This is a genomic window from Streptomyces sp. NPDC023723 (genome assembly GCF_040639815.1).
In the GTDB taxonomy this organism is placed as follows: domain Bacteria; phylum Actinomycetota; class Actinomycetes; order Streptomycetales; family Streptomycetaceae; genus Streptomyces.
In genome coordinates this window covers 115,344-171,576 of record NZ_JBFAAP010000006.1, presented here as the reverse complement: position 1 = coordinate 171,576, position 56,233 = coordinate 115,344, and the positions used below count along the sequence as shown (strand labels likewise).

Below are 56,233 nucleotides of genomic sequence, written 5' to 3'. Positions count from 1 at the left end.
GCCGTGGCGCACCGTCACAGAGAGGCTTCTGCATGCCGCACGCCACCCAGCACGCGGGAACCGCCGTCGCGGAGCTCGACTCCGCCTTGCGCGGCGGCCCCTTCCACCTCGCGCTGCGGACCGCGATCGCCGCCCGGGGACTGCCGCTCCAGCGGGTGCAGCACCACTTGTCGCGGTACGGGGTGAAGGTCGGCGTCACGAGTCTGAGCTACTGGCAGCAGGGCGCGCGGCGCCCGCAGCGCCCGGAGTCGCTGCGGGCCGTGCGGGCCCTGGAGGAGATCCTCCAGCTGCCGACGGAGTCGCTGATCAGGCTGCTCACGGAGAGCGACGGGCACGCGGCGGCGCGGCGCGCCGAGGCGCGGGCCTCCGGGGTGCTGGACCGGCTGCTGGCCGAGCTGGACCAGCCGCCGGACGGCGGGCTGGACACCCTCGGCCACCACGAACAGGTACGGATCGGTCCCCGCCGTGAGCTGTCCGGACGCGAGGAGCACCACATAGTCCGCGCCCGCCGGGACGGCGTCGACCGCTTCGTCGCGGTCCACCAGGGGGACCCGGGGTGCGCGCCGGAGCGGATGAGCGTCCACGCGCTGGAGAACTGCCGCGCGGGGCGCGTGCGCCGGCACCACGACAAGGGTGTGCTGGTGGCGGAGCTGCTCTTCGACACCCGGCTGCGGACCGGCGACACTTTTCTCTTCCGGTACGCCGTCCAGGACGGCACGGCGGAGTCGTCCCACGAGTACGTACGGTTGTTCGATACCGCGGGTGGGCAGTACGCGCTCCAGGTGGGGTTCGACCCGGCCGCCCTGCCGGCCCACTGCCACCGTTTCACCCGGCCGTCACCGACGGGCCCGCGCGGCGGACGGTACGACCTGCCCCTCAGCGACCGGCACCACTCGGTGCACCTGGTGGAACCCCGGGTGCGGCCGGGTGTGGTGGGGATCGGGTGGGACTGGGCGTGAGAGACGGCGAACGGTACGGCGCCGGCCCCCACTGGTCGCTGGTCGCCTAGTCCCATACTTCGCAGGTCGTTGATTCGGATGATCTGGCCGCCACCCCACAGCAGAGAGTCCGGAGGGCATCTCCTGCGGGCTCGGCAGAGGATCAGATGACCAGCGCCATCACCCCCACCACCGCGGACGCGACACCGGCCAGCAGCACAGAGCCCATGAGCAGAATGAGTACCGCACCGAACACGAGCCATCCCGTCGTACGGTGACCGACCATGGCGGTATCGGGGTTCACGGGGTCGTACGTGATCTCGGCCCGCTCGGCACCTCCGTCCGAGCTCTTGCACTCACGCCGTACGCCGTGACTGTCGACGTACGCGTAGTAGTACTGCTTGCCACCCTCGTGCCAGTGGGTCCCCTGTAGTTCTCCCTCGACGGTGATCCCCCGGGTCCGCAGCACCCAGGGCTCCCGGAACACCTGCCACCCGGCTTGCACACCCCCTACCCCGCCGCCGATCACGAGGGGGGCCACCGCCCAGAGGACCAGCGGGACCACCCCGGAAAAAGCGCCCTTCACCAGCAGCAGGACGAGCACCAGCACATACCCGCCCCCGAGGCCCCACCAGAGCAGAAAGACCCGGTTCGGTGCCGCCCGCTCCAGCGGCTTCTCGCTCACCAGCTCCACCCCGTTTGGCCGCGGCTCGTTGGCGTCCCGTGTGGGCAGTGCACGGCGGACGGCCTGCGCGAACTCGTGCACGGCGGGGGCACTGCGGCACCTTAGGTGGTACGCCACGGGCTCGTCGCCCGTCAGTACGACGGTCAGCTGTCGGTCCTTGGCGCCGTGAACGTCGACTCGTTCTATCGCCGTCACCGGTATCCGGCGCCGCACGCCGTCCGTCTCCAGCAGCACCGCCCCGTCCCGCAGCCGGGCGGAGGCACGGCGTCTGCCGTGCAGCACCAGCGAGGACGTCTCTGTCGAGGTCATGCCGGCACATTAGGCGAGCGCGGGACCGGAGGGGACGCTTCGGCCGTGTGACGAGGCGGGGGCGTCTGGCCCGCTGTTTCGAAGGCCGACGATTAAAGTCCGTGGGCGGTGAGTTCGGGTGACGTCGATGCCGAGGAGTTCAAGGAGGTGGAGCTGGACGCCCCGGGTGATCTGCACCATCGGCGGGTCGGTGATGGTGCCGATGCGCAAGGTGAGTTCGCCGAGGTGGTAAAGGACCATCCGGCCGGTGGGGCGGACGCGGCGGTTGTCCGGGTAGAGGCCGGCCATGGTCTGCTGAGGGCCGAGAGCCCGTCTTACCTGGCGCTCGATCAAGCAGAACACGAGCAAGGCCAGGCAGATCACCTGGATCAGGGCTGCGACGCGGTGGTTGTGCTGGACGAACACCGGGGTGACGGCGAGCGGGCCCTTGAAGTCGTGGTAGCGCCGTTCGACCGTGCCCTGGCCGTTGTAGTGGATCAGGACCTGCGTGGGGCCGACCGTGGTGCGGGGGATGCCGGCCAGCAGCGCGTACCAGCCGTCGACCGCGGCCTCGGTCTCCAGCGCCTCCTGGTCGAAGTGCCAGTGCAGGCGAGGGCCGTCGGCCTCGTCCTCGGTGATGTGCCAGCGCAGGCAGGAGACCACGCGGCGCCTGGCGGCGATCACCCCGACCCGGGCGGCAATCTTCTCGCCAGTCTTGTAGTGCCGCCCGCCCGCGGCAGCGACGAGCTTGTCCAGCTCCGCGCTGGCCTTGGCCAGCCGGTTGGCTCGGGCCGCCTGCTGGCCCTTGGAATGGGCCGTGGAATGCACCAGGATTCGCCGCACCCTCAGCACCGGGTCGCGCTTGCGTGGCCCGGTCAGGGTGTGGACGTCCTCCAGCACCCGGTAGACCTCCCGCTGGTCGGCCGACTTGCCGACGTCCCGGCCGGGCACCCAGTCCACGACCTGGGCCCGGGCGAGATCGAGCGCGGCGTAGACCTCGTCCTGGACCTGCGCGGCCGGGACCGGCGCGATGAACTTCACCCCGGCGTCCAGCAACGCGGCGACGTTCCGGTAGGACACCAGCTTGGAGTCCGCGACCATCAAGAACTTCTGCTCACCTGCCAGCTGGGACAGATCCCGCATCGCCCTGACGACCTGACTGACCTCGGCCGCGCCGCCACCGAAGACACGGGCATGGATGGGGATGCCGCCGTCGGCCGACACCGCAAGCCCGGCCTGGACCTTCTTCAGGTCGAATCGCCGGTCCTTGGGATGCCCGTAGCCGATGAGCGGGTACTGCTCGTCCTGGTCCTGCTCGGGGTAGGCGCCGTGGACGGACATGCTGGTCATGTCCCAGTGCAGCCGCGCGGTGTCGATACCGAACTCGGCGACCGCCCGTGCGCCGACCGTACCCGCGATCTTCTCCAGGTGCGGAGCGATCGCGTCCAGAGCCCGGGCCAGACGGTCGTCGTTGAGCAGACCCGCCTCGATTCCGAAGACCTCCTCCACCGCCCAGGTGCGCGCCCAGTCACCGACCCGCACCAGCGGCGCGGGCGAGGTCAGCCGGTTCGCCACCATCGCCTCGATCACCTGCCCATGCGTCAGGCGCGCACTCGCACCGCCCGGGCAGATCCCGTCGACGATCCCCGCCACATCCAGCCGGCGCAGAAACTCGGCAGCGACAGGCAGAGCGCCCAGACGCTTCTCCACCACGGACGTCACCGCGCACTCGAAGCGCTGGCGCTGGGGCCGTGGCCGCGGGGACCGGGAAGTCATCGACATGCCCGGACCAACGCCACACCACCAGTCCCGGACACCACCAGGACAACCAGATCATCCGAATCAACGACCTGCGAAGTGCGGGCCTAGTCGCCGACCCGTCCGTCGAGCAGCTCACGCACGATGTCGATGTGCCCGTTGTGGCGGGACGTCTCCTCGATGAGGTGGAGCAGGATCCAGCGGAGGTCCACGTGCCGGCCGTCCCTGATCGGCCGCCGCGCGGTCGCGTCCAGGTCGTGTTCGGCCAGCAGGCCGCGGTAGCGGACGCTCTGCTCCTCGTACTCCGCGAGCAGCCGGGGCAACGGGATGTCGACCGCGGTCCGCATCTCGGGATCGGGGTCGTCGTCGGTCGCCTCCGCGAGCGGGCCCGCGAGCTCCTCCCCCAGGAAGACCGACTCGACCCAGTAGTGCTCGACCCACCGCAGATGGCTGATCAGTCCGCACAGGGTCATCAGCGGCGACCCGGGCAGCGGGGCCCTGCGGGCGTCCTGCGCGGACACGCCCTCGCACTTGGCGCGTGCCGTGTCACGGGCGTAGTCCAGGAAGGTGACCAGTTGGGTGCGCTCGTCCCAGGCGGGAGGCGTATCGGTTCGTCGTGTCATCGCGCGAAGCCTGCCGCAGCCCGCAGAGGGTGTCGAAGGGTTTTACGCGGGGCGCGGACGGGTTCCGACGGGCCGATGAGGGCGGCGCGGGCCGTCAGGCGCCCGGTCCCGCCACGATCCGGCCGTCGCGGGCCTCGACCGGCAGCTCCGCCAGGGGCGCGGTGGCCGGGGCGTGCAGCACCTCGCCGGTGCGGGGGTCGAACTCGCTGCCGTGGCAGGGGCAGACGAGCCGGCCCGCCGCCAGCCGGTCGATGGCGCACCCCGCGTGCGTGCAGACGGTGCTGTACGCCTTCAGGGAACCGTCCTCGGACCGGCCGACCACCACGTTGTGGTCCCGGTACAGCTTGACGCTCCCGCGGGCCACCTCGCCCTCGGCACCGAGATCGACGGCCGTGGTCGGCGCCGCCGCCACGCCGCTGGCACCGCCGGGCCCGCAGGCCGTCGCGTCCAGTCCGGTGACGGACACGGCGGCCACCGAGCCCAGGACGGTACGACGGCTCGGGACGGGACGGCCGGACATGGGTGTCTCCACTGATCAGGACGGGCGCGGTCGCGCCGACGATACTGAGCGCTCCGGTCGGGGACCCGGCCGGGGCGGTGTGCGGCACGGTCCGGGGCCGGGAGACGCAAGCGACCGCGCGAAGGCTTGCGTCCGTTGCCGGATGAGCTGCGGGCCGGTGAAGACGTAAGCGATTGCGCAAGCGTTTACGTCCATCGCCGGATGGGGTACGGTCCGGCCAGCGGCCCGGGCGGGCGCAGGCCGGCCGGAGCGAGGTGCGGCCGGGGAGGCCGGGGAGGGAGCACACCGTTGGCGACCATGGCCGATGTCGCGCGCAGCGCCGGTGTCTCGGTGGCGACCGTCTCGCACGTCCTGAACGACACCCGGCCGGTACTGCCCCGCACCCGCCAGGCGGTCCTGGACGCGATCGAGGAGCTGGGGTACGCCCCGAACGCCCTGGCGCGGTCGCTGGTCACCGCGCGCACCCGTTCCATCGGGCTCGCGGTCTCCGCGATCAGCAACCCGTACTTCACGGAGATCCTCCAGGGCGTCGAGGCCGCCGCCGTGCGGCAGGGCTACGGCCTGCTCATCGCCGACCCGCGCGACGACCCCCGGCACGAACGCGAGGTCGTCCAACTGCTGCACGAGCGCCGCGTGGACGGTCTGATCGTCGCGCCCTCGGCCGATCCGAGCGCTCTCGTCGCCTATCTCCGCAGGCACCGGGTGCCGGCCGTGTTCCTCGACCGGGTCGTCGACGTCCCGGCGGACGGCCCGCCGCGCTTCGACCAGGTCTGCGCCGGCGGCGCGGAACCGACGGCCCTGCTGGTGCGGCACCTCGCCGAGCTCGGCCACCGGCGGATCGGCCTGGTGGCCGGCCGGTCCGGATTCAGCACCACGCGCGAGCGGGCCGCCGGGTACCGCGACGGACTCCGGGCGGCCGGGCTGCCCTACGACGAACGCCTGCTGGCGCACGGCGACTCCGAGTCGGCCGGTGCCGAACGGGCCACCGGCGGCCTGCTCGCCCTTCCCGCACCGCCCTCCGCGCTGATCACCGCCAACAACGCGATGACCCTCGGCGCGCTGCGTGCCCTGCGCGCCCGCGGCCTGTCCGTGCCCGGCGACATCGCGCTGTGCTGCTTCGACGACTTCGCCTGGGCGGATCTGTTCACGCCCCGGCTCACCGCCGTCGCCCAGCCCGGCAGGGAGCTGGGCACGCATGCCGTCCGGCTGCTCCTCGAACGCCTGGCCGACCCCGAGCTGCCCGCCAGGACCGTACGCCTGACCTGCTCGCTCATGCACCGCACCTCGTGCGGCTGCCCCGATCCGTCCGAGGCCGTGGAAAGGACCGTCACGTGATCGTCGTCGCCGGTGAGGCACTGATCGACCTGGTACCGCGGGGTACGGGCGCGCTGGCCGCCCTCACCCCGGCCCTCGGCGGCGGGCCGTACAACACGGCCGTGGCCCTGGGCCGGCTCGGCTCCCCCGTCGCCTTCTGCTCCCGGGTGTCGCGGGACGCCTTCGGCGAGGCGCTCCTCGACCGGCTCCGGGAGACCGGGGTGGACGTCTCCCCGGTGCAGCGCGGGTCCGAGCCCACCACGCTGGCCGTCGCCACGGTCGGCACGGACGGATCGGCCGCGTACTCCTTCTACGTGGAGGGCACGGCGGACCGGCTGTTCCGGACGCCCGCCGCGCTGCCGTCCGGGACCCGGGCGGTCTCCTTCGGCACCTGTTCGCTGGTGCTGGAGCCGGGGGCGAGCGCGTACGAGGAACTGATGCGTCAGTCCGCGGCGCGGGGTCTGTTCACGGCCCTGGATCCGAACATCCGGGCGGGACTCATCGCCGACCCGGACGCGTACCGGGCCCGGTTCAAGAGCTGGCTGCCCTCGGTGGCGCTGCTGAAGCTGTCCGCGGAGGACGCCGGGTGGCTGGGCGGCACGCCCCGGGAGTGGCTGGCGGCCGGTCCGGCGGCGGTCGTGGTCACCCGGGGCGCTGCCGGGCTGTCCGTCTTCACCCGCGACGGCGGCGAGTACACGGTGCCGGGCGAGCGGGTCGATGTCGTGGACACCATCGGCGCGGGTGACACCGTCAACGCGGCGCTGCTGCACGGCCTCGCGGCCCGGGACGCGCTGACCCCGCGGGCCCTGGCCGCGCTGGGTCCGGACGGCTGGGCGGAACTGCTGGGCTTCGCGGCCCGCGCCGCCGCGCTCACCTGCTCCCGCGCGGGCGCGGAACCGCCGTACGCCCACGAACTGGCGGGCTGAGCGCCGCCACCGACGACGAAGCGGGCCCGGCCGCGCCCGGCACCCCGGGTCGACCATGCGGGCCGCCCGGCTGACCGCCGGCACCTCGCCGGCGGACGGATCAGCCGGCCGCCCGTACCGCCCGCAGGGCGCCCGGGCGGCGCGTAGAGGACGGGCCCGGCAGGCGGACACGGCGGCGCGCCGTGCCGCACGTCTTCGCGTGGGGCACGGCGCGTCGCACTGCCTGCCGTTCCGCCGGCCGGTCAGGACTTGCGGGTCCCGGCCGACTTCTTCGCGGGCGCCTTCTTGGCGGGGGCCTTCTTCGCGGGGGCCTTCTTGGCGGCCGTCTTCTTCGCCGCCGCCCGCGGAGGCTTCACGGGGTCCGCGTCGCTGATCCGGTCGGCGCCGAGGGTGTCGCGCAGGAACTTGCCGGTGTGGCTGGCCGGCACGCTCGCGACCTGCTCCGGGGTGCCCTCGGCGACCACCAGGCCGCCGCCCGCGCCGCCCTCGGGACCCATGTCGACGACCCAGTCGGCGGTCTTGATCACGTCCAGGTTGTGCTCGATGACGATGACCGTGTTGCCCTTGTCGACCAGGCCGGACAGGACGGTCAGCAGCTTGCTGATGTCCTCGAAGTGCAGACCGGTGGTCGGCTCGTCCAGGACGTAGACCGTACGGCCGGTGGAGCGGCGCTGGAGCTCGCTGGCGAGCTTGACACGCTGCGCCTCACCACCGGAGAGGGTGGTGGCGGACTGGCCGAGCCGGACGTAGCCGAGGCCGACGTCCTTGAGCGTCTTCATGTGCCGGGAGATCGCGGGCACCGCCTCGAAGAAGTCGGTGGCCTCCTCGATCGGCATGTTCAGCACGTCGGCGATGGACTTGCCCTTGTAGTGGACCTCCAGGGTCTCCCGGTTGTACCGGGCGCCGTGGCAGACCTCGCACGGGACGTAGACGTCCGGGAGGAAGTTCATCTCGATCTTGATGGTGCCGTCGCCCGCGCAGTTCTCGCAGCGGCCGCCCTTGACGTTGAACGAGAACCGGCCGGGCAGGTACCCCCGGACCTTGGCCTCGGTGGTCTCGGCGAACAGCTTGCGGATGTGGTCGAAGACACCGGTGTACGTCGCCGGGTTCGACCGCGGGGTGCGGCCGATGGGCGACTGGTCGACGTGCACGACCTTGTCGACGAGGTCGTCGCCGTCCACCCGCGTGTGCCGCCCGGGAACGTTGCGGGCGCCGTTCAGCTCGCGTGCGAGGTGGGTGTACAGGATGTCGTTGACCAGTGTCGACTTGCCGGAGCCGGAGACACCGGTGACGGCCGTGAAGACACCGAGCGGGAAGGACACGTCGATGTCCCGCAGGTTGTTCTCGCGGGCGCCGCGCACGACGAGCTGCCGGGACGGGTCGCGCGGACGCCGGACGTCGGGCAGCGGGATGGCCTTCTTGCCGGACAGGTACAGGCCGGTCTGCGACTCGGCGTTGTCGAGCAGCTCCTTCACGGAGCCGCTGTGCACCACCTTGCCGCCGTGCTCGCCGGCGCCCGGGCCGATGTCGACGATCCAGTCGGCGACCTTGATGGTGTCCTCGTCGTGCTCGACGACGATGAGCGTGTTGCCCATGTCACGGAGCCGGACCAGGGTCTCGATCAGCCGGTGGTTGTCCCGCTGGTGCAGGCCGATGGAGGGCTCGTCGAGGACGTAGAGGACGCCGACGAGGCCGGAGCCGATCTGGGTGGCCAGCCGGATGCGCTGGGCCTCGCCGCCGGAGAGGGTGCCCGCCGCGCGGTTGAGCGACAGGTAGTCCAGGCCGACGTCGACCAGGAAGCGCAGCCGCTCGTTGACCTCCTTGAGCACGCGCTCGGCGATCTTCTTGTCGCGGTCGCTGAGCCTCAGCTCGCCCAGGAAGTCGGCGCAGTCGCTGATGGACATCGCGGAGACCTCGGCGATGGACTTGCCCATGACCGTGACCGCGAGGATCAGCGGCTTCAGCCGGGTGCCCTCGCAGGTGGGGCATGGCACCTCGCGCATGTAGCCCTCGAAGCGCTCCCGGCTGGAGTCGCTCTCGGCCTCGCTGTGCCGGCGCTTGACGAAGGGGATCGCGCCCTCGAAGGCCGTGGTGTACCGGCGCTCGCGGCCGTACCGGTTGCGGTAGCGGACCTCGACCTGGGTCTTGTGGCCGTACAGCAGGGCCTTCCTGGCGCGCTGCGGCAGGCCGGCGAAGGGGATGTCCGTCCGGAAGCCCAGGGCGTCGGCGAGGGCGCCGATCAGGCGGGCGAAGTAGTCCTTGGTGTGGCCGTGCGACCAGGGGTGGATGGCACCCTCGTCCAGGGACTTGTCGGGGTCCGGGACGATCAGCTCCGGGTCGACCTCCATGCGGGTGCCGATGCCGGAGCAGTCGGGGCAGGCGCCGAAGGGCGAGTTGAAGGAGAACGAACGCGGCTCCAGCTCCTCGAAGGAGAGGTCGTCGTACGTGCAGTACAGGTGCTCGGAGAACATGCGCTCGCGCTCGGGGTCGTCCTCGGGGAGGTCGACGAAGTCGAGCACGACCATGCCGCCGGACAGGCCGAGCGCGGTCTCCACGGAGTCGGTGAGCCGGCGCTTGGCGGACTCCTTCACCGTGAGGCGGTCGATGACCACCTCGATGGTGTGCTTCTCCTGCTTCTTCAGCGTGGGCGGGGTGGCGAGCTGGATGGTCTCGCCGTCCACCCGCGCCCGGGAGTAGCCCTTGGTCTGGAGGTCGGCGAAGAGGTCGACGAACTCGCCCTTGCGCTCGCGCACCAGCGGCGACAGCACCTGGAAGCGGCTGCCCTCGGGCAGCTCGAGGACCCGGTCGACGATGGCCTGCGGCGACTGGCGGGAGATCGGCCGGCCGCACTCGGGGCAGTGCGGCTTGCCGATGCGCGCGAAGAGCAGCCGCAGGTAGTCGTAGACCTCGGTGATGGTGCCGACCGTGGAGCGCGGGTTGCGCGAGGTCGACTTCTGGTCGATCGAGACCGCCGGGGAGAGGCCCTCGATGAAGTCGACGTCCGGCTTGTCCATCTGGCCGAGGAACTGCCGGGCGTACGAGGAGAGCGATTCCACGTAGCGCCGCTGGCCCTCGGCGAAGATCGTGTCGAAGGCCAGGGAGGACTTGCCCGACCCGGACAGGCCCGTGAAGACGATGAGCGAGTCGCGTGGCAGGTCGAGCGAGACGTTCTTCAGGTTGTGCTCGCGCGCGCCACGGACGATGAGACGGTCGGCCACGCCGGTCCGCACCTTTCTTGAGAGAAGTGACAGGGGCGGGGCCCCCGTCTTTCTCAGACTAGGGGGAGCCACTGACAACGCCGGTCGGATTCACGGGTTGTCAACAAACCCCGGCTCTCCAGCATGCCCGACGCCATCTCCGACCATATAGCACGCGCATTCGATTTACGGGCGGAGTCCGCCTCCTTCACCCGAAGGGGTGGCACGTTCTAGGGTCAGCACCATGACGGATCATGCGCATGACCTGGTCTCTGTACAGGACGCCACCGAGCGGCTGCTCAGCGCGGTCGGCAAACTGGACAACGCGAGCGTGACCGAGCAGTCACGACTTCCCGGCTGGTCCCGGGGACACGTCCTCGCCCACCTCGCCCGCAACGCGGACGCCCTGGCGAACGTTTTCGAGGGCCGGCCCATGTACGTCAGCGCCGAGGCCCGCGACGCCGACATCGAGCGGGACGCCCCGCGCCCGCTCGACGCGCAGCTCGCGGACGTGCGCGAGAGCGCGGCCCGTTTCCAGCGGGCGGCGGCCGCAGTGGCCGACTGGACGCGCACCGTCGCGCTGCGGGGCGGGGTTACCGACACCGCCTCCCGGGTGCCGTTCCGGCGCTGGATCGAGGTCGAGCTGCACCACGTGGATCTGGGGATCGGCTACGAGCTGGAGGAGCTGCCGGCGCAGTTCGCGGAGCGGGAGACCGGCTTCCTCGCCGAGCGGTTCACCGGGCACCCGGACGTGCCGCCGACCCGGATCACGGACGGTACGCGCGCGTGGCGCACGGGACGGGCGGCGGACGTCCCCGAGGTCACCGTCACCGGCGGCCGGGCGGACCTGCTCGGCTGGCTCGCGGGCCGACGGGACGGCTCGGACCTCACGGTGACCGGCGGGCCGCTCCCGGCCCTTCCTCCGCTGTAGCGGCGCCGCCCGCGGGTCCCCGGCCGCACCTGACCGCACTAGGCTGGCCGCCATGACGTACAGCGGAGAGGTGAGGGTCGGCGGACCCGCCGACGTGCACGAGCTCAAGGACCTGATGATCACCAAGATCGCGGTCGGCCCGATGAACAACAACGCCTATCTGCTGCGCTGCCGGGCCACCGACGAGCAGTTGCTGATCGACGCCGCCAACGACGCCGAGACGCTGCTCGGCACGATCGGCGCCGACGGCATCGCGTCCGTCGTCACCACCCACCGGCACGCCGACCACTGGCAGGCGCTGGCCGAGGTGGTCGCCGCCACCGGCGCCCGCACCTACGCCGGCCGGCACGACGCCGAGGGCATCCCCGTCCCCACCCACGTCCCGGTGGACGACGGCGACACCGTCCGGGTGGGGCGCGTACGTCTCACCGCGCGCCACCTCGTCGGGCACACGCCGGGTTCGATCGCCCTGGTCTACGACGACCCGCACGGGCATCCCCATGTGTTCACCGGGGACTGCCTCTTCCCGGGCGGGGTGGGCAACACCCGCAAGGATCCCGAGGCGTTCGCGAGCCTGATCCGGGACGTCGAGACGAAGATCTTCGGCCCGCTGCCGGACGAGACGTGGGTCTACCCGGGACACGGCGACGACACCACGCTGGGCGCGGAACGCCCGCACCTGCCGGAGTGGCACGCGCGGGGGTGGTGACCGCCCGGTGGGCCAGGGCCGTCGGCGGGGCGCGCGCCCGGCGTGAACGCCGCACGCGCCCCGTGTGAACACTTCGCACGCGCCGGCCCCGTACGCGCGCTCCCGGCGCACGTCACCGCGCAGTCAACTGGTGGCACTCCCCGCACGGGACGACGCGTCCCGTGCGGTTCGGGCCGCCGGTCTTCTTCCCCGCTCCTGCACCGTCCCCGGCCGGCGGCCCGGTGGAGACAGCGGGCCGGGCAGCCGGGTCAGGCCTGGGTCCGGCCCGTGCCGGCCAGCGCGGCGACCCGCTCCACGCCGAACACGTACCCCTGCACCCCGCAGCCCGCGATGACCCCGTCGGCCCGCTGCGACACGTAGGAGTGGTGCCGGAACGGCTCGCGCTGGTGGATGTTGGAGATGTGGACCTCCACCACCGGCAGCCCGTCGCAGGTGTTGAGGGCGTCCAGGATCGCGACGGACGTGTGCGAGTAGGCGGCCGGGTTGATCACGATCCCGCAGTGGTTCTGGCGCGCCTCGTGGATCCAGTCGACGAGTTCGCCCTCGTGGTTGGACTGTCGGAAGTCCACCGTGCCGCCGTGCGCACCCGCCGCCTTGGTGCACAGGGCCTCGATGTCGGCCAGGGTGTCGGACCCGTAGATCTCCGGCTGGCGCTGGCCGAGCAGGTTCAGGTTGGGGCCGTTGAGGATCATGATGGGGGCGTTGGCCAGGGTGCGGGGCACGGTTCCTCCGGTCCGTCGGGTGGGCGGTCCGCCGGACCGCTGTCCGACTTGGTCTATCACGGCGCCCGCCCGGCGCATCACTGTCGTCCGCCGCCCCGCGCACCCCCTGAGCGCCCCGTAACCGCCCATCACCGAGGGTAGTTGGCGCAGCATGCACGAAGTACGCGCCACCAAGGCGCCCTCCATGCCGCGGCTGGCCACCGCCGCGCTCGCCGGCACCGCGATCGAGTTCTACGACTTCTTCGTCTACGGCACCGCGGCGGCCCTGGTGCTGGGACCGCTGTTCTTTCCGACGATCTCCCCGCTGGCGGGCACGCTGGCCGCCTTCGGCACATTCGGTGTCGGCTTCGTGGCCCGGCCGCTGGGGTCGGTCCTGTTCGGGCACATCGGGGACCGGCACGGACGCCGTCCGGTCCTCGTCCTGTCGCTGCTGCTGACCGGGGTGTCGACGGTCGCGGTCGGCTGTGTGCCGACGTACGGGACGATCGGGGTGGCGGCGCCGCTGCTGCTGATCGCGCTGCGTTTTCTGCAAGGGCTGGGGCTTGGCGGCGAGTGGGGCGGCGCGGTGCTGCTGACCGCGGAGCACGCGCCGCCCGAGCGGCGCGCACTGTGGTCGAGCTTTCCGCAGGTCGGACCGGCCCTCGGATTCCTGCTCGCCAACGGCGTGGTACTGGCGCTCTCCGCGTCGCTGTCCGAGGCGCAGTTCGCCCAGTGGGGGTGGCGGGTGCCGTTCTGGGCGGCGGGCGTACTGGCCCTGGTCGGCCTGTGGCTGCGGTCCTCGCTCGCCGAGAGCCCTCGCTTCCTGGAACTGGACGACCGCGCGCGCGTCCCGCTCGCCGAGGTGGTGCGGGACCACTGGCGGCTGGTCCTGCTGACCGCCGGGGCGCTGGCGATCGGGTACGCCGTCTTCTACGCCGTCTCGACCTGGTCCCTGGCCTACGGGACGGAGCGGCTCGGGGTGGACCGGAGCGTGATGCTGGTCTGCATCATGGCCGCGGTGGTGGTGAAGGGAGCGCTCACGCCGGTGTTCGCGCTGCTCAGTGACCGCTACGGACGCCGGCCGATGTGCCTGGCCGGATGCGGGGCGGCGGCCGTGTGGATGTTCCCGATGGTCGCGCTCCTGGCGACCGGCGCGCCGCTGTTGATGTTCCTGGGCTTCCTGGGGGCCATGCTCGCCTTCATCACCATGTTCTCGGTGATCGCGGCGTATCTGCCGGAGCTGTACGAGCCCCGGGTGCGCTGTACGGGTGCCGCGGTGGGGTACAACCTCGGTGGCGTGGTGGGCGGCGCTCTCACTCCCATCGTGGCGACGGCCCTGGCGGAGCAGGGTGGCCGGGTGCCGTGGGCCGTGGGCGCGTATCTGACGGCGATCGCGCTGCTCAGCCTGGGCTGTTTCGCCCTGCTGCCGGAGACGCGTCCGGCACCGGTGGCGGTGGCGGAGCCCGTGTCGGGGTGACCGGAAGCGGGAGCTGTGCACGGCACATCGCCGGCACCGCTCCCGCCGCCCGAACCGTCCCGCGGGTCAGACGTCGACGCTGTCCTTCGGAGCGTCCTCGTCCCGGGCGTCGGCCGCTTCGGCCGCCGCCTGCTTCCTGGTCGCCCGCAGACTGGTGATGGTGGTGACGATCAGGACCGAGCAGATCACGCCGAGCGAGACCGGGATACTGATCTCGGGGACGTGGACACCGGACTCGTGCAGCGCGTGCAGGACGAGCTTGACTCCGATGAACCCGAGGATGATCGACAGGCCGTAGGAGAGGTGCACCAGCTTCCTCAGCAGACCGCCGATGAGGAAGTACAGCTGCCTCAGGCCCATCAGGGCGAAGGCGTTGGCCGTGAACACGATGTACGGGTCCTGGGTGAGACCGAAGATCGCGGGGATCGAGTCCAGGGCGAAGAGCACGTCGGTGGTGCCGATCGCGAGCATCACGACCAGCATCGGGGTCATGACCCGCTTGCCGTTCTGCTGGATCCACAGCTTGGTGCCGTGGTAGCGGTCGGCCACGCCGAAGCGGCGTTCGGCGGCCTTGAGCAGCTTGTTCTCCTCGTACTCCTCGTCCTCCTCGTCGGCCCTGGCCTCCTGGATGAGCTTCCAGGCGGTGTAGATCAGGAATGCCCCGAAGATGTAGAAGACCCAGGCGAAACTGGCGATGATCGCGGCGCCGGCGGCGATGAACACGGCCCTGAGCACCAGGGCTATGAGGACGCCTACGAGGAGCACTCGCTGCTGGTACTGCGAGGGCACCGCGAACTTGGCCATGATGAGGACGAAGACGAAGAGATTGTCGACGCTCAGGGACTTCTCGGTGATGAAGCCCGCGAAGAACTCACCGGCGGGCTGGCCGCCGCCGAAGAGGAGCAGGCCGAGACCGAACAGCGCGGCCAGGGCGATCCAGACACCCGTCCAGATCCCGGCTTCCTTGATCGACACGTCGTGCGGTTTGCGGCCGATGAAGAAATCGACCGCGATGAGGGCGGCAAGGCCCAGGATGGTCAGGACCCACAAGGTCGTCGTAACTTCCACTGCGCCTCCGGCAGTACGTAACGGCAGGTGTCAGCGTCGTCGCTGCCGGAGGTCTCTTCCACCCGGTCCTCCGATGCGCGAAAGGCACTCGGAACCACGGGCCGACGCCCCGGGATCTGGCCTGATCCGTATTGACGGGTACGCCGCAGCAGACAGGGAGTACTCCCCTCCGTAGAAAAAACAGTACCCCAATCACCAAGGATTGGTAAAGAGTTTCGCTAATTAAGACCAAAAGCGCAGGTGGGAGACCTTTACCAGTTCTTGGTCAGTGGAGCGTCCGCCAGTGCCAGCCAGTGGTCACCCGCAGGCGGCGGCGACCTGGGCGAGCACCTGTCGCAGCACCTGGCTGCCGGGCGGCACGAGCGGCGGCTCGTAGATCCAGGCGTGGCCGACCCAGGGGTCGGCGAGGTGGTCGTCGGCCACCGGGGTCAGGCGCAGCAGCGCGCGCCAAAGTGGGTCGAGCAGCGGACCGTAGCCGGCGGAGTCCTCGCGGTCGGCGACCATCATCAGATGGACACCGGAGGACGGTCCCTGGTCCGCCAGGTAGCGCAGCTGGTTCACCGCACGGTCGTCGAAGCCGTGCGGGAAGTCGTTGACGATCAGCAGTCGCTGGGAGGTGTCGAAGCCGGGCGGCAGTGCGTCGGCGGCGCCGCCGCGCACCGCCATCTGCACCAGGTCGACGCGCTGGGTGAGCCGGGCGAGTACGTCCGCGACCCCCGCGGCGCCGACTGCCGGGGGCGCCGCGAGCACGCCGGAGCGCAGCAGCGGGGCCAGCGCCCGCGCTCCCGATCCGGCCGCGTCGACGACCTCCACGGTGAACTCGCCCGGCGGGTGGACGGCGAGCAGCCGGGCCGCGTGCGCCACCGCCACGTCCAGGGCCAGGTCCCTTGGTTCGTGGGAGTCGGCGAACGATTCGTGCGAGTCGGCGAAGGAGCCGTCGGGCGGCCCGGCGCGTCCGCTGTCGATCCACAGCCCTCGCTCCAGCGGCAGCCTGACCAGCATCGGAATGCGTACCGGGTCGGCTTCGGGGAGATGGAGGTCCCCCAGACGCAGGGCCATGGGGCTTTCCACCGGCACCCGGTAGCCGTGCCAGGCCGGGCTGTCCCAGCGGGCGTAGGCCGGCGGCAGGGCCGTCTCGACCACCTGGGACTCCGCGGCGAGCTGGGCGACGTCCCGGTCGAGGACCTCCCTGGCCCGCGTGACGAGCTCCTCGTACCGCGCACGGGCCGTCTCGCGGGCGGCGTCCCCCTGTCTCCCGACGCGACCGCTCGGATCGGACAGGGCCTGGTCGAGTTCCTTCTCCCTGCGGGAGTCCGCGAAGTCGACGGCGCTGCGACAGGCGGCCACGCTGCGGGCGAGGTCCTCGAACATGCCCCACACCTGGTTGTAGAGCCGTTCGTCCATGGACCAGCCGGTGGCATCGCCCGCGACGGGCGGGGCGGGCTGCCCGGGGGGCGGTGCGGGAACGGGCTGCCCCGGGGCGAGTGCCGGAGCGGCCGGCACGGGCCGGTCCGGGACCCGTGGGGGCGCGCCGGGCGGTGACTGGCCTGGGACCGGTGCCGGTCCGGCGGACGCGGGAGGTGGCGGAGCCGTGCTCTGGCGCCGCGGATGGCTGTAGTCGATGGGTTCGCTGCCCGTGGTGCCCGTGGTGGCATCGCCGATCCCTGGTCCCGGCTGTCCTGACGGTCCCGGCTGTCTTGGACCACCGTCAGGTCGTACTCCGGGCTGACCTGGACCATCGCCAGTCCGAAGCCCCTGCTGTCCCGGACCGTCACCGGCCCGAAGCCCTGGCTGTCCCGGACCGTCACCGGCCCGAAGCCCTGGCTGTCCCGGACCGTCGTCGGCCTGCGGCCCCGGCTGTCCCGGACCGTCGTCGGTCTGCGGCCCGATCGCCGATGCGGGCGGCACGAGGTCCGTGCTCCTCGGAGCGACGCCGCCGCGGTCGGCAGCCGTCCCCGGAGTGGCGGTCTGCCGGGCGCGGTGGCTGTCGCTGTCGGCCGGGGGCGGAGGCTGGGGCACCGAGCGGGCCCGATCCCTGGCCACCGCCTCCTGAATGGCGCCGGCCAAGGATCGGGCCTCGGGCAGCCGCCGGTCGGTGAGCAGTTCGGTGAATCCGCCCGCGTAGCCCTGACCGATGGCGCGTACCTTCCAGGCGCCCTGTCTGCGGTAGAACTCCAGGGCGATGACGGCGGTCTCGGCGTCCAGACCGGTGAGGGTGTAGCTGGCGATCTCGGCGCCGTCCGGGTCGGTGACGGCGACGAAGGGGGCGGCGACGGCCCCGAAGCGGTCCGGCCCGCTCCGGTCGGCGTCGGGGAGGGCGAGCAGCACGTCCACGCGGTGCGCCGTGTCCGGGACGGCATCCAGGTCGACGGTGAGGCGGTGGTCGGCGGCCGCCCGGCGGGGGACCTCCAGGCCGGGCAGGGCGGGTGCGCCGGGATGGGCCACCCACTCGACGCCCGGAATGCTGCCGTCGGCGTCGCCGAGGGTGACCGCGGCCACGACCGGGGTGCCGGCCGAGACACGGACCTCCAGGCAGGTCCGGGACAGCGGGTGGTTCTGTCCCCGCACCAGCTCGGCCGTCATCGCCTTCTCCCCCGTGTCACCGGTCTGCAACCGGCCCTACGTCATCCGCCGCGTTCCCGCGTTCCACCGCTGCTGCCGCATCGCGCATCCCCGGCCGGTCGGCCGACCGACCGACCGGAAACGTCCTGGGGGGGGCGGCCCGCAGATGTACTGGCGATGTACTAGAGAACCGGCAGGATCGCCGGCATCAGGTCCTGGAAGGTGCGGCCGTTGGCCGAGGAGCCGAGGGCGGTCATCGTCCAGCCCGGTCCGGCCCGGTGCACCTTCGCCATGACCTGCGCCGTGTACGCTCCGCCGCCGGCCAGGGTGTAGCGGGCGAGTTCCTGGCCGTTGGTCTCGTCGACCAGGCGGCAGAAGGCGTCCTGCACCTCCTGGAAGGTCTGGCCCGTGAAGGAGTTCACGGTGAAGACGATCTGGTCGATGTGGACCGGGACGCGCTGGAGGTCGACGAGGATCGCCTCGTCGTCGCCGCCCTGGCCGACGCCGCCCACGAGGTTGTCCCCGGTGTGGCGCACCGAGCCGTCGTCGCTCACCAGGTGGCGGAAGAAGACGACGTCGACCGGCTGCTTGTCCGCGAACAGCACGGCGGAGGCGTCCAGGTCGATCTCCCGCGTGCGCGACCCGAACAGGCCGCGCCGGGGAGCCGCCTGCCAGCCGAGGCCCATGCGCACCGACGTCAGGCTGCCGCCGCCGGCCTTCTCCAGGCTGATGGCCTGACCCTTGGTCATGTTGACGGTCACGCGCTGATTCCCCTCTCGAGCGGTCCCCTGCCGCGACGCCCGCGGTTGCCCAGAACCCTACGCAGGGGCACTGACAGCGCCGTACCCCGGTTCGCGCTTTGTGTCGGTCCTGCAACACAGCGCGTGTCCGGGCACGCCATCAGGCCAGGCCGGCCTCCCGCATCTGACGCAGTTCCTTCTTCATCTCCGAGACCTCGTCCCGCAGCCGGGCCGCGACCTCGAACTGGAGCTCCGCCGCGGCGGCCCGCATCCGTGCGGTCATCTCCTCGATCTGCTCCGCCAGCTCGGCCGCGGGACGGTCGGTCGGAACCGTCTCCCCCGGCTTCTTCCTGCCGGACCTGCCGCCGCCCGCGGCCTTCCCGCCGAGTGCGGGGACGGGAGCCTTGGCGCCCTTCCCGTCCTTGCCCTGGCCGCGGTACCCGGAGCCGAGCAGTTGTTCGGTGTCGACGTCCTCGCGGGCGATCTGCGCGACGATGTCGTTGATCTTCTTGCGCAGCGGCTGGGGATCGATGCCCCTCGCCTTGTTGTAGGCGACCTGCTTCTCCCGGCGGCGGTTGGTCTCGTCGATGGCCTTCGCCATCGCCGGGGTGATCTTGTCGGCGTACATGTGGACCTGGCCGGAGACATTGCGCGCCGCGCGGCCGATGGTCTGGATCAGGGAGGTGCCGGAGCGCAGGAAGCCCTCCTTGTCCGCGTCGAGGATCGCCACCAGGGACACCTCGGGCAGGTCGAGGCCCTCGCGCAGGAGGTTGATGCCGACCAGCACGTCGTACTCACCGGCGCGCAATTCGCGCAGCAGTTCGACGCGGCGCAGGGTGTCGACGTCGCTGTGCAGATAGCGCACCTGGATGCCGAGCTCCAGGAAGTAGTCGGTGAGATCCTCGGCCATCTTCTTGGTGAGCGTGGTGACCAGGACGCGCTCGTCCTTCTCGGTGCGGGTGCGGATCTCGTGCACCAGGTCGTCGATCTGGCCCTCGGTGGGCTTGACAACGACCTCGGGGTCGACGAGGCCGGTCGGGCGGATGATCTGCTCGACGACGCCGTCCGAGCGGGACAGCTCGTACTGCCCGGGGGTGGCCGACAGGTAGACCGCCTGTCCGATGCGCTCCTGGAACTCCTCCCACTTCAGCGGGCGGTTGTCGAGCGCCGAGGGCAGCCGGAAGCCGTGGTCGACGAGGGTGCGCTTGCGGGAGGCGTCGCCCTCGTACATGGCGCCGATCTGTGGCACGGTGACGTGCGACTCGTCGATGACCAGCAGGAAGTCGTCCGGGAAGTAGTCCAGCAGGGTGTTCGGCGGGGAGCCGGGCGAGCGGCCGTCGAAGTGCATCGAGTAGTTCTCGACGCCGGAGCAGCTGCCGATCTGGCGGAGCATCTCCAGGTCGTACGTGGTGCGCATGCGCAGGCGCTGGGCCTCCAGGAGCTTGCCCTGGCCCTCCATCTGCGCCAGCCGCTCCCCCAGCTCCTTCTCGATGTCGTTGACGGCCCGCTCCAGGCGCTCGGGGCCGGCGATGTAGTGGGAGGCCGGGAAGACGTAGAGCTGCTGGTCGTCGCTGATGATCTCGCCGGTGACGGGGTGGAGGGTGGACAGCGCCTCGATCTCGTCGCCGAACATCTCGATCCGGACGGCCAGCTCCTCGTAGACCGGGAAGATCTCGATGGTGTCGCCGCGCACCCGGAACGTGCCCCGGGTGAAGGCCATGTCGTTGCGCGTGTACTGGATGTCCACGAAGCGGCGCAGCAGTTCGTCCCGGTCGAACTCCTCGCCGACCCGGAGCGGGACCATGCGGTCGACGTACTCCTGGGGCGTACCGAGGCCGTAGATGCAGGAGACCGAGGCGACCACGACGACGTCGCGGCGGGTGAGCAGCGAGTTGGTCGCGGAGTGGCGCAGCCGCTCGACCTCCTCGTTGACCGAGGAGTCCTTCTCGATGTAGGTGTCCGACTGGGGGACGTACGCCTCGGGCTGGTAGTAGTCGTAGTACGAGACGAAGTACTCGACGGCGTTGTTCGGCAGCAGCTCGCGGAACTCGTTCGCCAGCTGGGCGGCCAGGGTCTTGTTGGGTGCCATCACCAGCGTGGGCCGCTGGAGCTTCTCGATCATCCACGCGGTGGTGGCGGACTTGCCGGTGCCGGTGGCGCCGAGCAGGACGATGTCCTTCTCGCCGGCTTCGACACGCCGGGCGAGATCGGCGATGGCCGCCGGCTGGTCGCCGCTCGGCTGGTAGGGGCTGACGACCTCGAAGGGCGCCACCGTGCGTTCGATGTGGGAAACGGGCCGCATGCCATCCACCGTACGACCCCCCACTGACAATGGGCCTCGATCAGCGGTTCTGCGGGGTCCGGGGGCGCCGCTGGGCCAGTGGGCGCCGGTACCGGAGGGCGGGGCTGCGGGGCGCGGGGCGGCGGACCGGGGCGGCGCCGGTGGGGTGGGCGGGGACGCCGGGCTTGTGGTCGGCCGGGGGCTGAGCGATCCGGCCCGTCACCATGAGCGGGTCGAACATCACGACGACCGCCGCGAGGAGGAGGAAGGCGAGCGGGCCGATCAGCATGGGCGCGAGGAGTGCGGCGGGCGAGTCGCCGGTGACGGGTGCGGACGTGCCGTGCAGATGGACGTCGAGCGCCGCCATGCCCGTGTAGTGCATGCCGGCGACCGCGAGCCCCATGATCAGGCTGGCGCCGACGGTCCACAGGAAGCCGCGGACCTGGCCGGCCGCCCACAGGGCCGCAGTGGCGGCGGCCATCGCTATGACGACGGACCCGGCGACGGTGAGGGTGTTGTACTCCAGCGTGCCGTCGAGACTCATGCTGGCCATGCCCAGGTAGTGCATCGAGGCGATGCCCAGACCGGTGATCGTGCCGCCGGTGAACAGGGCCGTTCCGCCGGCTCCCCGGTAGCCGACGATGAAGATGCCGATGCCGACCATCACGATGGCGACGGCCAGGCTCGCGAAGGTCATCGGCCGGTCGTAGCGGATCGGTGTGCCCTCGACGCTGAAGCCCATCATCGCGATGAAGTGCATGGTCCAGATGCCGGAGCCGATCGCCGCCGAGCCCAGCGCCAGCCAGCCGGGCCGCCACGACTGGGCGACCAGCATGGATCTGGTGGTGCAGCGCAGGCCGAGAGCGCCGCCGAGGCAGGCCATGAGGTAGGCCACCAGCGGTGTGACGAGTCCGTAATTGAATCCGTCGACCGTGCCTTGCATGCGCGGCAACCCTTCCGCCCTCTTACGTCCTGGCTTTCCCTGATCTGCGTCCCCCTCCCAGGACCGCTTGAGCGGCCAGGGTCCAGAGCAGTATGACCCCCACCGGAATGGTCGAACGATTCTCCGGCAAAGAATCACGGCCTTGCCGCAGTTGTGCCCTCCCGGTGAGCGCAGTTGAGCAACTCCATTCAGCCTGTGGTCATTCTGCGCCCCTCTGCCGGAGACGCTCTGCTGTCACAGTTGTGCTGTCCGTGATACCTCGACGCGAGGAGTACGCATGCACGCGCGCGCAGTTGCCGCCACGACCACCGCGCTGCTGGGAGCGGCCCTGCTGGCGCCCGCCTCCCTGGCCCAGGCGTCCCACGGCGGACCGGGGCCGGTGGTCGTCGCCCACCGGGGCGCCTCCGCGTACGCGCCGGAGAACACCCTGGCCGCCGTCGACAAGGCGGCCGAGCTGGGCATCGACTGGGTGGAGAACGACGTCCAGCGCACGAAGGACGGCGAGCTCGTCGTCATCCACGACGAGAGCCTGCGGCGCACGACCGACGTCGAGGAGGTGTTCCCCGACCGGGCGCCCTGGAACGTGAAGGATTTCACAGCCGCCGAGATCGCCCGCCTGGACGCCGGGAGCTGGTTCGGTGCCGCCTACGCGGGCGCGCGCGTGCCGACACTGGAGCAGTACGTCGGCCGGGTCGAGCGCCACCACCAGAAGCTGCTGCTGGAGATCAAGAGTCCCGAGCTGTACCCGGGCATCGAGCGGGAGACCCTCAAGGTTCTCGGCAACGAGGGGTGGCTGGACCGGCGGCACGTGTCCGGCCGGCTGGTCGTGCAGAGCTTCGGCGTGGACTGCGTGCGGACCGTGCATGAGCTGAAGCCGGCCGTCAGGACCGGGCTCCTGGGTACGCCGCGCGTGTCGGACCTGCCCGCGTACGCCGAGTTCACCGACCAGATCAATCCCTCCTACGACTCGCTCTCGCTGGGTTACGTGTCCGCGGTCCAGGCGTTCACCGGGCCGCACGGCAGGCCGCTGGAGGTCTTCGCCTGGACAGTCGACGAGGCGGCCGACGCCCGGTTGACGGCCGGGTACGGCGTCGACGGCATCATCACCAACCGGCCCGACGTGATCCGCGACGCGACGCGGGGGGAGGCGTCGGACGGGGAGGTGTAGCCGGGGAGGCGTGCCAGGTGGGGAGACGCCGAGCTCGGCGGCGTAGCCGGGCGGGGAGGGGTCGGGTGGGGAGGGGCCGGGTGGGGGGTGGCCTCGGCCGTGCTTCGGCGGCCGTGTTCCGGAGGGGGCCGCCGGTTTCGGGGGCGTTGTCAGTGGCGGGTCGTACGGTGGTGCGCATGGACAGCCATGGGCAGTACGAGCGGCGAATCGTGTGGACGGTCGTCGATACCGGCATCGGTCCGCTGCTGCTGGCCGCGACCGGCGAGGGCCTGGTCAACGTCGTGTTCCACGCCGCCGGACCGGTCCGCGACCGGGCGCTGGAGCGGCTCGCGTCCCGGCTCGGCACCGAGCCCGTGCAGGCACCCGGCGACCCGTTGCTGGCGCGGGCGGCGGAGCAGCTCACGGCGTACTTCTCCGGTGCGCGGCACTCCTTCGACCTGCCGTTGGACTGGTCGCTGATATCGGGGTTCAACCGGGAGGTACTGCGGGAGCTGGCGTCCGGTGTCCCCTACGGAACGGTCGTGGGGTACGGCGCGCTCGCCGGTCGCGTGGGCCAGCCCGGCGCGGCCCAGGCGGTGGGGGCGGCGATGGGCGCCAATCCACTGCCGGTCGTCGTGCCCTGTCACCGGGTCGTGGAGAGCGACGGCGGCATCGGGGGGTTCGGGGGCGGTCTGGAGGCCAAGCGGAAGCTGCTCGCGCTGGAGGGCGTGCTGCCCGAGCCGCTGTTCTGACGACCGCTGCGGCTGCGGGCCGTGGCCGCCGGAGCGGACCTTCGGGGTCAGGCGTAGTACCGCGCCTCGAAGATGTTCCCGTCCGGGTCGGTGAAGTAGAAGCTGCGCTTGGCCATGCCCCGGGCGCCGTAGGAGTCGTACGAGAAGTCCGAGACCGGCGATCCCTGGTCCTCCAGGCGACCGCGCAGGGCGTCGAAGTCAGCTTCCGGGAGGGACAGGCAGACGTGGTTGACCGGGTGGCCCGCGCTGTCGGCGGCGTCGGGCAGCATCCGCATCCGCGGCGCCATGGTGAGCGGCATCAGGTCGAAGATCGTCTCTTCGTTGAGTCGTACGGAGGGGAACGGCACCGTTCCCGCGGCGAACTCGGTGACCCGCAGGGGTTCCGTCCCCAGCGTCTTCTCGTAGAAGCCGACCGAGGTGAGCGGGTCGCGCACCCAGAGGACGACGTGATCGAGACGTGCCGTGTTGTCCGTCATGGTCACCAGCCTGGCCCCCGGGCCCGGGGGCTGCAAGGGGTTTGGTCGGGTGCCGTACCCGCCAGGGATGAGGGAGAGCCGACGGACAGGAGGCGTACCCGTGGTGCTGGTGGTGTCGGAAGAGGTACGGGCGGCGGTCGACTCGCGCCGGCCGGTGGTGGCCCTGGAGTCCACGATCATCGCGCACGGGCTGCCGCGCCCGCGCAACCTCCAGGTGGCGCGGGAACTGGAGGAGGCGGTTCGGCAGGAGGGTGCCGTTCCGGCGACGATCGCCGTCCTGGACGGACGGCCGCACATCGGGCTCGCGAAGGAGCAACTGGAACGGATCGCGGGTGAGGACGGCATCCGCAAGCTCGGTCACCGCGATCTGCCGCTCGCGGTGGCGGCCGGCGCGAGCGGGGCGACCACGGTCTCGGCGACCGCGTCCCTGGCGGCCCGGGCGGGCATCCGGGTCTTCGCCACCGGTGGGCTGGGCGGGGTGCACCGGCAGTGGACGGCGACGCAGGACGAGTCGGCCGATCTGGGTCTCCTGGCGCGCACCCGCGTCACCGTGGTCTGCGCCGGGGTGAAGTCGATCCTGGACGTCCCGGCGACGCTTCAACGGCTGGAGACCCTCGGGGTCGCGGTGGCCGGGTACGGTACGGACCGGTTTCCCGGGTTCTACCTGGCCGACTCGGGACATCCGGTGGACTGGACGTTGCGCACACCGCAGGAAGTGGCGGCGGTCATGCGGGCTCAGGACGCGCTCGGAACACCGGAGTCGGCGCTCATCGTCGCCCAGCCCGTGCCCGAGGCGGAACAGCTCGATCCCGAGCTGCACGCGCGAGTGCTCGCCGACGCGCTGCGCTCGTGCGCGGAGGAGGGCGTCACCGGGCAGGCGGTCACCCCCTTCCTCCTCGACCACCTGGTACGGCACACGGACGGGGCCTCGCTGAGCGCCAACCTGGCGGCGGTGCGCGGCAATGTGCGGCTGGCGGCACGGGTGGCGGCGGCCTGGACCGGGGCGTGACGGCGGGCCCGGGCGGCGCGCTGCTGGTCGTCGGGGACGTGATCACGGACATCGTCGTCCGTCCCCGCGGACCGCTGGCCGCCGGCACGGACACGGCCGCCTCGATCCGGCGGCTGCCCGGCGGGGCGGGTGCCAATGTCGCCTGCTGGGCCGCTCAGCAGGGGTGCGAGGACGTGCGGCTGCTCGGCCGGGTCGGTACGGACGCGATGGCCTGGCACGAGCGGGAGCTGGTGGCCGCGGGGGTGCGTCCCCGTCTGGTGGTGGACGGGGCGGCGCCGACGGGGACGGTCGTCTGCCTGGTCGACGCGGGCGCCTCGGCGGAGCGGACGTTCCTGACGGACAGCGGGGCGTCGCTCAGGCTGGCGCCCGACGACTGGTCGGACACGTTGCTCGACGGTGTCGCGCGGCTGCACCTGTCGGGCTACCTGCTGTTCTCGGCGCCGAGCCGCGCGCTGGTGACGGTCGTGTTGGAGGCGGCACGCGCGCGTGCGGTGCCGGTGAGTCTGGATCCCGCGTCGGCCGGTTTCCTCGCGGAGCTGGGCGCCGACCGCTTCCGCTCCCTCGTCCAGGGGGTGGAGGTGCTGCTGCCGAGTCAGGACGAGGCGTGTCTGCTCACAGGACTGTCCCGGACTGCCGACGCGGCGGCGGAGCTGAGCCGTCAGGTGCCGTGGGTGGTCGCCAAGCTGGGCGCGCAAGGAGCGCTGGTGGCGCGCGGCGGTACCGTGCGCGCCCGGGTCCGCGCCGTGCCGGCGACCCCTCGGGACACCACGGGGGCGGGTGACGCCTTCACCGGGGCGTTCCTCGCGGCCCTGCTGTCGGGTGCGGAGCCGGAGGACGCGGCGGCGCGGGGGTGCCGGGCGGGTGCGGAGGCGGTCGAACGGGTGGGCGGCCGACCCACCCGTCGCGGTACCCGGCCTTCGGTGCGCGATGGGCGACCCTCGGTGCGTGATGAGCAACCTTCGGTGTGGGATGTGCGGGCGTCACCGTGACGGGGTGCGGTCGTCGCTGCGATGGGGTGCGGTCGTCGCCGCGACGGGGGGGGCGTCGCCGCGACAGGGGGCGGTCGTCGCCGCGACAGGGTGCGGTGGTAGCTCCAGAGCCCCGTCGGGGTGGCCACTGCGACGGCGACGAGGTGGTCGCCATGCCTGGAGCGAAGGTGTCGCCGTTGCGGATTCCGGAGGCTGATGCGCGGCTGCCGGACGCGCTGTTCGTCGGGCGCCGGAGCCTGAAGGCCGGGTGCGCGGAGTCCAGGGCGGAGGAACGTGTCGGCGGGCCGCGGTGCCCGGGCCGCCGCGCCCCTCGGACATGCGAGCAAGCCCCGGTCGGCGACGGTCCGCCGGTGCCCGGGGCTGCGCCCCGCTCCACTACGCCTTGCGCCCCCACGCCGAGATCATGGGGGCCGTGGCCAGGTCCATGGAGCCCGAGGCGACGTTCGCGAGATGGCGGTCGATGTCCTGGTCGGTGGCGAGACCCGCGGTCACGAGCTGGTCGCGGACCTGTCGGATCGTGGCGGACTCCAGGGCGGCGCAGGCGGGTGACGTCACCGGGAAGTGCGCGTCCGCCTCGACCCGGCGCAGACCGGCCTCCCGCAGCAGCCGCGGCAGCTGCCGGCCGTAGGAGAGGTCGGCGCCCCGGCGGGCCAGCAATTTGCGGAAACCGTGCCGCAGCTGGTTCGCCAGTTGCTGCTCGGGCCCGTACTCGTCGGGGCACAGCAACGGCTGGAGCGCCGGGTCGGCGTCTTCCAGCAGCAGGCGCCCGCCGGGGCGCAGGGCCTTGACCATGGACCGCAATGCCCTTTCCCGTTCCGGCACATGAACAAGTACGAGCCTGGCGTGCACCAGGTCGAAGTTCTCACCCGGCGGGTCCTGGGTGCCCACGTCGTGCACCCGCGCCTCGACCGGTGGCCGGGCGGCCGGGCCGAGCCGCGAGATGTCGATGTCGGTCGCGACAACCCGTCCCGTGGGGCCCACCTTCTTGGCCAGCCAGGAGACCACGGAGGTGCCGCCGGCTCCGACCTCCCAGCAGCGCCAGCCCGGTCCGATGCCCATCGCTGTGAAGTGCCGGAAGGTCGTGGGGTCGAAGAGGGTGGCGAAGGCATCGAAACGCTCCGCCGCCTCGGTCTGCCGGTTGTCGAGGAGATATCCGTCGGTTGCCGTCATGCGCCGATCATCCCAGTTGACCGGCTTGCCGGAAGTGGCCGACGCTCCGGTGGGACCGGCTGTCCACTCCCGGACCCGGTTGGTTTTCCACAGCCGGACACTGCCGGTCGCACAGCCGGACTCTGCCGGTCACACAGCCGTATGCGGCCGGTTGTCCACAGCCGGGAACCAAATGGAATCTCCCCTTCCCACAGGCCCACCCGTGGCTCGTGCCGGACTGGCAGACTGGCGCGGCAGGCGCGGGAAGCACGGCGCACGGGGATGCACGCAAGGAGATCCGTATGTCCATGGCAGGAAATCTGCGGAAGGTCACGAGCCTCGGCAGGGGCGGAGGCCTCCGTCGCGTGGCGAGGCTCGCCCGCCGGCGCCCGCGCGTCGACCTCAGCCATCCCGCGCGCTCCCCACTGGGCTCTTCGGTGGTCAACTGCGTGACGTACCGGGACGGAGTCCGCGTGCCCGGAGGCGTCGGTCTGGTGGACGCGGTGGAGCGGGTCCGCAAGCGCGGGGACGGCTTCGTCTGGCTTGGGCTGCACGAGCCGACGGACGAGGAGTTCGCGGACATCGCGGAGCTCTTCGATCTCCATCCGCTGGCGGTCGAGGACGCGGTCGAGGCCCACCAGCGTCCGAAGCTGGAGCGGTACGGGGACACGCTCTTCGCGGTCTTCAAAACGGTCTGTTACGTCGAGCACGAGGAGCTGACGGCCACCAGCGAGGTGGTGAACACCGGCGAGATCATGGTCTTCACCGGCCAGGACTTCGTGGTGACCGTGCGGCACGGACGGCACGGCTCGCTGGGGCCGCTGCGCGAGGAGCTGGAATCCGATCCCCAGCAGCTCGCCAAGGGGCCTTCGGCGGTACTGCACGCGGTCGCGGACCACGTCGTCGACGACTTCCTCACCGCCATCGACGCGGTGCAGGCGGATGTCGACCTCGTCGAGACAGCCGTGTTCGCGGAGGACGGCGCGCGGCTCGACCCGGGGCGGATCTACCAGCTCAAGCGCGAACTCCTGGAGCTGAAGCGGGCGGTGGTACCGCTCGGCCGGCCGCTGGAGGAACTGGCCACCCGGCCGATCCGGGTCGTCGCCCCGGAGATACAGGCCTACTTCCGCGATGTCTCCGACCACCTGCTGCGGGCCACGGAGCAGATAGCCGCCTTCGACGAACTGCTCAACTCCATCCTCCAGGCACACCTCGCGCAGGTCACGGTCGCGCAGAACGAGGACATGCGGAAGATCACTGCCTGGGCGGCGATCGTCGCCGTGCCGACCATGGTCTGCGGGGTGTACGGCATGAACTTCGACCACATGCCGGAGCTGGGGTGGCGGTACGGCTACGGCCTGGTCCTCGGGGTGATAGCCGTCGCCTGTCTGACGCTGTACCGGGGCTTCCGGCGCAACGACTGGCTCTGAATTCCGTTCGGACACTTCGGACACAACGGAGCCAATGACCGGGGCGGTGAGGGCACGTCAGCCGTTCCAGGCGGGGTGCCGCGGGTCGTCGGCACGGACCAAGATGTCCGCGGCACCGGCGGGGTCGGTCTCCTGTTCGTAGCGTTCGAAGGCGGGCAGCGTCCACCGCTCGGCCTCGGCGGTACGGCGGCGCAGTGCACCGGGGGTGAGGAGGAAGTGGACGCTCAGGTCGAGGGGGAACCAGTGGCGCAGGAGGAAGGGCCCGTGCAGCAGCAGGATCCCGCCGGGCGGGAGGTGGACATAGGAACTGCGGGTGGCACGGTCGGTGACCGGGTCCCAGAGGTCGGGCAGGACCCGTCCGTCGCCGCCCGGTTCGAGAGGGGTGAAGACCTCCCGCCACAGAGCGCGGGTGTCGTACCAGCCGTCGTAGTACGAGTCGGCGTCCTGGCGGCCGTATTCGAGGCGGAGGGAGGCGGGGCGCAGAAAGCCGTCCGTGCCGACGATCGCAGCGGGCCGCCCGAGGGGGCGCAGCGCTTCGGCGACCCGCTCGGCGAGGTCACCTGGACGGGCCGCCGGGGCTCCGTCGAGGGCGACGCGGCACCAGGGAGCGCCGTCGGCCGGTTTCAGGTCGAGCAGACGCTCGGCGAGCAGGTCGCCGAGCCGGTCCCAGGTGATCGCTTCCCATCCCACAGCACCCATCATGCGCCAGGCCCGAAAGGCCGGAACCAGGGGCACGGGCACGCCCACGGACGCGGACCCGGCACAAGCACACAGCCACAGCCACAGCCACAGGCACAGGCACAGGCACAGGCACAGGCGAACGCCCGGGTACGGCACGCATGCGGCTCGGGGCGGCGATGACGAGAGAACAAGTCACGAGGGGACGGATGACAACGACGTTCATCGAGAAGCGGGGGCGGGCATGATCGAGGGACCGTACTTCGTGCTGACGGTGCTGGGGGTGCTGAGTACGGGGCTGGTGGCTGGCGTCTTCTGCGGCTTCTCGACCTTCGTCATGCGCGGGCTGGCCGCTGTGCCGCCCGCACAGGGCATGGCGGCGATGCAAGCGATCAACGTGGCCGCGGTGGCACCGCCGTTCATGGTCCTGTTCGTCGGGTCGGCGCTGCTGTGCGCGGTGCTCGCCGTGGTGACCTTCGTGCTCTGGCCGGACGTGGGCACCGTGGAACTGCTGCTGGGCAGCGGACTGCACCTGGTCGGCTCGTTCGGGCTCACCGTGGCCGTTCATGTGCCCCGCAACGACGCGCTGGCCCGGCTGCGGCCGGACAGTGCGGAGGCGGCCGCGTACTGGCCGAGGTACGTACGCGAGTGGACGGCGTGGAATCACGTCCGTACGGCGGCGTCGGCCGGGGCGGCGGTGTCCTACATGGCGGCCCTCACCTGAGCGACGACGGGTGGCGACGGGTGGCGACGGGTGGCGACGAGACGGTGCCGTCATGGCCGACCGGAGGACCCTCGTGACCGGCCGCAGGGGCCGGGCGGCCGCCCTGCGGGGGTCGCCGGCCGGACGTATCGTGACAGAAAGTGCGGCCGACGACGCACGGCCTGCCCCGCGTACGCAAGGAAGACGGCCATGGCCGACCCCAAGGGATTCATCACCACGCCCCGCCAGGAGTGGCCCCGCAGGCCGGTGGCGGAACGGGTCCGTGACTGGGACGAGGTGTATGTCCCGGGGGCGCTGCTGCCGATCGTCAGCAAGCAGGCCGACCGCTGCATGGACTGCGGCATCCCCTTCTGCCACGAGGCCTGTCCGCTCGGCAACCTGATCCCCGAGTGGAACGACCTGGTCTCCCGGGAGGACTGGCGGGCGGCGAGCGACCGGCTGCATGCCACGAACAACTTCCCGGAGTTCACGGGCCGGTTGTGCCCGGCGCCGTGCGAGGCGGGGTGTGTGCTGGCGATCAACCAGCCGGCTGTCACGATCAAGAACGTCGAGTGTGCCATCGCCGACCGGGCGTGGGAGGAGGGCCTGACACCGCCGTGCCCGCCGGACCGGCTGTCCGGCCGGACGGTGGCGGTCATCGGGTCCGGGCCCACGGGGCTCGCGGTGGCGCAGCAGCTGACCCGGGCGGGGCACACGGTGGCCGTGTACGAACGGGACGACCGGCTCGGGGGGCTGATGCGGTACGGCATCCCCGAGTTCAAGATGGAGAAACGGCATCTGGAACGGCGGATCGAGCAGATGCGGGCGGAGGGGACGAGGTTCCGTACGTCCGCGGGGGTCGGGCGGGACATCGACGCCGCGGAACTGCGGAGCCGGTACGACGCGGTGGTGGTCGCCACGGGGGCGACGGCATGGCGGGAACTGGAGGTGCCGGGGCGAGAGCTGGCCGGGGTCCATCAGGCGATGGAGTATCTGCCGCTGGCCAACCGGGTGTGCGAGGGGGATCTCGAGGTCTCCCCGCTGTCCGCCGCCGGGAAGCACGTGGTCATCGTCGGCGGTGGTGACACGGGAGCGGACTGTCTGGGTACGGCGGTACGGGAGGGTGCCGCGTCCGTGACCCAGTTGGACATCTACGCGCAGCCGGGTGCGGAACGTGACGAGGAGGTGGAGCCGTGGCCGACGTACCCGCGGCTGTACCGGCTGTCGGCCGCGCACGAGGAGGCCCGGGACGTTCGCTCCGCACCGGCGGCGGACGCGGACGCGCGGCTGTTCGCGGCGTCCACGCTCCGTCTCACCGGGGACCCGGAGGGGCATGTGCGGGAGCTGCACCTGACCGGGGTGGACGCCGGGCGCCGCCCGTTGCCCGGTGCGGAGCGGACGCTTCCGGCCGATCTGGTGCTGCTCGCCCTCGGCTTCTCCGGGCCCGACCGCGAGGACGGGCTGGTCGGTCAGTTGGGGCTGGAACTGGAGCCGCGCGGCACGCTCGCACGGGGCACGGGCTTCGAGACCAATGTGCCCGGGGTGTTCGCCGCCGGGGACGCCGCGCGCGGGCAGTCGCTCATCGTGTGGGCGATCGCGGAGGGGCGGGCGGTGGCGGCGGCCGTCGACCGCCAGTTGACCGGTCGGCCCTCACGCCTGCCGGCACCGATCGGCCCGTACGACCGGCCGATGACAGCATGACGCGAGCGGCACCACCAGCGGGACCGCACCACCTCAGTGGTGCCGGTCCCGGCACCACCCCAGTGGACGGAGCGGGCGCGAAGGACGTGTCTCAGGGTTTGCGTGCCACCGCCCCGTACCCGGGAATCACACCGTCCTCCTGGCCGGGCACCGGCTCGCCCAGTTCGGGGTGCCACAGGTGCGGCACCCCGACGCCCGGGTCGACGAGGTCGAGGCCGTCGAAGAAGCGGGCGAACTCCTCGCGGGAGCGCAGGGCCAGGGTGACCCCCGCGGCCTTGAGCTTCTCGGTGGCCGCCCGGGACTCCTCGGGGGTGAAGTCGGCGGTCGCGTGGGTCATCACCAGATGGCTGCCGGAGGGCAGCGCGGCCAGCAGGCGGCGGACCAGGTCGTGGGCGCCGTCCGCGTCGGAGACGAAGTGCAGCAGCGCGATGAGCGAGAGCGCGACGGGCCGGTCGAGGTCCAGTACCTTGCGGGCGCCGTCCAGGATGGCGTCCGGGTCGCGGACGTCGGCCTGGAGGTACTCGGTCGCCCCTTCGGGGGTGCCGCGCAGCAGGGCCGCCGCGTGCGCCAGCACGATGGGGTCGTTGTCGCAGTAGACGACGCGGGCGTCGGGCGCGGTCTCCTGGGCGACCTGGTGGAGGTTGGGTTCGGTCGGTATGCCGGTGCCGACGTCCAGGAACTGCCGTACCCCCTGGCCCGACAGCCAGCGGGTGGCCCGGTGCATGAACGCGCGGTTGACGCGCGCCATCACCGGGACCCTCGGGTCGAGGGTGAGCATCTGCCGGCCCATCTCCTCGTCGACGGGGTAGTTGTCCTTGCCGCCGAGGTACCAGTCGTACATGCGTGCGGGGTGTGGTCTGCTCGTGTCGATCTCGGCGGGCTGCTGTCCGGTCATGACGGACTCCAGAGGGCTAAGCCGGTACGGCGGTGGGTGATCAAGTCGAAGCCAGGCTCAAGAAAGGGGGACGGAACGACAAGCGGCTTAACAACAGGCGGTGCGCAAAGTTTCAGGAGAGCAGGAAGTCCGCCTCTCCGGCCTTCGCTCCTTCGATGAAGGCGGTCATCTCGGCGGACGTGTAGATCAGTGCGGGCCCGTCGGGGTCGGTGGACTGGCGGACGGCGATCCGCCCGTCGGCGAGCTTCATCGCCTCCAGGCAGTTGCCGCCGTTGCCGCCGCTCCACGGCTTGTGCCAGCCCTCGCTGCCCAGCTCGCGCGCGGGCATGCCGTTGTAGATCCGCTGGCCGCGGATCCGTGGCCTGGGCTGGGACGTGATGCGATCCATTACAGCTCCTTGCGGAGATCCCGGAAGATCTCTTTTGTGCGATGTGCCGTAGCGGCCTGCGCCGCCATGCGGTCCATGACCTCGAGGTGGGTCGCCACCTCGGCACGCGCGTCCAGGTAGACGGCGCCGGTCAGGTACTCGCTGTAGACCATGTCCGGAAGTTCCGGCACGGCGAATCGGAAGAGCACGAAGGGCCCGTACGTCCCGGGATGCGGCCCGTTCACGAACGGGACGACCTGGAGGGTCACGTTGGGCAGCTCCGCGGCCTCGATCAGCCTGTCGAGCTGCTCCCGCATCACCTCGGGGCCGCCGACCGGGCGACGCAGCACGGTCTCGTCCATGACCACCCACAGGCGGGGCGCGTCCTTGCGGGTGAGCAGGTCCTGGCGCCGCATCCGCAGATCGACATGGCGTTCGATGTCGTCGGGGCGGGTCTGGCCGATGGCGCCCGATCTCAGCACCCCGCGCGCGTAGTCCTCGGTCTGGAGCAGTCCGGGAACGAAGTGCGGCTCGTAGGAGCGGATGAGGGCCGCGGCGCCCTCCAGGCTGACGTACATCGAGAACCAGCCGGGCAGGATGTCGTGGAACCGCTGCCACCACCCCGGCTTGTTGGCGTCCTCGGCCAGCAGGACGAAGGCGTCGGCCTCCTCCTCGGAGACGCCGTACGCCTTCAGGAGCAGCTGGAGGTACGGGATCTTCAGCGCGACCTCGGCCATCTCCATACGGCGGACCGTGGCGGGGGCGACGCGGAGGATGCGGGCGGCCTCCTCGCGCTTCATCCCGGCGCTTTCCCGCAGGTCCAGCAGGCGTCGGCCGAGAACGACCTGGCCGACGGTCGGCGCGGACCGCGGTTCGCTCACCGCTCCACCTCCACGAAGAGTCCCGTTGTCACGTGTCGAGCCGTTCGATTCGTATCGAGACGTATCGAGCAGTACGGCAGCCCTTGAGCGTGCCGGCGTGCCGGACCGGCCGCGAGCGCGCGCGGACAGCCCGGCGGCGCCCTCCTCGGACCCGTTCCGAATGCCTGGGCAGGCCTCGGACCGGAGCTGAAGTGGCGCCGCTCGACGTGCTGTTGCGAGCAGTGTGCCACGCCTGTCCAGAACGTCACACAGCACTCTGCAATTTTCAGAGTGACTCTTGCCAAGTGTTCACGGCGGGGCGATAGTGGCAAGCGTGATTCCGTCCGCGCCTTTAGGAACAGAGGCCGCCGCGGGCCCCCACGGCCCGGGCGCCGCCACGGGGGCCGCCCCCTCGGGGCCGGCTGCCGAGCGCCGGTTCCGCTTCGAGCTGGCCGCCCATCCGGGTTCCCCCGCCCAGGCCAGACGCCTGACGCGGGCCCGGCTGACCGGCTGGTCGGTGTGTGAGGACACCTGCGACACGGCGGCTCTGGTCGTCTCCGAGCTGGTCACCAACGCCATCGTGCACACGGCGAGCAGCCACATAGTGTGCGAGCTGTACGACCGCGCCGACCTGGTGCGGATAGCCGTACGGGACGAGGGGTGCGCGCCGGGGCAGCCCCAGCCGTCGTCCCGGCGCGAGCCCGAGGACGAGCACGGCAGAGGACTGCTCCTGGTCGACGCCCTGTGTCACGCCTGGGGCGCACAGGAGCACGGCCCCGGACTGCTGGTCTGGGCCGAGCTGGCGCGAGCGGCGGACGACGCGGCCGGGGCGCCGGAGCCGCGCGACGACCTGGGCTGGGGCGCCCGCCCCAAGCCCGGCCCGCCGGACGAGGACTCCGGCACCGAGGGTCCGGGCGACGAGGGCGCCGGCAACGACGATCCCAGTGACGAGCGCCCGCGCAACGACTCCGCCGACGAGAGTTCCGGCAGCGAGGACGTGACGCACACCAGGGCGGACGGGGCGCACGTACGCACGGACGACGCGGGTCCCGCCAGGGCACCGCACCGGACCGGACAGCACGGGATCGGGCACGGGATCGGGCTGCACGCGACCGGGCACGGAATCGGAACCGGACCCGTACCTGGGCCTGGAGCGAGGCCCGGGTTCGGGCCCGGGCCCGGGTTCGGCACCGAAGCGGGACGTCACGGAGCGGGGGGAGAACGACTGTGAGGGCTGTATCGGGTGCACCGGGTGCTCGGGTCCGCGGCCTCGACACGCTGGTCCGGCTCCAGCGCCGGCTGAACGCGCCGCGGACACCGCACCGCCTCCCCGTCCCCGACGGCATGAGCGCCCCGCTGGGCTGCGACGCGGTGGCGGTCCCGCCGATCCTGGGCCAGCAGGTGCTGCCCCGGCTCCCCCGCGTGGGGTGCGTCTACGCCGACCAGGCGCACTGGTGGTGGATCGTCCCCTCCGACTCCGACTACGCCATGGAGTGGCCGGCACCGGCCCGGTACGCCACCGGCGCGGTCCTGCCCGACTCCCCCGAACTGCCCGGACTGATCTACCGTCCGGACGGCGAGGTTCCCTACACCCCGCCGATCCCCCTCTACCTCGCGGTGTGCCGGCTGACGGGCACCACACCGAGCTGGTCCCGCCCGGTCTCCGCCTGACGCCCGGCCTTCCGGACCGCACCACACGGCGTACGGGAACCGTCGTGCGCCCGCGCGCACCGGTCTCCCCCGGTCGCGCCCTGTCCCCGTGTGCGCTGCCCCGCCATAGTGGCGTCCGTCCACGATCGGGGAGGCCGACGGTGCGGAAAAAGCGTGGCGCGGAGCCTGCCGGAGAATCCAAGCCGACCGGGAAGTCCGAGCCGACCGGGAAATCGAAGCCACCCGGCACGCCGGAGCCGTCCGGAACGCCGGAGCCGTCCGGGGTGTCGGACTCGGAGCGGCTGCTGTTCGGCGGCCCGCTGCGCTACGACACGGGCTGGAACCAGCACTCCGACGCGTTCCTGGAGCTGGGCTTCCGGTCCATGGTGACCCGGTTGCCGGCCCTGCTGGCCGCCAGTTTCCGGCTCGCCCGGCGGGCCGACCCGGTGGCCGCGCGGACCGTCCTCGCGGCCGAGGCCGGTCGAGGCGTGGCCCAGGCGGTGAGCCTGCTCGCGGTCAACAGCGTGCTGGGCCGGCTGATGACGCCGGGGCCGATCGAGGAGCGGCTGCGCGACGCCCTGCCCGCGCTGGTCACGGTGGCCGCGATGATGCTGGTGGCGGCGCTGCTGCGGGCGGCCACCACCTACGCCACGGGGCGGCTGGAGCCCAAGGTGGAGCGGGTGGCGACGGAGCAGTACCTGCAGCGGGCGACCGAGGTGGAACTGGCCGCCATCGAGGACCACGCCTTCCACAAGCTGCTGGACACCGCCCAGTACGGCGCCGTATCGGCCCGGCACATGATCGCGTACAGCGCACGCGTGATCAACGCGATGATCTCGCTGGTGACGGCGGCCGGTGTGCTGACCGTGCTGCATCCGGCGCTGCTGCCGCTGCTGGTGACCATGACGCTGCCGAGCGCCTGGAGCGCGCTGACGGTCGCCCGGCGCCGGTACGAGTCCTACCAGGCGTGGGTGCAGCACGTGCGGGCCGGCCGGCTGATCGCCGGTCTGCTCATCGAACCGGAGGCGGCGCCCGAGATCCGGGTGCACGGGGTGGGCGGGTTCCTGCTGCGGCACTACCGGGCGATGTCGGAGACGGCGGAGGCGGAGCAGGCCCGGCTGGCGGGACTGGCGGCCCGTACCGGCCTGATCGCGGCGGCCTGGACCGGGCTGGCGACGGCGGGGACGTACGCGACGCTCGGCGGGCTGCTGCTGGGCGGTGCGATGGCCCTGTCGGTGGCGGGCACCGCGGTGATCGCGATCCGCACCGGCTCGCAGAGCCTGGAGACCCTGGTGGTGGAGGTGAACGCGCTGCACGAGGAGGCGCTGTTCGTCGGCGACCTGGAGCGGCTGCACGTCGAGGCGGCCAAGCGCACGATTCCGGTGGGCGGCGCGGCGCTGCCCGCCGACCCGCGCGAGATCCGCTTCGAGAACGTCACCTTCCACTACCCGGGCGACGCCACCCGTCCCGCGCTCGACGACGTGTCGCTCAGCCTCCCCCTCGGCCGGATCGTCGCGCTCGTCGGCGAGAACGGTTCGGGCAAGACCACGCTGGTCAAGCTGCTCGCCGGGCTCTACACCCCGGAGCGGGGACGCGTCCTGTGGGACGGGGTCGACGCCGCCGCGGCCGACCGGCGGGAGCTGGCCGAGCGGATCGCGATGGTGGCGCAGGACTTCAAACGGTGGCCGTTCACGGCCCGGGTGAACGTCGCCGTGGGCCGCTCCACCGCGCCGCTGGACGAGGAGCGGGTGGCCGGCGCGGTCGCCGAGGCGGGGGCCGGGGAGGTGGTCGCGGACCTGCCGCACGGTCTGGACACGCTGCTCGCCCGGCACTTCACCGGCGGGCACGAACTGTCCGGCGGGCAGTGGCAGCGGCTCGGGATCGCGCGCGCCGCCTACCGCAAGGGCCACATCCTCGTGGTGGACGAGCCGACCGCGGCGCTGGACGCGCGGGCCGAGCTGGAGGTTTTTGAAAAGATCCGGGCGCTGGCCGGCAGCGGCCAGACGGTGGTGCTGATCACGCACCGGCTGGCGTCCGTGCGCCACGCGGATTTGGTGCACGTCCTGGACCAGGGCCGCCTCGTGGAGTCCGGGACGCCCGACGAGCTGCTCGCCACCGGCGGTGTCTACGCCGAGTTGTACTCGCTCCAGGCCGAGCAGTTCACCAGGGCGCCGGTGTCCGCGCCCAAGCCGGTCTGATCAGCCACGCGCCAAGTGACCGCGCGGCTCAGGCCGCGGCGTCCCCGGCCGCGTCGCCACCCCGCACGATCACCAGGAACATGTCGGTCGCGAGGTCCATGACGACCTCGGCGGGCAGTCCCTCCTGGCGCCGCGCGTTCGCGAACTCCTCGGCCGGCCAGGACCCGCGCGGTCCACCGGCCGGAAAGCGTTCGAGCACTGTTCGCCCGTTCACTCCGCACCTCCATCCAACGTTGCACTCGTAGAGTTAAACGCCAACGATGGGGTGAACGGCTCGCCAAGTGACGCTATCGAGACGTAGCTGACACTCGTTCACCGCAAAGAGTGAGCTTCGCCTCGGCCTTTCAGCCGTTTCGGCTACTTTCCGTAACAGCTGCTGTCAGTCTTCGTATTCGTCGTGGTAACGGAGGCGCTCACTGCCCGCAGGCGCACCGAGAGCTGACGCGCGCCCCTCGGGCTCCTCCCACGCCTCCTGGCGCCCCAGTGCGGTCAGATCCAGCAGGCTGCTGGTCGAGCCGAGGCAGTCGAGACCGCGCTCGTACGTCGAATAGGTGTGGAAGACGCGATCGTGGTCCCGCAGAAAGCAGCTCAGGCCCGGCCGCTCGATCAGCTCGCCCTCGTGGTCGAGGGTGACGTCGAAATCCTCGTTGAAGTCGGTGACGTACGACGAGTACCAGGGCAGCGTCCAGCCCATCCGGGCCTTGAACGGCAGGATTCTGGGGTACGGCGCCCGGGACACCGCCGCGAACGACGTGGAGCGGGCCCGCAGGTGCGCCAGATGGCCGATCTGGTCCAGGAACGCCGAGCAGCTGCGGCAGCCGGCGTCCCACTCGGGGGCGAACATGAAGTGGTGGACGACGAGTTGCCGCCGTCCCTCGAACAGGTCGAGCAGGGTGGCCTTGCCGTCACCGCCCTCGAACACGTACTCCTTGTCGATCTCCACCATGGGCAGTCCGCGGCGCTCGGCGTTGAGCGCGTCGCGCGCGCGGGTGGCCGCCTTCTCCTTGGCCAGCAACGCCTCGCGTGCCGCGCGCCATTCACGGCGGGAGACGATCTCGGGAAGCGACATGGGCTCCTCCTGTGCAACGGTCCGTCAGGGGGTGGACCGGTGGCGGCGGCGGAACTCATCGCGGCGGCGGAAAAATTCTTCGGCCGGTTCGGAACAGGTCAGGTGTCGTACGTCTGGACGCGCCCGCCGTGGCCGCGTTCGACCAGCGTGGGCAGCCGCCGCTCCAGCTCCCGCAGCACTGACGGGACGTCGAGGGTGAGCAGTTGGCGGTCCCGCATCAGCACCCGTCCGTCGACGACGGTGGTGCGTACGTCGGAGGAACGGGCGCTGTGCACGAGGGTGGCGGCCAGGTCGTGCACGGGCTGGGTGTGCGGTCCGGTGAGGTCGACCAGGACGAGGTCGGCCGGCCGGCCCGGCGCGATCCGCCCGGCCGTCTCCCCCAGGCCGACCGCGCGGGCGCTCTGGAGCGTGGCGTGGTGCAGCGCCTGCCGTGCGGTCAGCCAGCGCGGGTCGCCCTCGGTCTGCTTCTGGACCAGGGAGGTGAGCGCCATCGCCTCCCACACGTCGAGGGAGTTGTTGGAGGCGGCGCCGTCCGTGGCCAGTCCCACGTCCACGCCGATGGAGCGCAGGGCGCGGATCGGTGTGGTGGTGGGCCAGGCGAACTTGAGGTAGCCGCGGGGCGCGGTCGCCACCGCCGTACGGCCGCCGGCCCGGGCCAGCACCGGCAGGTCGCGGTCGAGAATGCCGGTGCCGTGCGCGATCAGCACGTCGGTGTCGAGGACGCCGGTACGGTCCAGGATCTCGACGGGGGTGGCGCCGTGCCGGGCGAGGCTGTGCTCGGTCTGGTCGCGGTTCTCGGCGGCGTGCAGATGGACGGGCAGAGCGTGGGCGCGGGCGAGTTCGGCGGTGGCGGCCAGGTCGGCGTCGGTGACGGTGTAGGGGGCGTGCGGGGCGAGCGCGGTGGTGATCCGGCCGTTCGCACCACCCCGGCGGCGCAGCGCGAAGTCGAGGGACTTCTCACGCCCCTCGCGCCCCTGTGAGGAGAAGTACGCCTGCCCGAGCAGCGCGCGCATCCCGCACTCGGCGACCACGTCGGCGACCGTGTCCATGGCGAAGTAGTGGTCCGCGAAGCAGGTCACGCCGGCCCGGATCATCTCGGCGCAGGCGAGCCGGGCACCCAGTTCGACATCCCGCGCGGTGAGATTGGACTCCACCGGCCAGACGACGTCGTTGAACCACTCCTCGGTGGGCAGGTCCTCGGCCAGGCCGCGCAGGGCGACCATGGGCGCGTGCGTATGGCAGTTGATCAGTCCGGGCAGCGCCACCTGGCCGCGCGCGTCGATGCGTTCGGCGGCGGGCAGGGCGGCGGCCGCCTCAGCGGTGGTCACGGACGCGATGGCACCGCCGCGCACGACGATGCCGGCGTCCGGCGTGAACGAGAGGCGTTCCCCGGCGTCCGGCGTGAATGAGTGGCGTTCCCCGGCTTCCTCGTGGACGAGGACGGTGCAGCCGGTGATGACGAGATCGGCGGGCTGCGCGGGGGGCGGCTGCGGCTGCGCGTGATGCGTCATGGGGCCAACGTACGGCGCCCGCGCGGGATCTCGGGCGGATCAGCCGGCGAGTGGTAGCTCGGGCAGGCGCACGCCGGCGCGGGTGCGCCGCTCGGTCAGTTCGTCGCGCAGCTCGGCGAGCCGTTCGAGGTGGCGCGGGGTGAGCCGGCCGGTGTCGTCGAGGTGCACGGCGCACGCGGTAGTGGTGTCGGCGAGCCGTTCCAGGGTGGCGGCGACCTCGTCGGCGCCCTCGGAGTGGCGGGCCAGGGCGGGCAGTTCGGCGGCGGCCAGCGCGATGGCCGCGCGGGCCTCGGCGAGCGTGCGGTACGCCTCCCGGCGCAGCGTCCAGCGCCGGGCCCGGTCGTCGGACTCGCTCAGTACGTGGGCGAGGTAGGCGTGCCCGGCGTGCCCAGCGGCGGTGAGCCGGGCGCGGACCCCGGCGCCGCCCCGCCCCGGCATCGGCAGATGCCCGACGACCAGCACGATCGCGCAGGCCAGCAGGGTCTCGCCGATGCGCCCGGCGGACGCCTGCGGCTCGCCGCCGACCATGACCAGGGCCAGCACGAGGACGGTGACCACGGCGGTCTGCGCGGCGAAGTGCCGGGTGGCCACCGGGATCAGGGCACCGGCGACGGCGACGAGGGCGACGAGCCCCTCCGGCCGGGGCAGTACGGCGGCGAGGGCGGTGAAGACCAGGGCGCCGAGGACCGTCCCGGCGGCCCGGCACAGCACCCGGGAGGCCAGCGGTCCGAGGTCGGGCTTGACCAGGAAGACGGCGGTGGCGGGCAGCCAGTACCAGTGCTGGTGCGGCCCGTACCACTGGGCGTGGTGCAGTGCCTGCGCGACGGCCGCGCCGGCTCCGAAGCAGAGGCCGACCCGCAGCCCGTACTCCCGGCCGCCCGCGCCGAAGACCGTGCGCAGCACCGAACCGGGCGACCGCCGGCGGGTGGGCAGGTCGCCGCCGCGGCCCCGGTCGAAGGCGACGGCGGCGTGCAGCAGGGCGTCGTCGAGGGCGCGCAGACCGGGTGCGGAGCGCGCGGGGGCGGGCAGCGGCCCGGTGTGCGCTCCGGCGCGGACGGCCGCCGCGAGCCGCCGGGGCCCCTCACTGGCGCGGCGGGGAAGGGGCTCGCCCGCCCAGGCCAGCGCGGTGGCGGCCTCGGCGAGCGGCAGCGCGGCGGCGTACTGCGCGTGCAGCCGGCGCTCGGCCGAGGAGGAGGCGTAACGGCGCAGCCGGGGACCCGCGAACGCGTCCTGCGCCTGGTCCAGCGCGGCGGTGAGCGCGGCCCGGCGGGCGACGGCGTGCTCGGTACCGGTCGCGTCGAGCAGCGCGGCGACGGCGTCGTAGACCCCGGCGACGGCGGCGCGTTCCCCGTCGAATCGGAAGTCGAGCCGGAAGTCGAAGCGGAAGTCCGCGCGGGAGTCCGTGCCGGAGTCCGTGCGGAAGTCGCCGGTCAGCGGGCCGGGCGTGGGCAGGGCCAGCCGCAGCGCGAGCAGCCACCCGGCTCCGGCGAGGAAGGCCAGCACGCGCTGCCAGCCCGGATCGGGCAGCGGCATCCCGGCCCCGATCGCGGAGGCCACCAGCAACTGGGTGGCCGCCCCGGACGCCACCGGTCCGACGGCGCTGAGGCTCCCGGCGAACAGTCCGAGCACGGTCAGTACGAGGGTCAGCGCGACAGCGCCGAGGTGCTCCCCGGCGTACGTACCGGCGCACAGTCCGGCCGCGCCCGCCAGCGCGGGGACGCCGATCCGGCGGACGGAGACCCGTCGGCTGCCCGGCCGGTCGTTGATCCCGGCCAGCATGGCGGCGATCGCGGCGACGACTCCCAGGGAGAGCCGCCCGGCCGCGTCGGCGGCGATCAGCAGCGGCCCGGCGGCAAGCGCCCCGCGCACGACCGCGCTCCACGGCACCGGTCCGCGCTGGGCGCGCAGGGCGTGCGCCAGCCAGGGCGGAAGGGCGAGGGCGGGGGTGCGGCGGGACACGGCACGGCCTCCAGTCGTCTCGTCGAGGGCGGGGTGAGCCTTCGGGCGACGGTGGCCGGGCTTGTCACTTGCGGTCCCCACGGTACGGCGTGCGGGTACGCGAAAGCGAACGGCGCCGTTTCTACGAGGTGACGGCTGCCAGGCCGTCGGGGTCTTCCTCGGTGTAGACGACGAGCGTGAACTCCGGCCGTTCGGCCAGGTGGAACGCCGTGTAGACGTACTCGGCCACCGCTCCCCCGGGATGCCGCATCCGTTTCCGTCCGCCGTGCTGGACCTGTACGTCGTACCGCTGCCACCAGGCCCGCACGTGTGCGCTGCCCTCCTTCAGCTCGTCGATCAGCCGTGTGTACCGGGGGTCGCCCGGGTGCCGTCCGGCCAGGGTCCGCAGCCGGGCGAGCAAGCCGCGCGCCTCCGTCTCCCAGTCGACGAGGAAGTCCCGGGCGGCCGGGTCGAGGAAGGTCCAGCGGGCGAAGTTCGCCGGCTGGTCCGCCGGCTCGGCGAGGTTCGGGAACAGCCGCCCGGCCGCCGCGTTGTGGCTGAGCACGTCGTAGGTGCCGTCGATGATGTACGCCGGCCGCGGCTGGAGCAGCAGCGGGACGGCGGCCACCTCGGCGGCGAGCGGCTCGGGCGGCTCGGCATCGGGTCCGGGGGTGTGTCCGGCGAGCCCGAAGAGGTGGTCGCGTTCGTGGCGGTCGAGCCGCAGCGCCGTGGCGAGGGCGTCGAGCACCTGGTCGGAGGCCCGGATGTCCCGGCCCTGCTCCAGGTACGTGTACCAGGTGGCGCTGATCCCGGCGAGCAGCGCGAGTTCCTCCCGGCGCAGTCCGGGCGTCCGGCGGCGGCCGGTGGGCGGCATCCCCACCTGGTCGGGGGTGATCCGCTCCCGGCGGCTGCGCAGGAAGGCGGCCAGCTCACGGCGTTGGTCCTGCGGCTTCTGCGGCATGTCGTGGCACCTCAGGTTCCAGAATAAAGCGGCTCTGTATACCAGGCTGAAGCTATCGCAGACTGAAGCCACCCCCGTCGGACCCGCCCGACGAGCGACCGACGGACGACCAGCGAACGACTGGCGAACGATCCCCCGAAAGATCTGAGGAGCACCACACCATGTCCCACACGGACCAGCCCCGCACCGAGACCCGCGAGACCGGCGAAACCGGCGAGACCCGCGAGACAGGCGAGACCCGCGGCAAGGTCATCGTCGTCACCGGTGCCAGCAGCGGCATCGGCCGGGCCACCGCGCTGGCCCTCGCGGAGCGCGGGGCGACGGTCGTCCTCGGCGCCCGGCGCGCAGACCTGGTCGAGCGGCTCGCCGCCGATATCCGCGCGGGCGGCGGCCGTGCCCTCGGCGTGCCGGCCGACGTACGGCGGCGCGAGGACCTCGTCCGTCTCGTCGACACGGCGGTCGACGAGTTCGGGCGGCTCGACGTCCTGGTCAACAACGCGGGCATCGGGCCGATCTCCCCACTGGCGGATCTGCGCGTCGACGAATGGGACGACATGATCGACGTGAATCTGCGGGGCGTGCTGTACGGCATCGCCGCCGCGCTGCCGGTCTTCCGCCGCCAGGCGGCCGGGCACCTGGTCACGGTGTCGTCGACGTCCGCGTACCGCACCGTCCCGGGCCAGGCGGTCTACTCCGCGACCAAGGCGGCCGTAGGCAAGGTGTGCGAAGGACTGCGGCAGGAGGTCGGTGACCTGCGCGTCACCGTCGTCTCCCCGGGTTTCGTGCACACCGACTTCGTCAACGCGGTGGCCGACCCGGACGCCCGGGCCGCGCTGCTGGAACGCCGGGACGCGATCGCCCTGGACCCGGCGGCGATCGCGGACGCCATCGTCTACGCCGTCGCCCAGCCGGACCAGGTCGACCTCAACGAGATCGTCGTACGGCCCACCGCGCAGCGCTGATTCAGCGGCGCGCGGCGGCGTCCACAGCGCTCGCCAGCAGCGTTCGCGCCTCCCCCACCGCCCCGGCGAGCGCCCGCGGCCCCGGGGCCAGCCCGGTCAGCAGCGTGTCGATCGCGCCCAGCCCGGCCCGCTCCACCAGGCCCTTCTCATTGGTGACCCATTCCCCGCGCCCCGCCAGCACCGCGTGCGCCGTCTGGACCGCGGCGAGGGCGAGCGCGCCCGCGACCTGGGTGACGGCCCCCTTGGGGACGTGCCCGGCCTCGGCGTAGTCGAGGGTCGCGCCGGCCATGCCCCACCAGTGCTCGGCGGCGGTCCGGCGCAGTGGCTCCGGGTAGGCGGGGCGGGGCAGGTCGCCGCGCAGGGTCCGGTTGACCGCCAGCTCCGCGACGATCAGGTACGTCGGAATACCGGCCAGGTGGAACATCAGCGGCTCGACCCGGAAGCGGCCCGCCGCCGCCTGGCTCAGCTCGTGCTCGACCACGTCCAGGTCCCGGTAGTGCACGTCGACCCGCCGGCCGTCGACCGTCAGCCACGCCCCGCCGTTGAAGACACCGCCACCCCAGGCGCCGATCTCGCTGACCTCGCCCTCCCAGCCGACGGCGCGCAGGTCGGCCGGGTCGAAGGCGCCGCGGTAGTAGACCGCCAGGTCCCAGTCGCTGTCGGGGCGGTGGGTGCGCCGGGCCCGGGAGCCGCCGAGGGCGACCGCGCGGACGGCGGGCAGCGCGGCGAGGCGGTCGGCGGTGGCGTCCAGGAAGTCCTGGTCGTCGGTCCGGGCCGGCATACGGGGTCCTTCCGGTCGGGCCGGGGCGGGGCGGGGCGGACGGTGCGCCCGCGCGGGAAGCGTACGGGGGGGGACGGGCCACGGAGACGGGGGAACGGGGCACGGAGTACGGGTACGGGTACGGGGCCGCGGCGGTCAGGGACCCGGCCGGCCCCACTCCCGCCGCTTCGGCAGCGGCGCCGCGTAGCCGCCCGCCCGGCTCGTGGTCAGTCCGAGGGCGACCAGCGACTCAGCCAGCCGCACCGCCGCAGCCACGCCGTCCACGACCGGCAGCCCCAGTTCCTCCCCCACCGCTTCCACCGACCGCCGCAGCCCCGTCATGCCGGCGCACCCGAGGACCAGCACCTCCGCGCCCGCCGCCCGGACCCGCTCGGCGGCGGTCAGCAGCGCGGCCCGGGTGCGCTCGCCGTCGTCGAGGTCGAGGACGCCGAGGCCGGTGCCGACGACGGCGGCGCAGTTGCGGGCCACGCCCGCCGTCTCCAGGCTGTCCTCGATCTGCCCGCGCGCCCGCTCCAGGGTGGTGACGACGCCGTAGCGCCGGCCCAGCAGACAGGCTAGGTGCGCCGCGGCCTCGGTGATGTCGACGACCGGTACGCCGACCAGTTCCCGGACGCCCTCCCGGCCGTGCTCCCCGAAGCCGGCCAGGACGACCGCGTCGTACGGCGGTCCGTCGTAGGTCCGCAAGGTGTCGATGACCGCGGCGGCGGAGAGGTAGCTGTCGAGCCAGCCCTCCGCCGATTCGGGTCCCCACCCGGGGGTCAGCCCGGTCACCAGGGTGCCCGGGCTCGCGGCGGCCCGGGCACCCTGGACGATCTCCTCGGTCATCGTCCGCGTCGTGTTGCAGTTGGTGACGACGATCCGCACCGGAACTCAGCCCTCCGCCCCGGCCGTCCGCTCGCCCCGGCACAGGAGTCCGTAGAGCCCGGCGGCCATCGCCGTACCGATGAACCAGGAGTACGGCGCCACGTCGCTGAAGGTCTTCACCAGCGCCAGCACGGCCGCCACCGCCGCCGACGGCAGGAACGCCCACAGCGCCTTGGGGTTGACGCCTTTGCGGTAGTGGTACGGGGAGCCCGGTTCGGCGCGGAAGAGCTGGTCGACGTCGACCCGGCCGCGCTTGACCCAGTAGTAGTCGACCATGATCACGCCGAACAGCGGGCCGAGGAAGGCGCCGAGGCCGCCGAGGAAGTAGTTGACGACGGTCGGGTTGGAGAAGAGGTTCCAGGGGGTGACGACCAGGGCCGCCACCGTGCTGATCATGCCGCCGATCCGGAAGGTGATCTTCTGCGGCCAGACGTTGGCCAGGTCGTACGCCGGGGAGACGAAGTTGGCGACGATGTTGACGCCCATGGTGGCGATGGCGAAGGTCAGCGCGCCCAGCACCAGGACCCAGGTGTTGCCGATCTCCGCGACCAGGTAGGCGGGGTCGGTGATCTCCTTGCCGAAGACCTCGTAGGCGCCCGCGGTGACGACCACGGAGAGGATGACGAAGGCCGTGGAGTTGACCGGCAGGCCCCAGAAGTTGCCGCGCCGGACCGTGCGGTAGTCGGGGGCGAAGCGGGAGAAGTCGCAGAAGTTGAGCATCAGCGTGCCGTAGGTGGCCAGGACCAGGCCGATCGCGCCGAACCACTGGCGCCACTGCTCGCCGGTCGACACCGGGTGCGGGGTGCTGGTCAGCGAGATGCTCCAGCCGGCCTTGGCGAAGATCCAGAGGGCCAGCGCGATCATCACCAGCCAGATCGCGGGACCGCAGAAGTCCTGGAACTTGCGGACCGACTCCATCCCCCGGCTGATGATCAGCGCCTGGACCAGCCACAGCGCGACGAAGGAGAGCCAGCCGAGCGCGTCGAGGCCGAGGAAGGAGGAGTGCGTCCAGGACTCCAGCCCGGGCCAGGCGGCCAGCAGCATCACGTTGACGGCGACGGAGGCCAGGTAGGTCTGGATGCCGTACCACATGATGGCGATGACGGCCCTGATCAGCGCCGGGACGTTGGCACCCCAGACGCCGAAGGCGATGCGGCTGACGACGGGGAACGGCACGCCGGTGCGCTGGCCGATGCGGCCCATCAGGTTCATCCCGGCGTAGATGATCACGAAGCCGACGAGCAGGGAGGTGAAAACCTGCCAGACGTTCATGCCGAGGAAGAGCAGTCCGGCGGCGAAGGTGTAGTTGCCGAGGTTGTGGACGTCGGACATCCACAGGGCGAAGAGGTCGAAGACCTTCCAGGTGCGCTTGCCCGCGGGCGCGAGGTCTTCGTTGGTGAGCCGGGGGTCGGGGACGGACGCTGCGGTGGTGCCGGTGGCCGCTGCACGGTCGGCGAGGGACACGGGGCCTCCAGGGGCGATTCGGGGCCGGGGGGAGTCCGTTGGTTTTTGGTATACCAAACTGCCGTCATGGTCCTCCCGTCAACCCTTCGGACCGATGTCGCTCCCGTTAACGCTCCGTAAAACACCGCCGGAGTCGGCGAAGATGGGACGCATGGGGAAGATCGAACCGCTCGGCGCGGTGCGCGAGCGCGTCCTCGCCGGGTTGCGGCAGGACATCATCGCGGGCCGTCTGCGGCCCGGCGACCGGCTGGTGGAACGGGAGTTGGCCGAGCGCTTCGGGGTGTCCCGGGTACCGGTCCGGGAGGCGATCCGGGCCCTGGTCACCGAGGGGTTCGTGCTGTTCGAGACCCCGCGCCGAACCGTCGTACGGCGACTGACACCGGACGACGTGCGGGAACTCTTCGAACTGCGCGAGGCGTTGGAGGTGTACGCGGCCGGGCTGGCGGCGACCCGGGGGACCCCCGCGGCGCTGGCGGAGCTGGCCGGGCTGCTGCGGGCGGCGGCGCGGGCCACCGAGGCCGGGGACGCCGAGGCGATCACCGACGTCAACACCCGGTTCCACGACGGCATCCTGGCGCTGGCGGGCAACGGCCTGCTGGTCTCGGTCATGGAACCGGTCGACGGCCGGCTGCGCTGGCTGACCCGGCAGAACGAGGAGTGGCCGCAGCTCCTCACCGAACACCGGGAGCTGTACGAGGCGATCGCCTCCGGCGACCCGGAGCGCGCCCGTGCGCAGGCGCTGCGGCACGTACGGGCCAACTACCGCTCCACGGTGCGGCATCTGTTCGGGGCGGCGGACGCCGGCTGACGTCCCCGCCCCCCGGCGTCACCCGCGCGCGTACCGGTCCGTGGCCGCCACCAGCAGGTCCGCCATGCCCGGCGCCCCCGCGTTGTGGCCCACCTCGTCCACCATCCGCAACTCGCTGTCCGGCCAGGCGTGGTGCAGCCGCCAGACGACGCCGAGCAGGTTGCCGGGGTCGAGGGCGCCCTGGACCAGGGTGCCGGGGATGCCGGCCAGCAGGTGCGCGTCGCGCAGGACGACACCCTCGTCGTTGTCTTTTCGGTCCGGGCCGGGCGTGCCGTCCGGGCCGGGCGTGCCCAGGAAGTGGTCGTTGCCCCAGTAATGCGTGACCGTGCGCGCGAAGCCCATCCGGAAGAGCGGGTCCTCATAGCGCGGTACCGAGCGCGGCGGGACGGACGCGACCGCCGTCTCCCAGTCGGTCCAGGCGCGGGCCGCCCGCTCCCGTACCGCCCGGTCGGGGGACTCCAGCAGCCGGTTGTAGGCGGCGGCCAGGTTGCCGTCCCGCTCGTCCTCGGGGACCAGGGCGAGGAACTCCTCGAAGGCCGCCGGGAACAGCTTGCCGAGCCCTCGGGTCATCAGCGTGACCTCGGGGTTCGAGCCGGTCGCGACCGCGGTGAGGACCAGTTCCGACACCGCGCCCGGATGCGTCTGCGCGTACCGCAGCCCGAGCACCGAGCCCCAGGAAACGCCCCACACCAGCCACCGTTCGATTCCCAGGTGCCGGCGCAGCAGTTCCAGGTCGGCGAGCTGGTGCGCGGTCGTGTTGACGCTCATGTCGGTGCCGTAGGCGCTCGCGTGCGGTGTCGAACGCCCGCAGCCGCGCTGGTCGAACAGCACGATCCGGTACGCGGCCGGGTCGAAGTAGCGCCGCAGGGCCGGGCTCTTGGCCGATCCGGGGCCGCCGTGCAGCACCACGGCCGGCTTGCCCCCAGGGTTACCGCAGGTCTCCCAGTGGACGCGGTTGCCGTCACCGACGTCGAGCGTGCCGTGGTCGTACGGCTCGATCTCCGGATACAGGGCCATCCGGGCACGCTAACCGCCTACGCCGGTCCTGTCGCCCCGTTTCCGGCGGGCAGGCCGGCCGTCCGGGCCGCCGTGACGAGGACCTCGCGGAGCATCCCGGGGGTGAGCCGGCCGGTGAACGTGTTGCGCTGACTGACGTGGAAGCAGCCGAACAGATCCAGACCGCCGCCTGCCGGTGCCCCGCCGCCCCCGGCCCCGGCCCCGGCCCCGGCCCCGGCTTCGGCTTCGGCTTCGGCTTCGGCTTCGGCTTCGGCGGCGAGGGTGATCCGGGCGCCGTGCGCGAACGCCGGGCGCGGCCTGGGCACCGTCCAGCCCGCGGCGGCGAACGCGGGCAGCGCGGCCTGCCAGCCGAAGGCGCCGAGCACGATCACGGCCCGCAGGGTCGGCCGCAGCAGCCGTAGTTCCTGGACCAGCCAGGGGCGGCATGTGTCGCGCTCTGCCGGGGTGGGCTTGTTGGCGGGCGGGGCGCAGTGCACGGGGGAGGTGACGCGTACGCCGAGCAGTTCCAGTCCGTCGTCGGCGGAGACGGCCGTGGGCTGCGAGGCGAGGCCCACGTCGTACAGCGCCCGGTACAGCACGTCACCGGAGCGGTCGCCGGTGAACATCCGTCCGGTGCGGTTGCCGCCGTGGGCCGCCGGGGCCAGTCCGACGATCAGCAGCCGGGCGTCCGCCGGTCCGAAGCCGGGGACCGGGCGGCCCCAGTACGTCCAGTCGGCGAAGGCCGCCCGCTTGGTACGGGCCACCTCCTCTCGCCAGTCGACCAGCCGCGGACAGGCCCGGCACCCCGCGATCCGCTGGTCGAGTCCGGTGAGGCCGCTGCTGTCCATGCCTCCACCGTAGGGCCAGGACGTCCACCGCAGGGCCAGGGCATCACCAGGTGCCGGACGGCTAAGGTCGGGGCATGGCTTCCGAGCGTGACGAGGACAGGAACGGCGCGGGGACTCGTGCGCGGCATCCCGCCGAGGCGACGGCCGACGACCGGACCAGCGGGACACCCTCGGCGGAGGCCACCGCCGGGTCCGGGACCGACCCCGCTGTCGCCCCAAAGGCCGACGGCTCCAAGGCCGACGGCTCCAAGGTTGTCGACCCCAAGGTCGCCGCCGCTGTCGCCGCCGCCGAGGCGGCCGGACCGCAGCACGGTGGGACCGTCCGGGTCGACAGCTGGATCTGGGCCGTCCGGCTGGTCAAGACCCGCTCCGTCGGGGCGACCGCCTGCCGGGGCGGTCACGTCCGGGTGAACGGCGAGCGCGTGAAGCCCGCCTACTCCCTGGGCGTCGGCGACGAGGTCCGCCTGCGCCACGAGGGCCGGGAGCGTGTCGTCGTCGTGCAGCGCCTGATCCGCAAGCGGGTCGGCGCCCCGGTGGCCGTCCAGTGCTACGTCGACAACTCCCCGCCACCCCCGCCGCGCGAGGCCGTCGCCCCCGTGGCCATCCGCGACCGGGGCACGGGCCGGCCGACCAAGCGCGACCGCCGCGAACTGGAGCGCCTGCGCGCCCTGAACAGCCTCAAGAACCGCCCCGGCGGCCCCTGACCCGGCGCCCAGCCCTGCCCTTCCCATCGCCCCCCATCGCCCCCGGTCGCCCTCGATCGTCCCCATCGCCCCCGACCGTCCACCGCCGACCGGCCGCCCTCCCCACCGACCGCCGCACGGCCCGCCCCACGGCCGGTGCCCGGCACGCTCGTACCCGGGCACCCGGGCACCCGCCCCCCGACACCGGCCCGGACATCCCGGCACATCCCCGACGCCCCGTCGACGACGCCCCATCGACGGCGGACCGGATTCGCTGCTAGACCTGCTCATCGCACCACCAGAACCACCCGCACCGCCCGCACTATTCGCCCAACTTGGCATGTTCGCACCAATTGCATCATCTCCGTCCATGACTCCATGACCCCAGGAGGAGCATGTGAGAGCACGTCGCGCGGCCGTCCGGGCCGCCTCGGCGCTCATCGCCGCCTTCGCGCTGACCGGCGCACTCGCCGGCCCCGTCGCCGCGGCCCCCGACGTCACCGCGGCACCGGTCGCCACCGCGACCGACCCGGTCACGCACGAGGAGAACGACCGGGTCCCCGAGGGCTCGGTCTGGACCCAGCAGTACTTCCCGTCCGCGGACGACTCCGGCACCGAACTGCACGCCGACGTCCTGCTGCCGGAGACCCTGCCCAAGAAGAAGAAGGTGCCGGTCATCCTGTCGATCGGCCCCTACTTCGCGCACTCGGGGCAGACCGGCCCGGAGGGCTTCAGCCACACCGGCCCCTCCGCCCGGTTCCAGGACTTCATCGAGGGCGCCGACCTGTTCGACAACGGCTACGCCTTCGTCATGGTCGACCTGCGCGGCTTCGGCGGCTCCACCGGCTGCCTGGACTGGGGCGGGCCCGGCGAGCAGGCCGACGTCGAGGCCGCCGTCGCCTGGGCCGCGAAGCAGCCCTGGTCCACCGGCGCGGTCGGCATGTACGGCAAGTCGTACGACGCCGTGACCGGTCTGATCGGCAACAACCTGGACCAGCGCGCGCTCAAGGCCGTGGTGGCCCAGGAGCCCGTCTGGGACATGTACCAGTACATCTACTCCAACGGCGTGCCCCGGCCGAACGTGACCGGCACCGCCGACGCCTACAACTCCATCGCCACGATGGAGCCGATGACGGACGACGACGCCTACTACCAGGCCAACGCCCGCTACGAGGACACCCACCCGGAGTGCCTGACCGAGAACTCCGCCGGGTACCGAATATCCGACCAGTGGGACGAGCACTGGACCTCCCGTGACCTGGCCGCGATGGCCAAGGGCAGCGACACCCCGCTCTTCGTCACCCAGGGCTTCATCGAGAACAACACCAAGCCCGAGGAGATGGAGGAGTATCTCGACAACCACCAGGGCGTCGAACGCGGCTGGCTCGGCCAGTGGGACCACGTCCGCGGCGGCGACCGCGTCAGCGACGGCCGCCTCGCCATGGGCCGCGAGGGCTGGTACGCCGAGACGCTCTCCTTCTACGACCAGTACCTCAAGGGCAGCAAGCCGACGGTCCGTTACCCGGCCTACGCCGTCGAGGACTCCACCGGGGCCTGGCGCGCCCAGCGCACCTGGCCGGTCGTCGAACGGTCGGTCGACCTCTCGCTCGGCGGCGGCTCCTACGTGGACGACGGCGGCGCCTCGGCCCGCGCGGCACTGACCGCCTCGGGCGGCACCCCGGCACCCAAGCAGTCCCAGCCGTCGGGCAGGTGGGACCTGGAGAACGCGCCCGCGACCGAGCAGGCCGCGCCGAAGGGGCTGGCCGAGGCCCAGGCCGAGACCCAGCGGTCCGGTGACATCACCTCCAGTTTCTTCGTGTGGTCGAAGCCCGTGCAGCGCGACGTACGCGTCACGGGCACTCCGCAGATCTCACTGACCGCCCGGGGCGAGGGCAACATCATGCTCAAGCTCTATGACGTCGCCCCGGACGGCAGCGCCGTCATGTTCGACGAGCAGGTCTCGCTGCTGGAGTCGGGCCGGCTGACCGTCGATCTGAAGGCGACCGACTGGACGCTGACCGCCGGGCACGTCCTGGCCGTCGAGATCGGCTCCATCCAGACCGGCTCGTGGCGTGACACGCCCTCCGGCGAGACCATCAAGGTCAAGAACGCGCGGCTGGAACTGGCCCTGGACGACCCGGCCGACGACGTCGCCACCCAGGGTGACCGCTCGCCGTTCCTGGACACCTATCTGAGCCAGTACACGGTGTCGCTGCCGGCCGGTCCGCCGTCGTTCTCGGTGATCCCGGGCGGTCGCCTCTGACACTCGGCGCTGCCGTGCCCGTGGCCGTGCCCGTGGACCGCAGACAGGTCTTCGGCTCAGGCCGCGGGCACGGCCCGCACCCATATCCGATCATCGGTCAGATACCGGTCCACTCTCAGCCCCGCCTCCGCCAGCGCCGCCTCGAACTCCTCCCGCGTCATCGGCCGCGCCCGGAAGGTCTGGGTCCAGACCGCGTCCGGGAACTCGTACTCGGCGCGTACCTCGTTGACTCCCTCGCCGATCGGCTCCGACGAGGCGATGCGCACGGTGAAGCCGCCGGGGTCGGTCCGCTCCCTGGGCACCCGGGTGTGGTAGTCCTCGCCCTCCCGCTGGATCAGGACGCAGCCGTCCTTCGCCACATGCCGGGCGCAGGTCCGCAGCAGCCCCCGCCGCACCTCCGCGTCGGCGGTGTGCACGAGGAACGAGGCGAGCAGCACCACGTCGAACGTCTCGCCCAGGTCGAGGTCCTCGATCGGGCCGCATATCGTGCGGGCGCCCCGGACCCGCTCGAGCATCTCGGCGGACTCGTCGACGGCCGTCACCGTGAACCCGCGCTCGCGCAGCGGGTGGGTCAGCCGCCCGACGCCGCTGCCCAGCTCCAGGACGCGGGCGCCCGCCGGCACGGCGGACGCGACGATGTCCGGCTCGGCTCCGGCCGGCAGCCGGGAGTAGAGCTCGACCGCACAGCCGTCCGGGGTGATGGCCCCGGGTCCCGTCCCCTTGTGCCCCGCTCGCATTTTCAGCTCCATGCCCGTCCAACGGACCGCTCCCGCACGTCCGTTCCCACCCCGGACCGGCTCACCCGAACGAGTGAGCACAGGCCGCAGGAGGCCCGCCTGGTCAACGGTTCCGGTGCCGAGTACGTTGCCAGGAGGAGCGGGTGATCGAGATGCGTACAGGCAGTGAACCGGCGACCGCGCGCAGTGCCCTGCGGGCACGCCTCTGGCTGAGTGTGTGGGGCGAGGTCTGGACGGTCTTCGGAACGGTGGCGTTCGTGCTGGTCGGCCGGCCCGGCTGGGCTGCGGCGTGCGCGGCGCTGTGGCTGGTCGTCACGGTCGACCTGGCCGTGGTCCTGCGGCGCCTGCGCCAGGGCCCGCACTGGCAGCCCGGCCGGGACATCCCGCCGTACCGGCCGCTGGACGGCCGCCGGTAGACACCGGTACTGGTCGGCCGCCGATGGACACCGGTACTGGTCGGCCGCCGGTAGACAGCGGTACTGGACGGACGCCGGTAGACAGCGGTACTGAACGGCCGCCGATAGACACCGGCGCTGGACGGCCACCGATGGACACCGGTACTGGACGGACGCCGGCTGCACCGGTGGGGCCCTTCGGCGCGGCCCTCAGCCGTCGAAGTCCGCCCGCCGCAGGTACTGCGGATTGGGATCCAGCGCGGCGGCCAGCCGGAAGTGGCGTCGGGCCTGGTCGGAGCGGTTCTGGCGTTCGTAGGTGCGGGCGAGCGCGAAGTGCGCGAAGGCGTTGTCCGGCTCTCGTTCCAGCACGATCGTGAACTCCAGCTCGGCGGGTCTGAGCTGCGCCGCGGCGAAGAAGGCACGTGCGCGCAGCAGCCGGGCGGCGGTGTTCTCCGGGTGCGCGGCGATCACACTGTCCAGCAGCTTCACCGCGCCCCGCGGGTCCCGCGCCGCGAGCAGCTGCTCGGCGGCACGGAAGTCGATCACGTCCGTCTCCGGTGTGCGTCCGGTCGGTCCGCTGGTCTCGGGCACGGCAGAGTCCTTCCCTCACTGGGGCGGTTCAACGCCCGTGCGGGTACCGCTATTCCTGGGGCGCCCGGGGCTATTGGGAAGCCGTGCGCGCCCGGGCCGCCAGTTCGGCCCACACGTCCGTCACCCGGCGCCGCAGGTCGTCCAGCGGCACGTCGTTGTCGATGACGATGTCCGCGACGGCCCGGCGCTGTTCACGGGTGGCCTGGGCGGCCATCCGGGCGCGGGCGTCCGGTTCGGTCATGCCGCGCAGCCGGACCAGCCGGTCCAGCTGGGTGGCGGGGTCGGTGTCGACGACGATCACCAGGTCGTAGAGGGGCGCGAGGCCGTTCTCGGTGAGGAGCGGCACGTCGTGCACGACGACGGCGTCCGGCGCCGCGGCCCGTTCCAGTTCCTCGGACCGGGCGCGCACCAAGGGATGCACGATCGAGTTCAGTACGCCGAGCCGCTCCTGGTCGGCGAAGACGATCGAGCCGAGCTTCGGCCGGTCCAGGCCGCCGTCCGCGGCCAGGACGTCCGCGCCGAAGGCGTCGACCACCGCGGCGAGCCCCTCGGTTCCGGGCTCGACCACCTCGCGCGCGATGCGGTCCGAGTCGATCAGTACGGCGCCGCACTCCACGAGCAGCCGGGACACTTCGCTCTTGCCGGCGCCGATCCCGCCGGTCAGGCCCACCTTCAGCATGACCGCAAGCCTAGGGCGCTGCTCCGGCGGACTTCCCGAGGGGGCTTCCTCAGCCGTCCCCCTCGCGCTCCGCCAGGAACCGTTCGAACTCGCGGCCGATCTCGTCCGCCGAGGGGATCTCGACCGGCTCGGCGAGCATGTTGCCCCGGGTCTCGGCGCCCGCGGCGGCGTCGTACTGGTGCTCCAGGCCCTGGACGAGCGCGGTGAGCTCCTCGTCGCCCTCCTGGATCTGCCGGTCGATCTCGGTCTGGGTGCGGTGCGCCTGGGTGCGCAGCGAGTGCGCGATGCCGGGCAGCACCAGACCGGTGGCGGCCGTGATGGCCTCCAGGACGGTCAGCGCGGCGTCCGGGTAGGCGGAGCGGGCGATGTAGTGGGGGACGTGCGCGGCGACGCCCAGGACGTCGTGTCCGGCCTCCATGAGGCGGTGTTCGACGAGTGCCTCGGCGCTGCCGGGGACCTGCGCCTCCTCGAACGGGCTGCGGTGGCCGGGGACCAGGTCGGAGCGGTTGCCGTGCGGGGTGATGCCGACCGGGCGGGTGTGCGGGACGCCCATCGGGATGCCGTGGAAGCTGACGGCCAGGCGGACGGCGAGCCGCTCCACGATCTGTCCGACGGCCGCGGCGAAGCGCTCCCACTCGACGTCGGGCTCGGGACCGGACAGCAGCAGGAAGGGCGCTCCGGTGGCGTCCTGGACCAGGCGCACTTCCAGGGCGGGCACCTCGTAGTCGGTGTAGCGGTCGCGCTTGAACGTCAGCAGCGGCCGGCGGGCCCGGTAGTCCACGAGCCGGTCGTGGTCGAACCGGGCGACGACCTGGTGGGGCAGTGAGTCGAGCACCTGCTCGACGACCTGGTCGCCGGTCTCCCCGGCGTCGATGTAGCCGTCGAAGTGGTAGAGCATGACAAGACCGGCCGACTCCTGGGCGAGCGCCATGTCGACCACGGCCAGGCCCTTCGGCTCCCATGTGTACAAACCCTGTGGATCAAGCACTGTGGCGGTCCTCCCTTGTCTTCCCCCTGG

Annotated in this window: 51 protein-coding genes and 1 pseudogene; 21 read left to right on the top strand and 31 right to left on the bottom strand. The window is 72.2% G+C overall.

The features are described 5' to 3' along the window. Positions 1-32 precede the first annotated feature (32 nt). Positions 33-959 carry a hypothetical protein gene (locus tag AB0G32_RS10185; protein ID WP_361160954.1) on the top strand — a complete coding sequence of 309 codons (927 nt, stop codon included), beginning with the start codon at positions 33-35 and terminating at the stop codon, positions 957-959. Between the two features lie 142 nt (positions 960-1,101). On the opposite strand, the gene AB0G32_RS10180 is transcribed toward AB0G32_RS10185, so the two are convergent. The 4 genes from AB0G32_RS10180 to AB0G32_RS10165 all read right to left on the bottom strand — a co-directional run bounded on the left by AB0G32_RS10180 (position 1,102) and on the right by AB0G32_RS10165 (position 4,812). After that, positions 1,102-1,932 (bottom strand): hypothetical protein, encoded by an 831-nt coding sequence (locus tag AB0G32_RS10180; protein WP_361160952.1) that lies wholly within the window; start codon positions 1,930-1,932, stop codon positions 1,102-1,104. A 9-nt stretch (positions 1,933-1,941) separates the two neighbouring features. After that, a complete protein-coding gene (locus AB0G32_RS10175) occupies positions 1,942-3,624 on the bottom strand; it encodes an IS1634 family transposase (RefSeq protein WP_361160950.1) in 1,683 nt (560 codons plus the stop codon). Between the two features lie 152 nt (positions 3,625-3,776). After that, the gene (locus AB0G32_RS10170; protein ID WP_361160948.1) at positions 3,777-4,292 is read right to left on the bottom strand and encodes a DinB family protein; all 516 of its coding nucleotides are present in this window, start codon (positions 4,290-4,292) and stop codon (positions 3,777-3,779) included. 94 nt (positions 4,293-4,386) lie between these two features. Next, the gene (locus AB0G32_RS10165) at positions 4,387-4,812 is read right to left on the bottom strand and encodes a Rieske (2Fe-2S) protein (RefSeq protein ID WP_361160945.1); all 426 of its coding nucleotides are present in this window, start codon (positions 4,810-4,812) and stop codon (positions 4,387-4,389) included. Between the two features lie 288 nt (positions 4,813-5,100). Between AB0G32_RS10165 and AB0G32_RS10160 the strand changes: the two genes are divergently transcribed. Together AB0G32_RS10160 and AB0G32_RS10155 are read left to right on the top strand one after the other, a co-directional pair. Beyond that, the gene (locus tag AB0G32_RS10160) at positions 5,101-6,147 is read left to right on the top strand and encodes a LacI family DNA-binding transcriptional regulator (protein WP_361160942.1); all 1,047 of its coding nucleotides are present in this window, start codon (positions 5,101-5,103) and stop codon (positions 6,145-6,147) included. Further along, positions 6,144-7,052 carry a carbohydrate kinase gene (locus AB0G32_RS10155; RefSeq protein ID WP_361160940.1) on the top strand — a complete coding sequence of 303 codons (909 nt, stop codon included), beginning with the start codon at positions 6,144-6,146 and terminating at the stop codon, positions 7,050-7,052. Before AB0G32_RS10160 ends, AB0G32_RS10155 begins: the two co-directional genes overlap by 4 nt. Positions 7,053-7,294: 242 nt before the next feature. Here AB0G32_RS10155 and uvrA read toward each other — a convergent pair whose 3' ends face one another. Continuing rightward, a complete protein-coding gene (uvrA, locus tag AB0G32_RS10150) occupies positions 7,295-10,270 on the bottom strand; it encodes an excinuclease ABC subunit UvrA (RefSeq protein WP_361160938.1) in 2,976 nt (991 codons plus the stop codon). 223 nt (positions 10,271-10,493) lie between these two features. Between uvrA and AB0G32_RS10145 the strand changes: the two genes are divergently transcribed. Together AB0G32_RS10145 and AB0G32_RS10140 are read left to right on the top strand one after the other, a co-directional pair. After that, complete coding sequence (locus AB0G32_RS10145) at positions 10,494-11,180, top strand: maleylpyruvate isomerase family mycothiol-dependent enzyme (RefSeq protein ID WP_361160935.1); 687 nt, start codon at positions 10,494-10,496, stop codon at positions 11,178-11,180. Between the two features lie 52 nt (positions 11,181-11,232). Continuing rightward, positions 11,233-11,889, top strand: a complete 657-nt coding sequence (locus AB0G32_RS10140) for an MBL fold metallo-hydrolase (RefSeq protein WP_361160932.1) — start codon at positions 11,233-11,235, stop codon at positions 11,887-11,889. 248 nt (positions 11,890-12,137) lie between these two features. On the opposite strand, the gene aroQ is transcribed toward AB0G32_RS10140, so the two are convergent. Then, positions 12,138-12,611, bottom strand: a complete 474-nt coding sequence (gene aroQ, locus AB0G32_RS10135; protein WP_361160930.1) for a type II 3-dehydroquinate dehydratase — start codon at positions 12,609-12,611, stop codon at positions 12,138-12,140. A 184-nt stretch (positions 12,612-12,795) separates the two neighbouring features. Between aroQ and AB0G32_RS10130 the strand changes: the two genes are divergently transcribed. Then, positions 12,796-14,067, top strand: coding sequence for an MFS transporter (locus AB0G32_RS10130; protein WP_361161146.1), 1,272 nt, complete (start codon positions 12,796-12,798; stop codon positions 14,065-14,067). A 66-nt stretch (positions 14,068-14,133) separates the two neighbouring features. Here AB0G32_RS10130 and AB0G32_RS10125 read toward each other — a convergent pair whose 3' ends face one another. From AB0G32_RS10125 to AB0G32_RS10105, 5 genes are all read right to left on the bottom strand, one after another. Beyond that, positions 14,134-15,135 carry a TerC/Alx family metal homeostasis membrane protein gene (locus AB0G32_RS10125; RefSeq protein ID WP_361160927.1) on the bottom strand — a complete coding sequence of 334 codons (1,002 nt, stop codon included), beginning with the start codon at positions 15,133-15,135 and terminating at the stop codon, positions 14,134-14,136. A 297-nt stretch (positions 15,136-15,432) separates the two neighbouring features. Continuing rightward, complete coding sequence (locus AB0G32_RS10120; protein WP_361160925.1) at positions 15,433-17,718, bottom strand: TerD family protein; 2,286 nt, start codon at positions 17,716-17,718, stop codon at positions 15,433-15,435. Between the two features lie 161 nt (positions 17,719-17,879). Continuing rightward, positions 17,880-18,458 carry a TerD family protein gene (locus AB0G32_RS10115; protein ID WP_361160922.1) on the bottom strand — a complete coding sequence of 193 codons (579 nt, stop codon included), beginning with the start codon at positions 18,456-18,458 and terminating at the stop codon, positions 17,880-17,882. 139 nt (positions 18,459-18,597) lie between these two features. Beyond that, positions 18,598-20,739, bottom strand: coding sequence for an excinuclease ABC subunit UvrB (uvrB, locus tag AB0G32_RS10110; protein WP_361160919.1), 2,142 nt, complete (start codon positions 20,737-20,739; stop codon positions 18,598-18,600). Positions 20,740-20,779: 40 nt separating this feature from the next. Next, positions 20,780-21,661: an MHYT domain-containing protein gene (locus AB0G32_RS10105; protein ID WP_361160916.1), complete on the bottom strand. Its 882-nt coding sequence runs from the start codon at positions 21,659-21,661 to the stop codon at positions 20,780-20,782. Between the two features lie 277 nt (positions 21,662-21,938). Between AB0G32_RS10105 and AB0G32_RS10100 the strand changes: the two genes are divergently transcribed. Both AB0G32_RS10100 and AB0G32_RS10095 read left to right on the top strand, forming a co-directional pair. Beyond that, complete coding sequence (locus AB0G32_RS10100) at positions 21,939-22,829, top strand: glycerophosphodiester phosphodiesterase family protein (RefSeq protein WP_361160913.1); 891 nt, start codon at positions 21,939-21,941, stop codon at positions 22,827-22,829. A 176-nt stretch (positions 22,830-23,005) separates the two neighbouring features. Beyond that, positions 23,006-23,560, top strand: coding sequence for a methylated-DNA--[protein]-cysteine S-methyltransferase (locus AB0G32_RS10095; RefSeq protein ID WP_361160910.1), 555 nt, complete (start codon positions 23,006-23,008; stop codon positions 23,558-23,560). A gap of 47 nt (positions 23,561-23,607) precedes the next feature. Here AB0G32_RS10095 and AB0G32_RS10090 read toward each other — a convergent pair whose 3' ends face one another. Then, positions 23,608-24,036: a VOC family protein gene (locus tag AB0G32_RS10090; protein ID WP_361160907.1), complete on the bottom strand. Its 429-nt coding sequence runs from the start codon at positions 24,034-24,036 to the stop codon at positions 23,608-23,610. A 100-nt stretch (positions 24,037-24,136) separates the two neighbouring features. On the opposite strand from AB0G32_RS10090, the gene AB0G32_RS10085 reads away from it, so the two are divergent. Both AB0G32_RS10085 and AB0G32_RS10080 read left to right on the top strand, forming a co-directional pair. Further along, the gene (locus tag AB0G32_RS10085) at positions 24,137-25,045 is read left to right on the top strand and encodes a pseudouridine-5'-phosphate glycosidase (RefSeq protein ID WP_361161141.1); all 909 of its coding nucleotides are present in this window, start codon (positions 24,137-24,139) and stop codon (positions 25,043-25,045) included. Then, a complete protein-coding gene (locus tag AB0G32_RS10080; RefSeq protein WP_361160904.1) occupies positions 25,042-26,034 on the top strand; it encodes a sugar kinase in 993 nt (330 codons plus the stop codon). Before AB0G32_RS10085 ends, AB0G32_RS10080 begins: the two co-directional genes overlap by 4 nt. A gap of 375 nt (positions 26,035-26,409) precedes the next feature. On the opposite strand, the gene AB0G32_RS10075 is transcribed toward AB0G32_RS10080, so the two are convergent. After that, positions 26,410-27,204: a methyltransferase gene (locus AB0G32_RS10075; protein ID WP_361160902.1), complete on the bottom strand. Its 795-nt coding sequence runs from the start codon at positions 27,202-27,204 to the stop codon at positions 26,410-26,412. A 281-nt stretch (positions 27,205-27,485) separates the two neighbouring features. On the opposite strand from AB0G32_RS10075, the gene AB0G32_RS10070 reads away from it, so the two are divergent. Then, positions 27,486-28,613, top strand: a complete 1,128-nt coding sequence (locus AB0G32_RS10070; protein ID WP_361160899.1) for a magnesium and cobalt transport protein CorA — start codon at positions 27,486-27,488, stop codon at positions 28,611-28,613. A 57-nt stretch (positions 28,614-28,670) separates the two neighbouring features. Here the strand turns inward: AB0G32_RS10070 and AB0G32_RS10065 are convergent, their stop codons facing one another. Further along, entirely contained in the window at positions 28,671-29,303 is a 633-nt protein-coding gene (locus tag AB0G32_RS10065; RefSeq protein WP_361160896.1) for a uridine kinase, read from the bottom strand. 232 nt (positions 29,304-29,535) lie between these two features. Between AB0G32_RS10065 and AB0G32_RS10060 the strand changes: the two genes are divergently transcribed. Together AB0G32_RS10060 and AB0G32_RS10055 are read left to right on the top strand one after the other, a co-directional pair. Continuing rightward, the gene (locus AB0G32_RS10060; RefSeq protein WP_361160893.1) at positions 29,536-30,015 is read left to right on the top strand and encodes an anthrone oxygenase family protein; all 480 of its coding nucleotides are present in this window, start codon (positions 29,536-29,538) and stop codon (positions 30,013-30,015) included. Between the two features lie 189 nt (positions 30,016-30,204). Further along, positions 30,205-31,695, top strand: a complete 1,491-nt coding sequence (locus tag AB0G32_RS10055) for a glutamate synthase subunit beta (protein ID WP_361160891.1) — start codon at positions 30,205-30,207, stop codon at positions 31,693-31,695. Between the two features lie 91 nt (positions 31,696-31,786). Here AB0G32_RS10055 and AB0G32_RS10050 read toward each other — a convergent pair whose 3' ends face one another. From AB0G32_RS10050 to AB0G32_RS10040, 3 genes are all read right to left on the bottom strand, one after another. Continuing rightward, positions 31,787-32,590 (bottom strand): SAM-dependent methyltransferase, encoded by an 804-nt coding sequence (locus AB0G32_RS10050; protein ID WP_361160888.1) that lies wholly within the window; start codon positions 32,588-32,590, stop codon positions 31,787-31,789. Positions 32,591-32,702: 112 nt separating this feature from the next. After that, positions 32,703-32,978, bottom strand: a complete 276-nt coding sequence (locus AB0G32_RS10045) for a DUF397 domain-containing protein (RefSeq protein WP_361160885.1) — start codon at positions 32,976-32,978, stop codon at positions 32,703-32,705. Beyond that, positions 32,978-33,838: a helix-turn-helix transcriptional regulator gene (locus AB0G32_RS10040; RefSeq protein ID WP_361160882.1), complete on the bottom strand. Its 861-nt coding sequence runs from the start codon at positions 33,836-33,838 to the stop codon at positions 32,978-32,980. Before AB0G32_RS10040 ends, AB0G32_RS10045 begins: the two co-directional genes overlap by 1 nt. 304 nt (positions 33,839-34,142) lie before the next feature. On the opposite strand from AB0G32_RS10040, the pseudogene AB0G32_RS10035 reads away from it, so the two are divergent. From AB0G32_RS10035 to AB0G32_RS10025, 3 genes and pseudogenes are all read left to right on the top strand, one after another. Continuing rightward, positions 34,143-34,724, top strand: a pseudogene (locus AB0G32_RS10035) (ATP-binding protein); the annotation flags it as partial. Positions 34,725-35,044: 320 nt separating this feature from the next. Beyond that, the gene (locus AB0G32_RS10030) at positions 35,045-35,488 is read left to right on the top strand and encodes a hypothetical protein (protein WP_361160879.1); all 444 of its coding nucleotides are present in this window, start codon (positions 35,045-35,047) and stop codon (positions 35,486-35,488) included. 263 nt (positions 35,489-35,751) lie between these two features. Further along, entirely contained in the window at positions 35,752-37,665 is a 1,914-nt protein-coding gene (locus AB0G32_RS10025) for an ABC transporter ATP-binding protein (RefSeq protein ID WP_361160876.1), read from the top strand. A 28-nt stretch (positions 37,666-37,693) separates the two neighbouring features. Here AB0G32_RS10025 and AB0G32_RS10020 read toward each other — a convergent pair whose 3' ends face one another. From AB0G32_RS10020 to AB0G32_RS10000, 5 genes are all read right to left on the bottom strand, one after another. After that, positions 37,694-37,879 carry a hypothetical protein gene (locus AB0G32_RS10020; RefSeq protein ID WP_361160873.1) on the bottom strand — a complete coding sequence of 62 codons (186 nt, stop codon included), beginning with the start codon at positions 37,877-37,879 and terminating at the stop codon, positions 37,694-37,696. A gap of 165 nt (positions 37,880-38,044) precedes the next feature. Further along, complete coding sequence (locus tag AB0G32_RS10015; protein ID WP_361160871.1) at positions 38,045-38,734, bottom strand: DUF899 domain-containing protein; 690 nt, start codon at positions 38,732-38,734, stop codon at positions 38,045-38,047. A gap of 98 nt (positions 38,735-38,832) precedes the next feature. Further along, positions 38,833-40,245, bottom strand: a complete 1,413-nt coding sequence (locus tag AB0G32_RS10010) for an amidohydrolase (protein ID WP_361160868.1) — start codon at positions 40,243-40,245, stop codon at positions 38,833-38,835. 39 nt (positions 40,246-40,284) lie between these two features. Beyond that, on the bottom strand, positions 40,285-42,204 hold the full coding sequence (locus AB0G32_RS10005; protein ID WP_361160866.1) for an FUSC family protein: 1,920 nt from the start codon (positions 42,202-42,204) through the stop codon (positions 40,285-40,287). 121 nt (positions 42,205-42,325) lie between these two features. Next, positions 42,326-43,144 (bottom strand): helix-turn-helix transcriptional regulator, encoded by an 819-nt coding sequence (locus tag AB0G32_RS10000; RefSeq protein ID WP_361160863.1) that lies wholly within the window; start codon positions 43,142-43,144, stop codon positions 42,326-42,328. Between the two features lie 161 nt (positions 43,145-43,305). On the opposite strand from AB0G32_RS10000, the gene AB0G32_RS09995 reads away from it, so the two are divergent. Then, on the top strand, positions 43,306-44,106 hold the full coding sequence (locus AB0G32_RS09995; protein WP_361160860.1) for an SDR family oxidoreductase: 801 nt from the start codon (positions 43,306-43,308) through the stop codon (positions 44,104-44,106). A gap of 1 nt (position 44,107) precedes the next feature. Here AB0G32_RS09995 and AB0G32_RS09990 read toward each other — a convergent pair whose 3' ends face one another. The 3 genes from AB0G32_RS09990 to AB0G32_RS09980 form a co-directional block, all read right to left on the bottom strand. Further along, positions 44,108-44,887, bottom strand: coding sequence for a nucleotidyltransferase domain-containing protein (locus AB0G32_RS09990; RefSeq protein ID WP_361160857.1), 780 nt, complete (start codon positions 44,885-44,887; stop codon positions 44,108-44,110). A gap of 135 nt (positions 44,888-45,022) precedes the next feature. After that, positions 45,023-45,751 carry an aspartate/glutamate racemase family protein gene (locus AB0G32_RS09985; protein WP_361160855.1) on the bottom strand — a complete coding sequence of 243 codons (729 nt, stop codon included), beginning with the start codon at positions 45,749-45,751 and terminating at the stop codon, positions 45,023-45,025. Between the two features lie 6 nt (positions 45,752-45,757). After that, on the bottom strand, positions 45,758-47,215 hold the full coding sequence (locus AB0G32_RS09980; RefSeq protein WP_361160853.1) for an NCS1 family nucleobase:cation symporter-1: 1,458 nt from the start codon (positions 47,213-47,215) through the stop codon (positions 45,758-45,760). A gap of 151 nt (positions 47,216-47,366) precedes the next feature. On the opposite strand from AB0G32_RS09980, the gene AB0G32_RS09975 reads away from it, so the two are divergent. After that, a complete protein-coding gene (locus AB0G32_RS09975; protein ID WP_361160851.1) occupies positions 47,367-48,023 on the top strand; it encodes a GntR family transcriptional regulator in 657 nt (218 codons plus the stop codon). Positions 48,024-48,041: 18 nt separating this feature from the next. On the opposite strand, the gene pip is transcribed toward AB0G32_RS09975, so the two are convergent. Continuing rightward, entirely contained in the window at positions 48,042-49,040 is a 999-nt protein-coding gene (gene pip, locus AB0G32_RS09970) for a prolyl aminopeptidase (protein ID WP_361160848.1), read from the bottom strand. Positions 49,041-49,057: 17 nt separating this feature from the next. Further along, the gene (locus tag AB0G32_RS09965) at positions 49,058-49,867 is read right to left on the bottom strand and encodes a uracil-DNA glycosylase (protein ID WP_361160847.1); all 810 of its coding nucleotides are present in this window, start codon (positions 49,865-49,867) and stop codon (positions 49,058-49,060) included. 74 nt (positions 49,868-49,941) lie between these two features. On the opposite strand from AB0G32_RS09965, the gene AB0G32_RS09960 reads away from it, so the two are divergent. Both AB0G32_RS09960 and AB0G32_RS09955 read left to right on the top strand, forming a co-directional pair. Further along, on the top strand, positions 49,942-50,571 hold the full coding sequence (locus AB0G32_RS09960; RefSeq protein WP_361160844.1) for an RNA-binding S4 domain-containing protein: 630 nt from the start codon (positions 49,942-49,944) through the stop codon (positions 50,569-50,571). Between the two features lie 376 nt (positions 50,572-50,947). Further along, positions 50,948-52,813: a CocE/NonD family hydrolase gene (locus AB0G32_RS09955; protein WP_361160841.1), complete on the top strand. Its 1,866-nt coding sequence runs from the start codon at positions 50,948-50,950 to the stop codon at positions 52,811-52,813. Between the two features lie 56 nt (positions 52,814-52,869). On the opposite strand, the gene AB0G32_RS09950 is transcribed toward AB0G32_RS09955, so the two are convergent. Then, complete coding sequence (locus tag AB0G32_RS09950; protein WP_361160838.1) at positions 52,870-53,550, bottom strand: class I SAM-dependent methyltransferase; 681 nt, start codon at positions 53,548-53,550, stop codon at positions 52,870-52,872. Between the two features lie 152 nt (positions 53,551-53,702). On the opposite strand from AB0G32_RS09950, the gene AB0G32_RS09945 reads away from it, so the two are divergent. Further along, positions 53,703-53,966 (top strand): DUF6343 family protein, encoded by a 264-nt coding sequence (locus tag AB0G32_RS09945; protein WP_361160835.1) that lies wholly within the window; start codon positions 53,703-53,705, stop codon positions 53,964-53,966. A gap of 189 nt (positions 53,967-54,155) precedes the next feature. On the opposite strand, the gene AB0G32_RS09940 is transcribed toward AB0G32_RS09945, so the two are convergent. From AB0G32_RS09940 to AB0G32_RS09930, 3 genes are all read right to left on the bottom strand, one after another. Then, positions 54,156-54,536 carry a tetratricopeptide repeat protein gene (locus AB0G32_RS09940; protein WP_361160832.1) on the bottom strand — a complete coding sequence of 127 codons (381 nt, stop codon included), beginning with the start codon at positions 54,534-54,536 and terminating at the stop codon, positions 54,156-54,158. 70 nt (positions 54,537-54,606) lie between these two features. Next, entirely contained in the window at positions 54,607-55,215 is a 609-nt protein-coding gene (gene coaE / locus AB0G32_RS09935) for a dephospho-CoA kinase (RefSeq protein ID WP_361160829.1), read from the bottom strand. Between the two features lie 49 nt (positions 55,216-55,264). After that, on the bottom strand, positions 55,265-56,203 hold the full coding sequence (locus AB0G32_RS09930) for a PAC2 family protein (RefSeq protein ID WP_361160826.1): 939 nt from the start codon (positions 56,201-56,203) through the stop codon (positions 55,265-55,267). Between the last annotated feature and the right edge of the window lie 30 nt (positions 56,204-56,233).

Excerpts from the sequence above, each read along its gene's own strand:
- AB0G32_RS10185 (WP_361160954.1), top strand. The coding sequence starts at position 33 with ATGCCGCACGCCACCCAGCACGCGGGAACCGCCGTCGCGGAGCTCGAC.
- AB0G32_RS09995 (WP_361160860.1), top strand. The coding sequence starts at position 43,306 with ATGTCCCACACGGACCAGCCCCGCACCGAGACCCGCGAGACCGGCGAA.
- AB0G32_RS10140 (WP_361160932.1), top strand. The coding sequence starts at position 11,233 with ATGACGTACAGCGGAGAGGTGAGGGTCGGCGGACCCGCCGACGTGCAC.
- AB0G32_RS09945 (WP_361160835.1), top strand. The coding sequence starts at position 53,703 with ATGCGTACAGGCAGTGAACCGGCGACCGCGCGCAGTGCCCTGCGGGCA.
- AB0G32_RS10105 (WP_361160916.1), bottom strand. The coding sequence starts at position 21,661 with ATGCAAGGCACGGTCGACGGATTCAATTACGGACTCGTCACACCGCTG.
- AB0G32_RS10165 (WP_361160945.1), bottom strand. The coding sequence starts at position 4,812 with ATGTCCGGCCGTCCCGTCCCGAGCCGTCGTACCGTCCTGGGCTCGGTG.
- uvrB (WP_361160919.1), bottom strand. The coding sequence starts at position 20,739 with ATGCGGCCCGTTTCCCACATCGAACGCACGGTGGCGCCCTTCGAGGTC.
- AB0G32_RS10055 (WP_361160891.1), top strand. The coding sequence starts at position 30,205 with ATGGCCGACCCCAAGGGATTCATCACCACGCCCCGCCAGGAGTGGCCC.
- AB0G32_RS10070 (WP_361160899.1), top strand. The coding sequence starts at position 27,486 with ATGTCCATGGCAGGAAATCTGCGGAAGGTCACGAGCCTCGGCAGGGGC.
- AB0G32_RS10050 (WP_361160888.1), bottom strand. The coding sequence starts at position 32,590 with ATGACCGGACAGCAGCCCGCCGAGATCGACACGAGCAGACCACACCCC.
- AB0G32_RS09960 (WP_361160844.1), top strand. The coding sequence starts at position 49,942 with ATGGCTTCCGAGCGTGACGAGGACAGGAACGGCGCGGGGACTCGTGCG.
- AB0G32_RS10095 (WP_361160910.1), top strand. The coding sequence starts at position 23,006 with ATGGACAGCCATGGGCAGTACGAGCGGCGAATCGTGTGGACGGTCGTC.
- AB0G32_RS09965 (WP_361160847.1), bottom strand. The coding sequence starts at position 49,867 with ATGGACAGCAGCGGCCTCACCGGACTCGACCAGCGGATCGCGGGGTGC.
- AB0G32_RS10170 (WP_361160948.1), bottom strand. The coding sequence starts at position 4,292 with ATGACACGACGAACCGATACGCCTCCCGCCTGGGACGAGCGCACCCAA.
- AB0G32_RS10145 (WP_361160935.1), top strand. The coding sequence starts at position 10,494 with ATGACGGATCATGCGCATGACCTGGTCTCTGTACAGGACGCCACCGAG.
- pip (WP_361160848.1), bottom strand. The coding sequence starts at position 49,040 with ATGGCCCTGTATCCGGAGATCGAGCCGTACGACCACGGCACGCTCGAC.
- AB0G32_RS10010 (WP_361160868.1), bottom strand. The coding sequence starts at position 40,245 with ATGACGCATCACGCGCAGCCGCAGCCGCCCCCCGCGCAGCCCGCCGAT.
- AB0G32_RS09975 (WP_361160851.1), top strand. The coding sequence starts at position 47,367 with ATGGGGAAGATCGAACCGCTCGGCGCGGTGCGCGAGCGCGTCCTCGCC.
- AB0G32_RS09990 (WP_361160857.1), bottom strand. The coding sequence starts at position 44,887 with ATGCCGGCCCGGACCGACGACCAGGACTTCCTGGACGCCACCGCCGAC.
- AB0G32_RS10180 (WP_361160952.1), bottom strand. The coding sequence starts at position 1,932 with ATGACCTCGACAGAGACGTCCTCGCTGGTGCTGCACGGCAGACGCCGT.
- AB0G32_RS10120 (WP_361160925.1), bottom strand. The coding sequence starts at position 17,718 with ATGACGGCCGAGCTGGTGCGGGGACAGAACCACCCGCTGTCCCGGACC.
- AB0G32_RS10060 (WP_361160893.1), top strand. The coding sequence starts at position 29,536 with ATGATCGAGGGACCGTACTTCGTGCTGACGGTGCTGGGGGTGCTGAGT.
- AB0G32_RS10000 (WP_361160863.1), bottom strand. The coding sequence starts at position 43,144 with ATGCCGCAGAAGCCGCAGGACCAACGCCGTGAGCTGGCCGCCTTCCTG.
- AB0G32_RS10045 (WP_361160885.1), bottom strand. The coding sequence starts at position 32,978 with ATGGATCGCATCACGTCCCAGCCCAGGCCACGGATCCGCGGCCAGCGG.
- AB0G32_RS10130 (WP_361161146.1), top strand. The coding sequence starts at position 12,796 with ATGCCGCGGCTGGCCACCGCCGCGCTCGCCGGCACCGCGATCGAGTTC.
- coaE (WP_361160829.1), bottom strand. The coding sequence starts at position 55,215 with ATGCTGAAGGTGGGCCTGACCGGCGGGATCGGCGCCGGCAAGAGCGAA.
- AB0G32_RS10090 (WP_361160907.1), bottom strand. The coding sequence starts at position 24,036 with ATGACGGACAACACGGCACGTCTCGATCACGTCGTCCTCTGGGTGCGC.
- AB0G32_RS10100 (WP_361160913.1), top strand. The coding sequence starts at position 21,939 with ATGCACGCGCGCGCAGTTGCCGCCACGACCACCGCGCTGCTGGGAGCG.
- AB0G32_RS10075 (WP_361160902.1), bottom strand. The coding sequence starts at position 27,204 with ATGACGGCAACCGACGGATATCTCCTCGACAACCGGCAGACCGAGGCG.
- AB0G32_RS10015 (WP_361160871.1), bottom strand. The coding sequence starts at position 38,734 with ATGTCGCTTCCCGAGATCGTCTCCCGCCGTGAATGGCGCGCGGCACGC.
- AB0G32_RS09950 (WP_361160838.1), bottom strand. The coding sequence starts at position 53,550 with ATGCGAGCGGGGCACAAGGGGACGGGACCCGGGGCCATCACCCCGGAC.